This is a genomic window from Demequina pelophila, from assembly GCF_000971175.1.
GTDB lineage: Bacteria > Actinomycetota > Actinomycetes > Actinomycetales > Demequinaceae > Demequina > Demequina pelophila.
The window spans coordinates 1-55328 of the sequence record NZ_BBLY01000008.1 but is presented as its reverse complement, the minus strand read 5'-3'; the positions used below and the strand labels follow the sequence as shown (position 1 = coordinate 55328).

53 protein-coding genes and 1 tRNA gene are annotated in these 55328 nt (G+C 72.4%); 25 read left to right on the top strand and 29 right to left on the bottom strand.

The features are described 5' to 3' along the window. Positions 1-107: 107 nt before the first annotated feature. Positions 108-1535, top strand: a complete 1428-nt coding sequence (locus AOM03_RS11475; RefSeq protein ID WP_062381496.1) for an alpha/beta hydrolase-fold protein — start codon at positions 108-110, stop codon at positions 1533-1535. A gap of 144 nt (positions 1536-1679) precedes the next feature. Here AOM03_RS11475 and AOM03_RS11470 read toward each other — a convergent pair whose 3' ends face one another. The 5 genes from AOM03_RS11470 to AOM03_RS11445 form a co-directional block, all read right to left on the bottom strand. Continuing rightward, on the bottom strand, positions 1680-2033 hold the full coding sequence (locus AOM03_RS11470; RefSeq protein ID WP_062381494.1) for an iron chaperone: 354 nt from the start codon (positions 2031-2033) through the stop codon (positions 1680-1682). A gap of 424 nt (positions 2034-2457) precedes the next feature. Next, the gene (locus AOM03_RS11460) at positions 2458-4236 is read right to left on the bottom strand and encodes a PTS transporter subunit EIIB (protein ID WP_062381490.1); all 1779 of its coding nucleotides are present in this window, start codon (positions 4234-4236) and stop codon (positions 2458-2460) included. Between the two features lie 11 nt (positions 4237-4247). After that, positions 4248-6830, bottom strand: coding sequence for a phosphoenolpyruvate--protein phosphotransferase (ptsP, locus tag AOM03_RS11455; RefSeq protein ID WP_062381489.1), 2583 nt, complete (start codon positions 6828-6830; stop codon positions 4248-4250). 199 nt (positions 6831-7029) lie between these two features. Beyond that, complete coding sequence (locus AOM03_RS13115; RefSeq protein ID WP_062381488.1) at positions 7030-8250, bottom strand: Fic family protein; 1221 nt, start codon at positions 8248-8250, stop codon at positions 7030-7032. A gap of 181 nt (positions 8251-8431) precedes the next feature. Beyond that, positions 8432-9703, bottom strand: coding sequence for an ATP-binding protein (locus AOM03_RS11445; protein WP_062381487.1), 1272 nt, complete (start codon positions 9701-9703; stop codon positions 8432-8434). Between the two features lie 142 nt (positions 9704-9845). Between AOM03_RS11445 and AOM03_RS11440 the strand changes: the two genes are divergently transcribed. Beyond that, on the top strand, positions 9846-10973 hold the full coding sequence (locus AOM03_RS11440) for a M64 family metallopeptidase (RefSeq protein WP_062381486.1): 1128 nt from the start codon (positions 9846-9848) through the stop codon (positions 10971-10973). A gap of 46 nt (positions 10974-11019) precedes the next feature. Further along, entirely contained in the window at positions 11020-11412 is a 393-nt protein-coding gene (locus AOM03_RS11435; protein ID WP_062381484.1) for an FKBP-type peptidyl-prolyl cis-trans isomerase, read from the top strand. A 79-nt stretch (positions 11413-11491) separates the two neighbouring features. Here the strand turns inward: AOM03_RS11435 and AOM03_RS11430 are convergent, their stop codons facing one another. After that, entirely contained in the window at positions 11492-12136 is a 645-nt protein-coding gene (locus AOM03_RS11430) for a response regulator transcription factor (protein WP_062381483.1), read from the bottom strand. 138 nt (positions 12137-12274) lie between these two features. Further along, on the bottom strand, positions 12275-13540 hold the full coding sequence (locus AOM03_RS11425; protein ID WP_062381481.1) for a sensor histidine kinase: 1266 nt from the start codon (positions 13538-13540) through the stop codon (positions 12275-12277). A gap of 284 nt (positions 13541-13824) precedes the next feature. Here AOM03_RS11425 and AOM03_RS11420 point away from each other — a divergent pair, with 284 nt between their 5' ends. The 3 genes from AOM03_RS11420 to AOM03_RS11410 all read left to right on the top strand — a co-directional run bounded on the left by AOM03_RS11420 (position 13825) and on the right by AOM03_RS11410 (position 15908). After that, the gene (locus AOM03_RS11420) at positions 13825-14178 is read left to right on the top strand and encodes an ArsR/SmtB family transcription factor (protein WP_174441943.1); all 354 of its coding nucleotides are present in this window, start codon (positions 13825-13827) and stop codon (positions 14176-14178) included. A gap of 44 nt (positions 14179-14222) precedes the next feature. Beyond that, entirely contained in the window at positions 14223-15206 is a 984-nt protein-coding gene (locus tag AOM03_RS11415; protein WP_062381479.1) for an SRPBCC family protein, read from the top strand. A 168-nt stretch (positions 15207-15374) separates the two neighbouring features. Next, positions 15375-15908, top strand: coding sequence for an SRPBCC domain-containing protein (locus tag AOM03_RS11410; protein WP_062381477.1), 534 nt, complete (start codon positions 15375-15377; stop codon positions 15906-15908). A 64-nt stretch (positions 15909-15972) separates the two neighbouring features. Here AOM03_RS11410 and AOM03_RS11405 read toward each other — a convergent pair whose 3' ends face one another. Both AOM03_RS11405 and AOM03_RS11400 read right to left on the bottom strand, forming a co-directional pair. Continuing rightward, complete coding sequence (locus AOM03_RS11405) at positions 15973-17367, bottom strand: sensor histidine kinase (protein ID WP_062381475.1); 1395 nt, start codon at positions 17365-17367, stop codon at positions 15973-15975. Then, positions 17364-18047, bottom strand: a complete 684-nt coding sequence (locus AOM03_RS11400; protein WP_062381473.1) for a response regulator transcription factor — start codon at positions 18045-18047, stop codon at positions 17364-17366. The genes AOM03_RS11405 and AOM03_RS11400 overlap by 4 nt, the downstream gene beginning before the upstream one ends. A gap of 188 nt (positions 18048-18235) precedes the next feature. Here AOM03_RS11400 and AOM03_RS11395 point away from each other — a divergent pair, with 188 nt between their 5' ends. Genes AOM03_RS11395 through AOM03_RS11385 form a run of 3 tightly spaced genes read left to right on the top strand, consistent with a single transcriptional unit; the run spans position 18236 to position 21578 of the window. Further along, entirely contained in the window at positions 18236-18898 is a 663-nt protein-coding gene (locus tag AOM03_RS11395; protein WP_082092377.1) for a DUF4956 domain-containing protein, read from the top strand. Continuing rightward, on the top strand, positions 18895-19665 hold the full coding sequence (locus AOM03_RS11390; RefSeq protein ID WP_062381471.1) for a polyphosphate polymerase domain-containing protein: 771 nt from the start codon (positions 18895-18897) through the stop codon (positions 19663-19665). The genes AOM03_RS11395 and AOM03_RS11390 overlap by 4 nt, the downstream gene beginning before the upstream one ends. A 14-nt stretch (positions 19666-19679) precedes the next feature. Continuing rightward, positions 19680-21578: a carbohydrate-binding domain-containing protein gene (locus AOM03_RS11385; protein ID WP_062381469.1), complete on the top strand. Its 1899-nt coding sequence runs from the start codon at positions 19680-19682 to the stop codon at positions 21576-21578. 299 nt (positions 21579-21877) lie between these two features. Here AOM03_RS11385 and proC read toward each other — a convergent pair whose 3' ends face one another. The 5 genes from proC to AOM03_RS12840 form a co-directional block, all read right to left on the bottom strand. Further along, the gene (gene proC, locus AOM03_RS11380; RefSeq protein WP_062381466.1) at positions 21878-22720 is read right to left on the bottom strand and encodes a pyrroline-5-carboxylate reductase; all 843 of its coding nucleotides are present in this window, start codon (positions 22718-22720) and stop codon (positions 21878-21880) included. 73 nt (positions 22721-22793) lie between these two features. After that, entirely contained in the window at positions 22794-23543 is a 750-nt protein-coding gene (locus AOM03_RS11375; RefSeq protein WP_062381464.1) for an ABC transporter permease, read from the bottom strand. After that, the gene (locus AOM03_RS11370; RefSeq protein WP_062381462.1) at positions 23540-24274 is read right to left on the bottom strand and encodes an ABC transporter ATP-binding protein; all 735 of its coding nucleotides are present in this window, start codon (positions 24272-24274) and stop codon (positions 23540-23542) included. The genes AOM03_RS11375 and AOM03_RS11370 overlap by 4 nt, the downstream gene beginning before the upstream one ends. 32 nt (positions 24275-24306) lie before the next feature. Next, complete coding sequence (locus AOM03_RS12845; RefSeq protein ID WP_062381461.1) at positions 24307-24960, bottom strand: TetR/AcrR family transcriptional regulator; 654 nt, start codon at positions 24958-24960, stop codon at positions 24307-24309. Beyond that, the gene (locus AOM03_RS12840; RefSeq protein ID WP_062381459.1) at positions 24957-25808 is read right to left on the bottom strand and encodes a hypothetical protein; all 852 of its coding nucleotides are present in this window, start codon (positions 25806-25808) and stop codon (positions 24957-24959) included. Before AOM03_RS12840 ends, AOM03_RS12845 begins: the two co-directional genes overlap by 4 nt. Before the next feature lie 161 nt (positions 25809-25969). On the opposite strand from AOM03_RS12840, the gene radA reads away from it, so the two are divergent. After that, complete coding sequence (radA, locus tag AOM03_RS11355; RefSeq protein WP_062381457.1) at positions 25970-27340, top strand: DNA repair protein RadA; 1371 nt, start codon at positions 25970-25972, stop codon at positions 27338-27340. 90 nt (positions 27341-27430) lie between these two features. Here radA and AOM03_RS11350 read toward each other — a convergent pair whose 3' ends face one another. Further along, positions 27431-28186 carry a hypothetical protein gene (locus AOM03_RS11350; protein WP_062381455.1) on the bottom strand — a complete coding sequence of 252 codons (756 nt, stop codon included), beginning with the start codon at positions 28184-28186 and terminating at the stop codon, positions 27431-27433. Between the two features lie 55 nt (positions 28187-28241). Between AOM03_RS11350 and AOM03_RS11345 the strand changes: the two genes are divergently transcribed. Beyond that, positions 28242-29138, top strand: coding sequence for an HhH-GPD family protein (locus tag AOM03_RS11345; protein ID WP_062381453.1), 897 nt, complete (start codon positions 28242-28244; stop codon positions 29136-29138). Positions 29139-29277: 139 nt separating this feature from the next. Here AOM03_RS11345 and AOM03_RS11340 read toward each other — a convergent pair whose 3' ends face one another. Further along, on the bottom strand, positions 29278-30291 hold the full coding sequence (locus AOM03_RS11340; RefSeq protein ID WP_062381451.1) for an aldo/keto reductase: 1014 nt from the start codon (positions 30289-30291) through the stop codon (positions 29278-29280). A gap of 178 nt (positions 30292-30469) precedes the next feature. Between AOM03_RS11340 and AOM03_RS11335 the strand changes: the two genes are divergently transcribed. Beyond that, positions 30470-31426, top strand: coding sequence for an endonuclease domain-containing protein (locus tag AOM03_RS11335; protein WP_062381450.1), 957 nt, complete (start codon positions 30470-30472; stop codon positions 31424-31426). Positions 31427-31972: 546 nt separating this feature from the next. Here the strand turns inward: AOM03_RS11335 and AOM03_RS11330 are convergent. From AOM03_RS11330 to AOM03_RS11290, 9 genes are all read right to left on the bottom strand, one after another. Then, positions 31973-34486, bottom strand: coding sequence for an ATP-dependent Clp protease ATP-binding subunit (locus tag AOM03_RS11330; RefSeq protein WP_062381448.1), 2514 nt, complete (start codon positions 34484-34486; stop codon positions 31973-31975). A 202-nt stretch (positions 34487-34688) separates the two neighbouring features. Then, positions 34689-35114, bottom strand: coding sequence for a D-aminoacyl-tRNA deacylase (gene dtd, locus AOM03_RS11325; protein ID WP_062381446.1), 426 nt, complete (start codon positions 35112-35114; stop codon positions 34689-34691). A gap of 7 nt (positions 35115-35121) precedes the next feature. Beyond that, positions 35122-35457, bottom strand: a complete 336-nt coding sequence (locus tag AOM03_RS11320; protein WP_062381444.1) for a DUF2516 family protein — start codon at positions 35455-35457, stop codon at positions 35122-35124. A 63-nt stretch (positions 35458-35520) separates the two neighbouring features. Further along, positions 35521-36660, bottom strand: a complete 1140-nt coding sequence (ygfZ, locus tag AOM03_RS11315; protein ID WP_062381442.1) for a CAF17-like 4Fe-4S cluster assembly/insertion protein YgfZ — start codon at positions 36658-36660, stop codon at positions 35521-35523. A gap of 25 nt (positions 36661-36685) precedes the next feature. Beyond that, the gene (locus tag AOM03_RS11310; protein WP_062381440.1) at positions 36686-37252 is read right to left on the bottom strand and encodes a heme-binding beta-barrel domain-containing protein; all 567 of its coding nucleotides are present in this window, start codon (positions 37250-37252) and stop codon (positions 36686-36688) included. 185 nt (positions 37253-37437) lie between these two features. Beyond that, positions 37438-37797, bottom strand: a complete 360-nt coding sequence (locus AOM03_RS11305) for a DsrE family protein (RefSeq protein ID WP_062381438.1) — start codon at positions 37795-37797, stop codon at positions 37438-37440. After that, positions 37797-38234, bottom strand: a complete 438-nt coding sequence (locus AOM03_RS11300; protein ID WP_062381436.1) for a DUF4395 domain-containing protein — start codon at positions 38232-38234, stop codon at positions 37797-37799. Before AOM03_RS11300 ends, AOM03_RS11305 begins: the two co-directional genes overlap by 1 nt. Positions 38235-38313: 79 nt before the next feature. After that, positions 38314-38760 (bottom strand): thioredoxin family protein, encoded by a 447-nt coding sequence (locus AOM03_RS11295; RefSeq protein ID WP_227589979.1) that lies wholly within the window; start codon positions 38758-38760, stop codon positions 38314-38316. A 24-nt stretch (positions 38761-38784) separates the two neighbouring features. Then, the gene (locus tag AOM03_RS11290) at positions 38785-39519 is read right to left on the bottom strand and encodes a hypothetical protein (protein ID WP_062381434.1); all 735 of its coding nucleotides are present in this window, start codon (positions 39517-39519) and stop codon (positions 38785-38787) included. 56 nt (positions 39520-39575) lie between these two features. On the opposite strand from AOM03_RS11290, the gene AOM03_RS11285 reads away from it, so the two are divergent. From AOM03_RS11285 to AOM03_RS11255, 7 genes are all read left to right on the top strand, one after another. Further along, positions 39576-40283 (top strand): response regulator transcription factor, encoded by a 708-nt coding sequence (locus tag AOM03_RS11285; protein WP_062381432.1) that lies wholly within the window; start codon positions 39576-39578, stop codon positions 40281-40283. Positions 40284-40420: 137 nt separating this feature from the next. Next, a complete protein-coding gene (locus tag AOM03_RS11280) occupies positions 40421-43222 on the top strand; it encodes a DUF4040 family protein (RefSeq protein WP_082092376.1) in 2802 nt (933 codons plus the stop codon). Then, a complete protein-coding gene (locus tag AOM03_RS11275) occupies positions 43219-43626 on the top strand; it encodes a sodium:proton antiporter (RefSeq protein WP_082092375.1) in 408 nt (135 codons plus the stop codon). Before AOM03_RS11280 ends, AOM03_RS11275 begins: the two co-directional genes overlap by 4 nt. After that, positions 43623-45299, top strand: coding sequence for a monovalent cation/H+ antiporter subunit D family protein (locus AOM03_RS11270; RefSeq protein ID WP_062381430.1), 1677 nt, complete (start codon positions 43623-43625; stop codon positions 45297-45299). Before AOM03_RS11275 ends, AOM03_RS11270 begins: the two co-directional genes overlap by 4 nt. Then, complete coding sequence (locus tag AOM03_RS11265) at positions 45296-45661, top strand: Na+/H+ antiporter subunit E (protein ID WP_062381428.1); 366 nt, start codon at positions 45296-45298, stop codon at positions 45659-45661. The genes AOM03_RS11270 and AOM03_RS11265 overlap by 4 nt, the downstream gene beginning before the upstream one ends. Then, complete coding sequence (locus AOM03_RS11260; RefSeq protein ID WP_062381421.1) at positions 45658-45915, top strand: MrpF/PhaF family protein; 258 nt, start codon at positions 45658-45660, stop codon at positions 45913-45915. The genes AOM03_RS11265 and AOM03_RS11260 overlap by 4 nt, the downstream gene beginning before the upstream one ends. Then, complete coding sequence (locus AOM03_RS11255; protein ID WP_062381419.1) at positions 45912-46313, top strand: cation:proton antiporter; 402 nt, start codon at positions 45912-45914, stop codon at positions 46311-46313. Before AOM03_RS11260 ends, AOM03_RS11255 begins: the two co-directional genes overlap by 4 nt. Positions 46314-46375: 62 nt before the next feature. On the opposite strand, the gene nth is transcribed toward AOM03_RS11255, so the two are convergent. Beyond that, entirely contained in the window at positions 46376-47074 is a 699-nt protein-coding gene (gene nth, locus AOM03_RS11250; RefSeq protein WP_062381417.1) for an endonuclease III, read from the bottom strand. A gap of 106 nt (positions 47075-47180) precedes the next feature. On the opposite strand from nth, the gene AOM03_RS11245 reads away from it, so the two are divergent. Together AOM03_RS11245 and AOM03_RS11240 are read left to right on the top strand one after the other, a co-directional pair. After that, a complete protein-coding gene (locus AOM03_RS11245) occupies positions 47181-47579 on the top strand; it encodes a hypothetical protein (RefSeq protein ID WP_062381415.1) in 399 nt (132 codons plus the stop codon). Positions 47580-47591: 12 nt separating this feature from the next. Then, positions 47592-48284, top strand: coding sequence for a Crp/Fnr family transcriptional regulator (locus AOM03_RS11240; RefSeq protein ID WP_062381413.1), 693 nt, complete (start codon positions 47592-47594; stop codon positions 48282-48284). A 111-nt stretch (positions 48285-48395) separates the two neighbouring features. On the opposite strand, the gene AOM03_RS11235 is transcribed toward AOM03_RS11240, so the two are convergent. Both AOM03_RS11235 and sp36 read right to left on the bottom strand, forming a co-directional pair. Beyond that, positions 48396-48866: a RidA family protein gene (locus AOM03_RS11235; protein WP_062381412.1), complete on the bottom strand. Its 471-nt coding sequence runs from the start codon at positions 48864-48866 to the stop codon at positions 48396-48398. Then, entirely contained in the window at positions 48866-49030 is a 165-nt protein-coding gene (gene sp36, locus AOM03_RS12545) for a Sp36 family protein (RefSeq protein ID WP_082092374.1), read from the bottom strand. Before sp36 ends, AOM03_RS11235 begins: the two co-directional genes overlap by 1 nt. A gap of 79 nt (positions 49031-49109) precedes the next feature. Here sp36 and AOM03_RS11230 point away from each other — a divergent pair, with 79 nt between their 5' ends. From AOM03_RS11230 to AOM03_RS11220, 3 genes are all read left to right on the top strand, one after another. Then, positions 49110-51710: a penicillin-binding protein gene (locus tag AOM03_RS11230; protein WP_082092373.1), complete on the top strand. Its 2601-nt coding sequence runs from the start codon at positions 49110-49112 to the stop codon at positions 51708-51710. After that, complete coding sequence (locus AOM03_RS11225; protein ID WP_062381404.1) at positions 51710-52615, top strand: metallophosphoesterase; 906 nt, start codon at positions 51710-51712, stop codon at positions 52613-52615. The genes AOM03_RS11230 and AOM03_RS11225 overlap by 1 nt, the downstream gene beginning before the upstream one ends. Before the next feature lie 121 nt (positions 52616-52736). Further along, a tRNA-Pro gene (locus AOM03_RS11220) sits at positions 52737-52810 on the top strand. Between the two features lie 79 nt (positions 52811-52889). On the opposite strand, the gene AOM03_RS11215 is transcribed toward AOM03_RS11220, so the two are convergent. Then, positions 52890-54299 carry an SLC13 family permease gene (locus tag AOM03_RS11215; protein ID WP_227589978.1) on the bottom strand — a complete coding sequence of 470 codons (1410 nt, stop codon included), beginning with the start codon at positions 54297-54299 and terminating at the stop codon, positions 52890-52892. 254 nt (positions 54300-54553) lie between these two features. Between AOM03_RS11215 and AOM03_RS11210 the strand changes: the two genes are divergently transcribed. Next, the gene (locus AOM03_RS11210; protein WP_062381402.1) at positions 54554-55201 is read left to right on the top strand and encodes a hypothetical protein; all 648 of its coding nucleotides are present in this window, start codon (positions 54554-54556) and stop codon (positions 55199-55201) included. Positions 55202-55328 lie beyond the last annotated feature (127 nt).

The following is a 55328-nucleotide window of genomic DNA, read 5'->3' as shown; positions in this document are numbered from 1 at the left end:
TTTCGAGGCGCGGCGCTGGTTCGCTTCCCGGCGAGGGCCTCCGGGCCCCTGTCCCATCAGCGCCGTGGGAACGACCTCATGGCGCTCGGTATCGAAGGAGCTGCCACTTGTCCAGCACTGCCGCCACGGCATCCGTCATCACCCCGCGCCTGCGACGCGCCGGGGGCCTTGCCGCCACCGCCCTCGCGCTCGGCACGCTCGCCGCGTGCGCGAGCGCCGAGGAGCCCGCGTCCGCCCCGGCCACGGAGTCGCCCGCCGCCGTCGAGTCGGCGACGCCCGAGGCCGACGCGCAGGCCACCGAGGCCCCCGCCGCCGCGGGCGACGCGACCCCGGTCGTGACCCGCACCGACGAGTCGCCCACCGGCTACGCGGTGACCTTCAAGTACGAGGCGCCGGAGGGTGCGACCGAGGTCTACCTCGTCGGAGACCCCTACTTCACCCAGCCCGAGAACCTGGGCGACATGGACGCGATGTTCGCGCACGACGCCCGCATCGGTGACGAGTGGACCGCCGGCGACATCTCGCACCCGCTGTTCATGAACGCCCCCGCCCCCCTCGAGTTCAACGACGCGAGCGGCCTGTGGGAGATCACCACGGCGATGCCCGCGGGCGCCTTCAACTACGGCTTCGTCGTGGGCGCGTGCGAGATGGTCATGATGTGCGAGACCTCGTACGACCCCACCAACCCGCCCGTCTTCGCCGATGTCGACGTCGCGACCCCGCAGACGCTCAGCCAGATCTTCGTCCCGGCCCACGAGGACTTCCCGACCTACGACGCGGACTACCAGGGCCACGAGGTCACGGGCGTGATCTCGCACCTGCTGTACACGGCGGACGGCGTGCTCGACGCCGATGGCTCGCTCGACGAGGGTGACCGTCAGATCGGCGTCTACCTGCCCCCGGGCTACGACGCCGAGCGCGCCGAGCCGTACCAGCTGCTGGTGCTGTCGCACGGCATGTACGACAACGAGACCTCGTGGTTCTCGCAGGGCCGGGCCGCGAACACGGTCGAGGCCGCGATCGCGACCGGCGCGATCGACGACACCATCGTGGTGACGACCAACTTCTACAACATCGGCGGCGACGCGCCCTCGGGCGACGACTACGGCGTCGAACTGCGCGAGAACCTGCTTCCCCTGATCGACGAGACGTTCAACGTCTCGCCGGAGCGTGAGGACCGCGCGTTCGGTGGCCTGTCGATGGGTGGCCTGCTCGCCACCGAGCTGGTGCACAACAACGCCGACCTGTTCGGCTACTACGGCATCTGGTCCGGCGGCGCGACCGAGGTGACCGAGCCCACGGAGGACGAGCTCGCGAACCTCCGGTCCGCGATCGGCATCCACGTCGGCACCGGCGTCCAGGACTACCTCGCCGGCATCGGCGAGGCCTCGATCGCGCGCGCCGAGATGTACCGCGGACTCGGTCTGCCGGTCGTGGAGTTCAACATGGACGGCGGCCACACGTTCCAGGTGTGGCGCGAGATGCTGCACGACTACCTCGAGACCGTCGCCTTCAAGCCCGCCTCCGCGGCGTAAGGCATCTCGACCGAACGGCGCGCGGGGCGCTCCACCCTCACGGGGTGGGCGCTCCGCGCGCCGTTCGTCGTTCCGGTGGAGCGGGCGGCGGGGGACGATGCGCGGAAGCGCCTGGCGGAGAGGTGCCCCGGCCCCGGGGCCGCCTCAGTTCCCGATTTCGTGGAGTCGCGCCCGCACCAGTCTCTCGACAAGGGCTCGCGGCAGCGGAGCGTCCACCGCGAACTTGAGGGCGCCCTTCGACCACGAGTAGCCCTCGAGTGCGGCCGGGTCCATGTCGCGCAGCACGGAGCCGGAGTGCGGCAGGTAGCTGAGGTGGCGCGCCGCAGCCGAGAACCCCGCGACCAGCTTGCCCCCGACCCGGAAGGCGGGCACGGAGTAGGACATGCCCTGCTCGGCGTCCGGCAGGAGGTCGGCGAGGTCGGCGCGCAGCGCTGCGAGCGTCCCGCGCCGCGGTTCGTCGAGGGTGGCCAGGTACGCGTCGATCTCGGCGGTGGTCATGGCTGCCACCGTACGCCGCGCGGTGGTGCCGCTGCTGGTGCGTTCGTCGGGGTCGAGTTGGTCGAGTGCGGCGAGGCGGAGCCCTGCCCTGACGTTGGCCACCGCCACGCCGGTGGGTCACGTCGACGTGGCGGCGATGGCGGACCTGGTCGCCAGGCTCATGCGGGCGAACCTCGAGGAGCCCGTGCGCACGTTCGCCGGTGACCGGTGACCGGTGACCGGTGACCGGTCACCGGGGGCCACGACATTCGTGTGAGGACGGAACCACCGGCCGTGCCGACGCTGCGGCACGAGAATCGTGGCGAGCAGGCTCGAGGGCGCGACGAGCGTGGCCGGCCCCCGCACAGACAAGGACCGCGCCGTCTGGCGGTGTCCTACCTGCCAGCCGACGCGGTCCCGGTTCTCGTTATTGTGTGGTGCGCCCTCAGGCGTCGACGTAGGTGAGCCTCCGCCTCATGCCCTCGGCGTACTGCCCGGCCTCGAGGCCGGCGACGAGGTGCCACACGCCAGGGGCGACCTGCACGACGCCGGCGAGGCCGGCCCTCTGCAGCGCCTCGGCGTCGACGAGCGACGCGTCCTTGACCTCGACCCGCACGCGGGTCTCGGCCATGGGCTCGACGGACGAGACGTTGGCCTCGCCGCCCAGGGCCGCGACCCACTGCTTCGCCTGGTTGGACTCGACGTCACCGACGACGATCACGCGGGGCTCCGCAGCGGCGGTGCCCTCCTCCTCGGCGCCGCGCTTGGCGGCGGCCTTCTGCTCGGGGGTGCGGTAGTCCGTGATGATGACGGCGAACATCGCCGTGAAGAACGCCGCGGCGATCGCGATCGCGTACAGGCCCATGTTCGAGAACGCCGGGATGGTCAGCAGCGAGGTGAACACGAACGCGTTCGTGGTGACCGGCGTCGTGAGCATCCCGCCGATGCCGATCGTGAGGCCGCCCACGAGACAGCCGGCCAGCAGGCGCGGGTAGATGCGCTTGAAGCGCAGATGGATACCGTAGAGGGAAGGCTCCGAGATGCCACCCAGCAGGCCGGCCGCCAGTGCGCCGGTCGCCGTCTGCCGCATCGCGACGTCCTTGTCCCGCCAGGCGAGGTAGAGCACACCGGCCGTGGCGCCGAAGCAGGCGAAGTTCCACGCACCCATGGGGCCCTGGATGAAGTCGTAGCCCAGGGTCTGGATGTTGAGCAGCATGACGGCGTTGAGCGGCCAGTGCAGGCCCAGCGGAACCATGAAGGGGTACGCCAGCGGGATGATGATCGCGAAGATCAGGGGGCTGAAGCTGTTGATGGCACCCAGGCCACCGGCGACCCAGGCGCCGAGGTAGACGCCGATGGGGCCGATGAGGAACGCGGTCAGCGGCAGCATGATCAGCATGGCCAGGAACGGCACGAAGATGAGCTGCAGGTTGTCGGGGATGATCTTCTTCAGCAGCTTGTACAGCGGCCCGAGGAGGCCTGCCATCAGCAGCGGCGGGAACACCTGCGAGCTGTAGCTGAAGATCGTCAGCGGGACGCCGAAGACGTTGACGAGGGTCACGTCGCTGCCCCCGATGGTGGCCGTATAGGCGGCGTCGGAGGCGCCCAACTCGCTGAAGCCCGGGAGCATCACCAGCGCCATGACGGCGAAGCCGACCCAGGGGTCGGCTCCGACCTTCTTGGACGCGTTGTAGGCCACCATCAGCGGCAGGAACACGAACACCGACTGCCACAGCAGGTTGACGAACTGCCAGCTGACGGGCAGGTCGGTGCGGGGATCGGCCCAGTTGCCGATGATGCCGAGGGTCGACATCAGGGACATGAAGGTGATGAACAGCGAGGCGCCGAGCAGCGCACCCAGGATGGGGCGGAACGAGTCGGACAGGAACTCGAAGAAGTTGTCCACCCAGGAGAACTTGCCGCGGACGCCGCCTGCGCGGGCCGCGGCCTTGATCTCGGCGTCGGTGGGCTGCTTCTTGCCCTGCATCTCGGGCAGCGCGTTGATGTCGTTGAAGGCGTTCTGGACGGCGCCGCCCATGATCACCTGGTAGCGCTCCCCCGACTGGGGGACGGCGCCCATGACACCCTTGATGGACTCGACCTGCGGCGTGTCGATGCCGGAGGCGTCGACGAGCTGGAACCTCAGTCGGGTGGCGCAGTGGGTGAGGCTGACGATGTTGTCGGCCCCGCCGACCGCCTTCACAATCTCTTGTGCGGTACTCATATCAGTCTTTCTCAATCCTCGGTGACCGGCACAAGGTCACGCACTTCTTCGGGGGTGGAGCAGGTGACAGCCTTGGCGGCGATCTCCTTGCAGGTGTCGAGCCCGTAGCTGCGCACGGCGGCCTTCACGGACGGGATGGCGGGGATGGAGCAGCTGAGCTCGTCCACGCCGAGGCCGATGAGCACCGGCACTGCCTGCGGGTCGGACGCGACGCCGCCGCAGACCCCCAGCCACTTGCCGTGGCGGTGCAGCGCGGTGGCGGCATCGCCGATCAGCTTCAGGACGGCCGGGTTGCAGGGGTCGACCTGCGACGCGAGCTTGGGGTGACCCCGGTCCATGGCGAGCGTGTAGCTGGTCAGGTCGTTGGTGCCGACCGAGAAGAAGTCGCAGCCGTCCTCGGCCGCGAACTGCTCGGCCATGACGGCGACCGACGGGACCTCCATCATGATGCCGACGCTGACCTTGGCGGACACCTGGACGGTGGCGGCGACCTCGTCGAAGATGGCCTTGGCGGCCCGCCACTCGGCGATCGTCGCGATCATCGGGAACATGATGTGCAGCTCGGCACCGGCGTCGGCGCTGGCCAGGATGGCGCGCAGCTGCGTGCGGAGCAACTCGGGCCTCTCGAGGCCGACGCGGACGCCGCGGATGCCCAGGAACGGGTTCTCCTCGGCCGGGATCGGCAGGTAGGCCAGGGGCTTGTCGCCGCCGACGTCGAGCGTTCGGATGACCAGCGGATCGCCGGGGCGCAGCGCCTTGGAGCAGTCGGTGTAGATGGCGGCCTGCTCGGCCTCGGTCGGCGCGGTGGAGCGGCCGAGGAACACGAACTCGGAGCGGAGGAGGCCCACGCCCTCGCCGCCCATGGTCACGGATTCCTGGGCGTCCTCGACGCCGCCGATGTTGGCGACGACCTTGACGTGATGACCGTCGGTCGTGACCGCGGGCTCGTCCTTGGCGGCGAGCTCGCGGGCCTTGCGCTCGGCCATCTTGCGCTGGCGCTCGAGGATGCCGGTGATCTCGGCGTCGCTGAGGTTCAGCTGCAGGCTGCCCTTCGAGCCGTCGAGGACGACCTTGCTGCCGTCGGCCACGTCAAGCGCGCGCGCCTCGATGCCGGCGACGGCTGGGATATCGAGCGAGCGGGCGATGATCGCGACGTGCGACGAGGCGCCGCCGCCGGTGGTGGCGAAGCCGACGACCTTGCTGCGGTCGAGCTGCGCCGTGTCGGAGGGCGTGAGGTCCTCGGCGATGAGGATGGCACCGTCGGGCAGTTCGGCCTTCTCGCTGTGCTGGCCGGTGAGCTCCTCCAGCACCCGCTGACCGACGTCGCGGACGTCAGCGGCGCGGCCCGCGAGGACCTCGTTGCTGAGGCCGGCGAGCTGGTCGGCGAAGGAGTTGTACGCACCGCGCCACGCGAACGGGGCGCTCTTGCCCTTGTCGATCGCGCTGGCCGCGATGTCGAGGAGCTCCGGGTCCTGCAGGATCTCCCGATGGGCGGCGAAGATCGCGGCCTTGTCAGGGGCCGAGTCGCGCTCGAGCTTCTGCTCCAGTGCCGACAGGTCGAGCGAGGCCCGATCGATGGCCGCGTTGAGCTTGCGCCGCTCCTGGTGGTGATCCTCGCCGAACTCGGCGACGGTGATGTCGTTGTGTCGGATCTGGACGACGGTGCCGACCCCGAGGCCCGGGGAGGCGGCGACGCCGAGCAGGACGTTCGGGTCACCCGACTTGGGCGCGACGACCTCCTCGGGGATTGCCGTGGGCTCCTCGGGGCTGGCGGCCCCCGCCGTGGCGTCATCGGTGCTGGGCTCGGGGATCGCCTCGCCGAGGCCCTCCTCGATGGCGGCGGTGATGGCTTCGACGGCCTCGGCCGCATCGGCGCCGTGCGCGGTGACGGTGACCTTGTCGCCGCGGGCGACGGACATTCCCATGATCGAGACGATCGACTTGGCGTTGGCGGTGTCCTCGCCGCGGCGCAGCCGCACGTCTGAGGTGTACTTCTTGGCGAGGTTCACCAGAGTCGCGGTGGGGCGGGCGTGCAGGCCCGTGGGATTCGGGATCACCAGGGCGTGGGACGTGGCGGTGGTGGAGGGACCCGTCTCGGCGCCCTCGGCCTCGGCGGCCTTCAGCTCGACGGTGGCGGCCATGGTGGCGCCTGCCTCGACCATGCCCGTGACGGGCACGACGGTCTCGACCAGCTCCATGTTGGCGACGACAACCTGAGTGAGCAGGCTCTTGGCGGCGCGGCCGACGCTGTCGAGGTCGAACTCGATCAGCGCATCGCCCGGCGCGACGGTGGCACCCTCGGCAACTTTCGGCGTGAACCCGGCGCCCCCGAGGCCGACGGTGTCGAGGCCGATGTGCATGAGGATCTCGACGCCTTCGGCAGTGCGCAGCGTGACCGCGTGATGCGAGGGCTGGAGGTCGATGACCTCACCCGCCACGGGCGCCACGAGCAGTCCGACGAGGGGGTCGATGGAGAATCCGTCGCCGACCATCTTGCGTGCGAAGACCGGGTCCGGCACTTGGTCAAGGGGGACCATGACGCCGGTGAGCGGCGCCACGACCTCCACGCGGGTGAGTTCCGACGGCTGGGTCATAAGCTGCCATCTCCTGTCTGGGGTGGCGGGCGTGACGGCCCGCCAAGCGTTGCGTTGGATGCTACGGCGCAAAGGGCGCACTCGGCCCTTTAGTAGCGGAGACTATTAACTTACCCTTTTCGGGCAAAGGATCCGCCCCAAGATCGGTTGATCGGGTGACCTGCCTCGCAGCGGTTGACGCCGGGAGCCCACGAGTGGTCTATCGAAGCTCCCTGCGGGCTGCGCGCGCTGCGAACGCGTCCATGGCGTCGAGCACGTCGCGTGCCTGCCAGACCTGATTGCGGCGGTCGGCGCTGCCCTGGTGGAGCGCGCCTGCGGTGACGAGGGTTGCGATGGCATTGAACGCGCCCTGGCGTGAGGAGCCGAGGAACTGTTCGACGTAGGCGGACGTCACGACGGGTTGCGCGAAGAGATGGTCGGCGAGTCGCCATGCACCGGAATCGCGTCGGGCGCGGATGACTTGTTGCCACTCCTCGTGGATGGCGGCGGTGTCGGCGGCGAGCTGACGGCCGTTCGCGACCGCGCGCCGGGCCGCGCCGGCGAAGGTCGCGACGATGGGGTCGATGTCGCCTTCGCGAAAGGAGGTGAGTGCGCGGACATAGCCGCCCGTATCGCCGAGGAGCCCCGAGGAGACAGGCACGGTCGTGTGCCGGGCGAAGCCCGTCGCGTGGAGGATCGAGTGGACGATGGCGCGTCCGGTGCGCCCGTTGCCGTCGGAGAACGGGTGGATGGTCTCGAACTGCGCGTGCGCGAGCGCGGCCTGCACCAGGCCGTTCATGTCGCGTCTCGCGGCGAACGCGACCAGGTCCCCGATAGAGCCCTCGATGCGCTCCCAGCGTGGGGGGATGAAGTCCGCGCCGTGCGGGCTGAGGTCGGGCCGGCCGATCCACACGGGGCCCGATCTGAAGCGTCCTGCGATCTCGGGATCGCCGCGTCGGAGCAGGGTCGCGTGGATGGCGAGGATCTGGTCGCGGTTGAGCGGGCCCGCCATGTCGATGGCGCGACGCATCGCTGCCGCGTTGTCCGCGACCGCCGCGGCGTTTTCGCCCGCCCGCAGGCCGAGCGCGGCGGTCGCGAGGTTTCGTGCATTGGCGGTGAGGTGTTCGATCTGGGAGCTCGACGCGGACTCGGTGCGCAAGAGCACCGCAGGCATGGGCACTGGCAGGTGCGCCACATCGCGGTCGAACGCGGAGATCTCCGCCGCGGCGGACGCCACGTCGTCGGCGCGCGCCGCCGTGAGATGCCGGTAGGGGTCGAGGTCGGCGATCGTCGGCGCGATCGCGGCCCGGTACGGACGCGCCTCAAGCCGGACCACGTCCGTGATCGCGACGCGGCCCTCCAGCTCGGGGGGAAGCGTCCACGGGACGTCCTCGTAGCCGACAGCGGGCCACCCGCCAGGCGATCCGGCATCTCCGCTCATCCTGGAGCACCTCGATATCTTGTTCAAGACTATGGGTCGATCCTTGAATAAGGGTGGTGTGGTGTCAAGGGTCGCGGATAGATCTGGAGCATGGATCTCGGGGCGTAGGGGAGGTGACCGACACCCTCGCACTCACCGCCTAGCGAAGGAAACCGCTACGCCACCCCACACAGATGCCCGCTCACACCCTGCCGAAGGCGACGATGTCCTCGGCGAACTCATCGGCCGTCTCGGCCGAGACGGTGGCCCGGGTCGCCGCGATCGCGTCGAGGTAGTGCGCCGTCGTGGGCCCGGACCCGCCGCCGCCGGCGACGGCCTGCTCGAGCGCCGCCTGGCTGGCCCGCCGGGCCGCGAACTCGATGTCCGCCGGGGTGAACCCCGCGGAGGCGTCGACGAGCGCGGAGACGTCCACCGCATCGGCCGCAGGCGGAATGAACCGCCGCCAGATGGCCGAACGGGCCTCCTGGTCCGGCAGGCCGATGGGGATGACGTAGTCGAAGCGGCCGTGGCGCAGGAAGGCGCTGTCGAGCGAGCGGATGAAGTTGGTCGCGCACACGAGCAGGCGGTCCGGACGGTCCCGGAACGCCGGGATCAACTTGAGCAGCTCGTTGGTCACGCCCTGGAGCGGCGAGGGCGGGTCGCCGCGGCGGTGCGAGGCGATCTCCTCGACCTCGTCGATGAGCACCACCGCGTGCTCGAGGTCCGCGATCCGGTGGAACGTGTCGCGCAGCGCCCCCGCGAGCCCGCCCGGGTCCGCGGCCAGCCGCGAGGGGAACACCTCGACGAACGACCACTCCAGCCGCGAGGCGATCGCCTTCGCGAAGGTGGTCTTGCCCGTGCCCGGCGGGCCGAACATCACCACGGCGCGCGGCGGGCGCACCCCGTACTGCTCCGCGAGCGAGGGCTCCGCGAGGGGCAGCACCAGGCGCTTCTCGATGAGGTCCTTCTCGTGCCGCATGCCCGCCACCGCGTCCCAGCCGCCGCGCGGCAGGATCCGCCCGCCCAGCTCCTCGAGCAGCGCCATCTCCTCGCGCTGCACCGGCAGGTGGCGCTCCAGGTAGCGCAGAGCCTTCTTCTCCGCGAAGCCCGCGTCGCGGAACGCATCGAGCCGGGTCTGCTCCGCGGGCACGAGCGCGGACAGCAGGGTCGCGCCGGCCTCCGCGACGCGCGACTCGAGGCCGGCGAGCAGTCCCGGGCCGATGCCCTGGCCGTGCCAGCCGTCGTCGACCGCGTGGAACACCACCCAGGCCTGATTGTGGGCGCGGCGCCCGACCGCGGCGCCCACCACATCGTCCCCCACCGTGGCCACCACGGCGATGTCCTCCGTGGCCGAGGTGAGCACCTCGGCGAGCGCGTACACGGGCTCGACGCCCGCCGCGCGCGAGCGCTCCCACAGGCGCACGACGCCCTCGAGGTCCTCCGCGTGTGCGTCCCGGATGCGCCAGCCGCCCATGGTTCCTCCTGGTACGTCCTCGTACGGCGCACGAGGGTGGTGCGCGTGCTTGCACCGTAGCGGAGCGCCCCGGCCGCGGCCAGGGGGCCGTGCCCTACCGTGGGCGTGGCGCGCACCGCGTGTCGTGAGAGTGGAGGTTCGCATGCCCGTCCCGTTCCGCAGGGTCCTCGCCGGACTCGCCGTGGCCGCGCTCGCGGGGTGCGCCGGCACGTCCACCACGGCGCCGGACGGCGCCTCGCCGACGCCCGGAACCGGGGCATCGGCCCTGCCCAGCGCATCGTCCGTGGCCTCTCCCACCCCAGGGGACGATGCGATGGCCGGCCGCAGCGGCGACGTCCCCGAGGGGCCGGCTCCCGACGGGCTCGAGGCGCTGGTGCCCGGCAACAACGTGGACGCGGACCGCATCAACCTCATTCTGGCGGGCGACGGCTTCCCCTCCGACGAGGAGTTTCGGGCCATCGCCGAGCAGTACGTGGGCTGGGACGGCACGGCGCAGCCCATCGACCTCGACGGGCGCGTGGCCGCGGATCCGGGCGACGCGGTGATGGCGGAGGTCGGGCTGTTCGGCATCGACCCGTACAGGTCGAGCAGGGACCTGTTCAACGTGTGGATCGCCTACGACGCGCCCATCCCCGAGGGGCTGCCGAGCTTCAACAACGCCACTGCGGAGCAGGAGCCGTTCGACCTGCCGCATCAGTCGATCGTGCTCCTGCGCGCGGGCGACCTGGGCGACCTCACGACGTCGGTGTCCGGGATCGACAACGCCTGGGTGGGCGTCGAGGAGCCGGCGGATGCCGGCGAGGACCCGTTCGCGAACTCGTTCGTGTCGCTCGACCTGAGCTATCCCGTGGCGGACCAGCGGCTCATCGCGCACGAGCTGGGCCACGCGCTGTTCGGCCTGCTCGACGAGTACATCGGCGAGGACGGCATCCCCGGCAACGAGGGCCGTCCCTCGCTGTGGCCCGTGTGCGCCCAGGACCGGGAGACCGCCGAGGCGTGGTGGGGCGACCTGGTGGGCGAGGTCGACCCCGCGATCGAGACCTATCTGGACGCGATGGCGGAGGCGGGCTTTCCGGTCAGCGAGGACATGGCGGCGGAGATGCGCGAGCAGGTCACGGTGGGATACGTCGACAACGGGTGCTACGGCGACGAGGGGACGTACCGGCCCACGCAGGAGTCGCTGATGAACCACAACTTCCCCGCGCTGGGTGCGGTCAACCGGCGCCACGCGGAGAACGTCCTCGCGCTGTTCAGCGGCGGGCTCGACTGAGTCAGGCCCGTAGGCTGTCTGGGTACCCGCACCCGAAGGAGCGACCATGACCAACCCCACGATCACCCGCGACGCCAAGGGCGCGCCCTCCGTCGACTTCGCCGGCGCCGTCAAGCCCGAGGGCCTCGTCGTCGAGGTCCTCACCGCCGGCGAGGGCCCCGCCGTGGTCGAGGGTCAGCAGATCACCGTGCACTACAGCGGCTGGCTGTGGGACGGCGCCAAGTTCGACTCGTCCTGGGACCGTGGCGAGACCATCGCGTTCCCCATCGCGTACGGCGCGCTCATCGACGGCTGGGTCGACGGCATCGTGGGCCAGCCCGTGGGCTCGCAGCTCCTGCTCGTCGTGCCGCCGGAGTCCGGCTACGGCTTCCGCCCCATGGGTCCCATCCCGGCCGGCTCGACGCTGGTCTTCGCGATCGACGTCATCGACGCCCAGTAGCGCGCTCCGGGTCGCGGGCCGCGCGCCCGCGACCCGGAACTGCGTCCGCGGATGCCTCGACCGCTGCGACGCCTGACGGCTAGCGAACGCCGAGGTAGGCGAGCACCGCGAGGACGCGGCGGTGGTCGTCGGGCGCCTGCAGCAGCCGCAGCTTCGCGAAGATCGCGGTCACGTGCTTCTCGACGGCGCCCGCGGACAGTACCAGGGCCTCCTGGATGCCCGCGTTCGAGCGGCCCTCCGCCATGAGCGTGAGCACCTCCCGCTCGCGCGGGGTGAGGTCCTCGAGCGGGTCGCGCCGGCGCGACACGAGCGCCGCGGCCAGCTCCGGGTCGAGCATGGTGCCGCCCGCGGCCACCGACTCGATGGCCCGCTCGAAGGCGGTCAGGTCCGTGACCCGGTCCTTGAGCAGGTAGCCCACGCCGCCCGCGCCGTCGGCGAGGAGCTCCTGCGCGTAGGCGGCCTCGGTGTGCTGGCTGAGCAGCAGGCACGGCAGACCGGGGATCTCGCCGCGCAGCTCGAGGCAGGCCTGAAGTCCGTCGTCCTGATGGCGCGGGGGCATGCGGATGTCGGAGATCACCAGGTCCGGCCGGTCCTGGGTGCGCACCCAGTGGAGCAGCTCCGTCGCGCTGCCCACGGCGGCGACCACCTCGTGGCCCATGTCCGTGACCAGGCGGACCAGCCCCTCGCGCAGCAGCGCCGAGTCGTCGGCCAGGACGATGCGCATCGGTTCTCCTTCGGGCCCAGGGATTCGTTCACGGGGGACGGGGCGAGCCTATCCCGGGGTGCCGGAGCCGAACGCGCCGCGGCGGGGCCGTCGAGACCATCGGGTCTCGACGGCCCCGCCGCGGGCAGGGGGCGTCGCTCAGGCGAGCGGAAGCCGGGCGACGAGGACGGTGCCGCCGGCCGGTGCATCGTCCACCGTGAGGGTGCCGCCGGCGCCCTCGACGCGCTCGGCGAGGCCGGCCAGGCCGTGGCCCTTGGCGATGCTCGCGCCGCCGCGGCCGTCGTCGGCGACGCTCGCGATCAGCTCCTGGCCCTCGGCGAGGACCCGCACCGCGGCGGCGCTCGCGCCGGCGTGCTTCGCGACGTTGGCGAGGCCCTCCGAGACGACGAAGTACGCGGCGGTCTCCGCGGCGGCGCCCAGGCCGGCGGGCGCCTCGACCTCGACGCTCACGGGGACGGTGCTGCGGTCCGCGAGCGACTCGATGGCCGCGGCGAGGCCGCGCTCGGCGAGCAGGGGCGGGGCGAAGCCGCGGGTGAGGGCGCGGAGCTCGGCGAGGATCTCCGCCGACTGCGCGCGGATGCCGCGCAGGGCCTCGCGGGCCGCCTCCGGGTCCTCCTCGACCTTGCGCTCGGCGAGCTGGGCGTCCATCTGCAGGCGGATGAGCTGCTGCTGCGGGCCGTCGTGGAGGTCGCGCTCGATGCGGCGCAGTGCATCGGCCTCCGCGGTGGCGGCGGCGCCGCGCTGCGTCTCGAGGCGGCTCACCCGGTCCCGCAGGCGGCTCTCCTCGTCCGTGCCCAGCAGGCCGCGGCCGATCGCGCGGTGCATGATCGCCAGCCCGCGCACGATCCAGGGGAGGGTGAGCAGCGCGAGCGTGCCCAGCGTGAGCTGGCCCCCGAGCGATTCGAGCCAGTTCAGGAAGGCGTTGTCCGTGCCCGAGCCGGTGTCGATCCAGCCGTCCCACGCCCAGCCGGTGAGGCCGGTTCCGGCGATCCCCAGCCACACGGCGGTGATGGTCCACGACGCGACGGCGACCGGGAAGGTGACGAGGCTGTGGAGCAGGTCCTTCCACATCTGGAGGTCCGTGAAGGCGTGAAAGGCCTTCGCCCAGGTAGAAGCGTTCGGGTCGAGGGGCTTGTAGTCGCCGATGATCGCGCCCTTGCCCAGCCAGCCCAGGCGGACGCGCTCGAGGACGGCGAAGCCGCGCGCCATCCACAGGGTCGCGATGCCCAGCGGGACGCCGACCCAGACGATGACAAGGCTGATGCTCGTCGCGACCGCCGTGGTGGAGGCGGCGAAGGTGGCCACCGCGATGGGCAGCAAGGGGATGAGGTAGCCGAGGTCGCGGGCCGTCTGTGCCAGGAGGCGGACGATCCAGGGGCGCTCGGCGGCGGGTGCTGTGTTCATGTCTCCATTCCACCGGCGGGCGACGCCTGGGGCGGCGGGGCGGGCGTCCGTCCGGGGGTAGGGGAAACCCCCGTGTCTCTGTTGCCGCCGCCGCCGTGCGGTCACTGCTCCACACGTTTTCTGCGCTGGTCCACACGGGCCCCGGCGTGTCGACGGCGTGTCGCCAGGATATAAGCGAATTCGCGGCGGAATCGGGCCGGCGTGTGTGGAGAGGTGACGGCGGGGGCGGCGCGGGGGTCGCGCGGGGGTGGCGCGGGGTCTTGCGCGGCACCCTCGCCGGGCGTATGTTCAACCATGTGGTTGTAGATACCGACCTCAGCGACGACCAGGTGGACCGCATCTTCCGCGCCCTGGCCGATTCGACGCGTCGCGACATCGTCGCCCGCACCCTCGTCGAGGCGTCCTCCGTGAGCGACCTCGCCCGTGAGTACGCCATGTCCTTCGCCGCCGTGAGCAAGCACGTCGCCGTCCTCGAGGACGCCGGCCTGGTGATCAAGGAGGTCAAGGGCCGCCAGCGCATCGTGCACGGCGACCCGGACCGGATCCGTCGCGCCCACGGCCTCCTCGAGCGCTACGAGCAACTGTGGCGCTCGCGCATCGACCGGCTCGACGCCGTCCTGGCGCAGCCGGACGCCTGATTCCGGGCGCCGCGCACCGCGCCCGTCCCCGAAAGGTCCCCGCCATGCCTCTCACCTCCATCGCCACCGACGCGGAGGCGCTCACCACCACCGTCATCGCCGACCTCGCCGCCCCGCCCGAGCGCGTGTGGCAGGCCTACCTGGACCCCCGCCAGATCGAGCAGTTCTGGGGCCCGCCCGGCTGGCCCGCCCGCTTCCACCGCCACGACATGACCGTGGGCGGCCGCTCCCACTACTCCATGACCGGCCCTGAAGGGGAGCGGATGAACGGCTACTGGGAGGTGCTCGAGCTCGACGCGCCGCGCAGCTTCACCGTGCTCGACGGCTTCGCGAACGACGCCGGCGAGCCCGACCCGGACATGCCCGCCATGCGCGTGGTCTTCGGCTTCTCGCCCACCGAGGACGGCACCCGCCTGGTGAGCGTCACCCACCACACCTCGCTCGAGGCGCTCGAGCAGCTGACCGCGATGGGCATGGAGGAGGGCACCCGCCTCGCGATGACCCGCATCGACGCGGTCCTTCAGGGGCTGCGCGAGTTCGCCCAGGGCAAGGGCGTCATCACCGAGTTGTTCGACGACGGCGTCTGCGCCCGATTCTCCCGCTTCATCGACGCGCCCGTCGAGCGCGTCTGGGAGGCGCTCACAGCCCCGGAGCTGGTGCGACGCTGGCTGCTGGGCCCGGATGGCTGGGACATGACCGCCGCGGACATCAGCCTCGATCCGGGCGGCGTGACGCGACTCGCGTGGGCGCCGCGCGAGGGCGTCGAGGGCGCGCCGTTCGCGCTCGTCTCCACGACGGTCTTCGTCGACGCGCCGCACCGCTGGGTGGCCGACGAGACGATGGAGGACATGCCGTACCCGCCCACGCGCAACGACCAGACCCTGGTCGAGGCGGACGGCGGCACGCTCCTTGCCATCGTGTGCACCTACGCCAGCCCCGAGGCGCGCGACGCCCACCTCGCCACCGGCATGACCGACGGCATGGAGGCCTCGTACGCGCGGCTCGAGAAGCAGCTCGCTGCGGTGTAGGCGCGGGCGGGTGCCCGGCTGGGGCGGCGGGTGCCGCCCGCGTCCCCGCCCGGCCGCCTCCCGTCGCGCAGAGCGGATGGTGTCGTTTTCGAACCCTCGCCGCGTCTCAGGGAGCGAATCGTGACGCCGGTCCTTGCGCATCGGCCCCGGGCCCGCGACGCTGGGCCCATGGACAACGACGTCTCCCTCGACCCCTCCGACCAGGGCGCCCTGGTCGCCGCCGACGGCACCGAGGTGCTGCGCTTCCGGCGCATCCTTCCCGGTGCTCCGCACGAGGTGTGGCCGGCGCTGGTCGAGCGCGACCGCCTGGGCGTGTGGGCCTTCCCGGGGGAGTTCGAGCCCCGCGCCGGCGGCGCCGTGAGCTTCGACTACGGCGAGCACGGCCAGGGCGCGGGCACGGTGCTCGCCTGGGACGAGCCGCTGTTCCTCGAGTACGAGTGGGGCGAGGGGCCCATGCTCTGGCGGGTGAGGTTCGCTCTCTCCGAGGCGCCCGGAGAGGGCGGCGCCGGCGGCGCCGGCCCGCGCACCGCGCTCACCTTCGACCACCTCGCCCCGGATCCGCACGATCCCGACTTCGCCGCGGGCTGGCACTGGCACCTCGACCGTCTCGCGCGGCACCTGGCCGGCGAGGACGTGCCACAGACCGGCACGGACGCCCACTTCGAGGAGCTGCAGCGCCTCTACGCGCACGCCGAGGGGTAGCGGCGCGGCACGCGGTCCGCACCTGGACGAGCGAACTCAGACGAGCGAATTCAGACGAGCGAACTCAGGCCGGCGCGAGGGGCAGCGAGATGGACACGGTGGTGCCCTCGCCCTCGATCGAGGCCACGGTGAGGTCGCCCGCGTGGGCCGAGACGATCGCGGAGGTGATCGCGAGGCCGAGCCCCGCGCCGCCGGTGGACCGCGCCCGCGAGGTGTCGCCGCGCACGAACCGGTCCGTGGCGCGCGCCGCGATCTCCGCGGGCATGCCGGGGCCGTCGTCGACCACGCGCACGTGGGCGCGGGAGTCGTCCTGCGACACGTGGACCGTGACGTGCGGCCCGCCGTGCACCGCGGCGTTGGTGACCACGTTGATGACGGCCTGGCGCAGCCGGTCCGGGTCCGCGAGCGCGGTCACCGGCGCAGGCGCCTCGAGCGCGAACTCGGTCCCGGGGCGGGCCGCCGTCGCGTCCGCGACCACCTCGCGGCACAGTGCGGACAGCTCGATGGGCGCGGAGTTCAGGGACGGCTCCGCGTCGAAGCGCGCGAGCATGAGCATGTCCTCGACCAGGCGCCGCATGCGGCTGGCCTCGGCCTCGGTGCGCGACCAGGCGTCGGCCACGTCCTCGTCCCTGCGGATGGCGCCGCGGCGGTAGAGCTCGGCGTAGCCCAGCACGGTGGTGAGGGGCGTGCGGAGCTCGTGCGACGCATCGGCCACGAACTCGCGCAGCTGCTTCTCGGACCGCTCGCGCTCCTCGATGGAGGCGGTGAGCGTCCCGATCATGGTGTTGAGCGAGTGGGCGAGCTCGGCGGACTCGGAGCCGCGACCGGCGCCCTCGAGGCGCACGTCCAGGTCGCCCTCGGCGATCTTGGCGGACGCGTGCACCATGCGGCGCATGGGCGAGACGCCCAGCCGGATGACCCACCAGCCCACGGCGCCCAGCGCCGCGAGGATGCCCAGGATGCCCAGGCCCTCGATGAGGATGAGGCGCTGCGTGGTCGCGGTCACCCCGTCGAGCGGCAGCGCGGTCGCGACCGCGCCGTTCGTGGCGGCCTGGACCATGACGCGCCACTCGGTCTCGCCGTCGGACGATGCGGCGGTGAAGTAGGTGGTCCCGCTCTCCGGGAAGTCGTCGACGGTCAGCTCCGGACCGGCAACGCTGCTGCCCGTGGTGTTGGGCACGAAGCGCACCCACTGGGTGCCGTCGGTGGCATAGATGGCCTGCCACGCCTCGGACGGGCGGGAGTACTCCTCCGCCATGTCGTCCGGGTCGACCAGGCGGGGCCGGGGGTTCGAGTCGCCCGGGCCCGAGTAGGTCGCGAGCCGCTCGTCGAGCTGGTCCATGAGGTACGTGTGCGTGGTCGCGGTGACCACGCCCGCCACCGCGATGGCGATCGCCGCGATCGCGCCGAGTCCGATGAGGACGCGGGCGCGCAGCGACAGGCCCTGCCGAGCGGTCACGACGACCTCAGCGTGTAGCCCACCCCGCGGATCGTGTGGATGAGCTTGGGCTCGACGGCGTCGATCTTGCGGCGCACGTAGCCGATGTACGTCTCCACGACGCCCGGGTCGTCGTCGCGCGAGTAGCCCCACACGCCCTCGAGCAGCTGGCCGCGCGAGAGCACGCGCCCGGTGTTCTGCATGAGGTAGCGCAGCAGGTTGTACTCGGTGGGGGAGAGCTGGATCTCCTCGCCGGATCGGGTGACGCGGTGCGCGACGTCGTCGAGCTCGAGGTCGGCGACGCGGTACACCTCGGACTCGGAGGGCGCGTGCTCGACGCGGCGGGAGACCGCCTCGACGCGCGCGACCAGCTCGTCCAGGTTGAACGGCTTGTCCAGGTAGTCGTCGCCGCCCAGGGTGAGGCCCTCGACCTTGTCCTTGGGGCTGTCGCGCGCCGTGAGGAAGATGACGGGCGTGCGGTCGCCGGCGTCGCGCAGGCGCTTGCACACGGCGAAGCCGTCGAGCTTGGGCATCATCACGTCCAGCACGATGAGGTCGGGACGGACCTCGCGCACGGCGCGCAGGCCGTCGTGGCCGTCGACGGCCTCGTGGACGTCGTAGCCGGCGTAGCGCAGCGCGGCGCAGAGCATGGTGCGGAGGTTGTCCTCGTCATCGACTACAAGGATGCGGCGTTCGGGCATGCGATCAGTGTGGCACCGGACCCTGGCACTTTGCTGGGAGGACGCTCACGATCGGCCTGGACGCGACTCTCCGCCGAGTCCCGCCTGGGTCACAGCGTTCTCCCAGGTTCCGTCGGTTGACTTGAGGGTATCAACGGCTCCCCGAGCCCCACCCCGGCTCCACGAGCCCCGACGGAACGAGGTTCCCCATGTCCATCGCAGCGTTCATCGCCGCAGATCTCATCGCCATCGCGACCCTGGTCTTCCTGCTGTACTACCCGCGTCACCGCCGGCGCGACATGATCGTCGCCTTCCTGTCGATCAACGTCGGTGTCATGGGCGTGACGTACGCGATGACCAATGCGGACATCTCGCTGGGCTTCGGACTGGGAATCTTCGCGGTGCTGTCGATCATCCGGCTGCGCTCGACGGAGATGGACCACGCGGAGATCGCGTACTACTTCACGGCTATCGCGCTGGGCCTCCTGGGCGGCTTCCCCGCCATCACGCCGATCATCAGCTTCACCCTCATGGCCGTCCTCCTGGGCGTCATCGCGGTGGGCGACCACCCCCGGCTGTTCAACCGCACCCGCCACCAGCAGATCGTGCTCGAGCACGCCTACACGGACGAGGACCAGATGCGCGCCGAGCTCGCCGCGATCCTCCACGCCCGCATCGACCGGGTGAACGTCCGCAAGACGGACCTGGTCAACGACTCCACCGTCGTCGACGTGCGCTACACCGTCCTGTCGGACCCGCGTCGCCCTCTCGATGACCGCATCGAGGGGGCAGCGGGTGCTGTCTCCACGCAGGCCGCCGGCTTCGCCCCGGCCCAGGCGTCGGCCCCGATCCAGGGCGGCGACGCACGATGACCGCCTGGGAGTCCGCCGTCGCCCGCCTCGACGCCGTCTCGCTCGAGGAGCTGCAGGAGCGCGCCGAACTGCTCACCCGCGTGGACCGCAAGTACCTGGTCCCCGAGGCCGAGTGGGCCCACATCGTCGAGTCCCTGGACGATGCGCCGCTCGCCCTGGACATCCAGGGCGAGCGGGAGTTCGGGTACCGGTCCATGTATCTGGACACCGCCGACCTCGAGTCCTACCGCGCCGCGGCCCACCGCCGCCCCTCGCGCTACAAGGTCCGCGCCCGCACCTACCTGGACACGGGCGGCACCGCGATCGAGGTCAAGCTGCGCGGGCGTCGCGGGGAGACGGTCAAGCGCCGCCACTTCGTCGACAGCCCCTGCGGCCGCGACGGCCGGCTCCAGGGCGAGGCGCGCGAGTTCGTCGCGGGCTTCGGGATCGACGCGGACCGCCTGGTCCCCACGCTCGAGACCCGGTACCGCCGCTCGACCCTGCTGACGCGCGACGGCCGGCTCACGGTCGACCGCTCGGTCAGGGGCATCGACCCGGCCGGCGCCGCCGTGAGCTACGGCGACGACCTCGTCATCGAGACCAAGGGCGGCCAGCGCCCCGGCGCGATCGACCGCGCCCTGTGGGCCGCCGGTCACCGCCCCACCCGCATCAGCAAGTACTGCACCTCCCTCGCGGCCCTGCGTCCCGAGCTTCCGGCCAACCGCTGGAACCGGACCCTCCGCCGCCACCTCGTCCCCACCGCGTCGCCCGTTGCGGCGTCGCTCTAGAAAGGTCCCCTGCCATGCGCACCCGTTCCCTCATCCTCGCCGGCGCGATCGCCGGAACCCTCGGCCTCGCCGGCTGCACCGCCACGGTCACCGGCACGGAGGACTCCTCCTCCGCCGCGACCGCAGCGGCGTCGTCCACCTCGGACGCCACCGCATCGTCCACCGACGGCTCCGGCACGACCGCGACCCAGACGGTCGCGGCCGCCGCGGACCTGGTCGAGAACACGTACGACCAGCTGCAGGTGAAGTCCTACGACGTGCCGGTCGACGAGTCGCAGTCCGTCGACATCGAGCTGGCCGACGGCGCGACCTCCGCCGGCGACGGGTTCACCGTCGACGGCGACACCGTCACCATCGTCGAGGGCGGCGTCTACCGCCTCTCGGGCGAGCTCACCGCCGGCCAGGTGGTGGTCGCGACCGACGACAAGGACGTCACGCTCATCCTCGACGACGTCTCCATCACCGCGGCCGCGACCGCCGCGATCGAGGTCCAGGACGCGGACGAGGTGGTCGTGTGGCTCGCCGACGGCTCCGACAACTACCTCGCGGACTCCGGCTCCGCCGCCGCGACGGACGAGGAGGACGCCCCGAACGCGGTGCTGTACTCCACCGAGGACATGTACATCGGCGGCGACGGCTCGCTCACGGTCGAGGCGGGCGTCGAGGACGGCATCACGTCCAAGGACGGCCTGGTCATCGCCGGCGGCACCATCGAGGTGACCGCGGCGGACGACGGCATCCGCGGCAAGGACCACCTGATCATCGAGGACGGCGACATCACCGTCGACGCCGGCGGCGACGGGCTCAGGTCCGACAACGAGGCCGACGAGGACGACGCGACCCACGCGGTCGGCGTCCTGTGGGTCACCGGCGGCCAGATCGACGTGACCGCGCTCGCGGACGCGATCGACACCTACAACCAGGTCACCATCGAGGGCGGCAGCCTCACGCTCGACGCGGAGGACGACGGCATCCACACCGAGGGCGTGCTGCACATCAGCGGCGGCACCGTCGACGTCACCAACTCGTACGAGGGCTTCGAGGGCGGCGTGATCCGCCTCTCCGGCGGCGAGGGCACCGTGGTCGCGAGCGACGACGGCTTCAACGCCACCTCGGGCTCGTCGAGCTCCGGCACGGGCGGGGACATGGGCGGCATGGGCGGCGGCGCGACCGGCGACATGGGCGACATGGGGTCCCGGTCCGAGCGCGGCTCGGGCGGCCCGGGTGGCACCCGCGGCCCGGGCGCGTCCGCCGACGGCACGGCCACGGACGCCTCCACCACCGCATCGTCCACCGCGACCACGGCCACCACCACGACCGCGACGGTGAGCGCCACCTACTCCGACGCGACCGCGACCGCGGCCGACACCGGCTCGACCACCACGGTGCAGACCGCCATGGGCGGCGACCAGGCGAGCTCGGGCGTGATCGTCGAGATCTCCGGCGGCACCTGGTACGTGGACGCCGGCGGCGACGGGCTCGACTCGAACGGCACGCTGACCATGACCGGCGGCACGGTCATCGTCGACGGCCCGACCAACAACGGCAACGGCCCGCTCGACGTGAACGGCAGCGCGGAGATCTCGGGCGGCACCCTCGCGGCCTCGGGCTCGTCGGGCATGCTCGAGTCCCCGACCGCGACCGGCGACCAGGGCGTCCTGGTGATCGCCTTCGCCTCCGCGGTGCAGGCCGGCACGGCCATCACGGTGACGGACTCCGACGGCGATCACGTCGCGACCTTCACCACCGGCAAGACCTCGCAGTCGCTGGTGCTGTCCACCGCGGACATCGTGACCGGCCAGGACTACACGGTGACGGTCGGCGCGACGGTCTCCGGCTCCGCGACCCACGGCCTCGTCACCGATGGTTCCGCGAGCGGCGGCAACGAGCTGGGCACCGTCACGGCACGCTGACGATGGTGCAGGGCGGGGGCCGATGCGTCGGTCCCCGCCCTTTCGCCTTGCGCCGGGAGTGGGGCGGCCGGGAGCGGGACGGCCGGTCCGGTCTCCGAGCGACGTCCCCGCCCGTTCTCAGCCGCCTCTCAGGGAGGCGCGGCAGTCTAGACAGTGAGGGGCCTCATTGATCCCCCCACCTCCCAGCGGGGCTCCTCACCCCCCGATCGAGCGCCCCCGGTGCGATGCATGGCTCACTCCTCTCGGAGCCAGGCACCGCACCGGGGGCGCTTGTCGTTGGAGGTTGCCCGCGGCGGGGGTCAGCCCGCGAGCTCGACGCCCAGCTGCCGCGACCGCGCGACGGCGGCGTTCGCGCCCGCGGAGATCACGCCCTGCAGGCCCGCGTGCTCCATCGCCTTGAGTGCCGCCAGCGTGGTGCCGCCGGGCGAGCTCACGCGCTCGCGCAGGTGCGCCGGGGTGTCGCCCGACTGCTCGAGCAGCGCGCCCGCGCCGATGAAGGTCTGCTGGGCCATGCGCACCGCGACGTCGCGGTCGAGGCCCTGCATCACACCCGCCTCGACGACGGCCTCGACGATCGCGTAGTAGTACGCCGGCGCGGAGCCCGCGACCACCGTGACGGCCTCGATGAGGGGCTCGTCGACGCGCACCACCAGGCCGGTGGCGGCGAGCATGCGCTCGACCAGCGCGAGGTGCTCCTCCGTCGCGTGCGCCCCCGGCGAGATCGACGTGGCGCCGCGGCCCACGATCGACGGCGTGTTCGGCATGGCCCGCACGACGGCGATGCCGTCCATGAGCCGCTCCTCGTAGAACGATGCGGGCAGCGCCGCGGCCACGGTGAGCACCAGGGCCGCCGGGGAGACCGAGGCGCCGATCGCGTCGAGCACCTCGCCCATCTGCTGCGGCTTCACCGCGAGGATCACCACGTCGGCGTCGGCGACCGCGCCGGGCGCGTCGTCGGCGAGGCGGACTCCGTGGTCGGAGACCAGCTCGGCGCGCCGCTCGGGGCGGTGCTCGGCGACCGTGATGGCGGTGCCGGGCCAGCCGGCCGCGCGCAGGGCGGCGATCATGGTGCCTCCCATGACGCCGGCGCCGACGACGGCGATCGAGGGAAGGGTGGTCGGGGTCGTGGCGGCTTCGCTCATGGCCCCAACCTATCGCGGGACGATGCACGGACCTGGCCCGTGCATCGTCCCGCGTCGGGGTGCGGGAGGGGCCTCAGCCCGTCCGGCGGCGCAGGGTGAGCACCCCGAGCAGCAGGGCGCCCACGATGAAGGCGGCGAGGATGCCCACCTCGGCCCAGATCGCGCCCGTGTCGCCCGCGAGCAGGTGGTTGATCGCGTCGATCGAGTAGCTCATGGGCAGGGCGTTGGAGATGAGCTCGAGGGCCCGCGGCATCGCGTCGCGGGGCATGAACAGGCCCGCGATGAGCAGCTGGGGCAGGATCACGGCGGGCATCATCTGGACGGCCTGGAACTCGGTTCTGGCCAGGGACGATGCGGCGAGGCCGAGCGCGGTGCCCAGCAGCGCGTCCATGACGATGATGAGCACGAGCGCCGGGGTCGAGCCCTGGATGTCGAGCTGCAGCACGTACACGCTGTACAGCACCAGCAGGGTGCCCTGGACGACGGCGACGAGGCCGAATGCCACCGCGTATCCCATCACCACGTCGCCGCGGCGCACGGGCGAGGCCATGAGGCGCTCCATGGTGCCCGACGTGCGCTCCCGCAGCGTGGAGACGGACGTGATGATGAACATGAGGATCATGGGGAACAGGCCCATGATCTTGGCGCCCAGGGGGTCGAACAGCGGCTGGCCGGTCGACGGGTCCGGGGTGTCGCCGAACATCCACCACAGCAGGGTGAGCAGGAGCATCGGCACGAGCATCAGCAGCCCGATGGTGCGGCGGTCGCGGCGGAACTGCTGCAGGATGCGCTTGGCGGTCAGCGCGGTGAGCCGGGGGTTCATGCCGCTCCCTCCTTGCTCGCGAGGGTGAGGAAGGCCTGCTCCGCGTCGGCGGCGCCGGTCTGGGCGAGGATCTCCTCGAGCGTGCCGTCGGCCAGGACGTGGCCGTCGCGCAGGAACACCAGCCGGTCGCAGCGCACGGCCTCGTCCATGACGTGGCTCGAGACGATGAGCGTGGTGCCCTGGTCGGCGAAGCGGCGGAACAGCTTCCACAGCTCGTTGCGCAGCGCCGGGTCGAGGCCCACGGTGGGCTCGTCGAGGATGAGCACCTCGGGGTGGCCCACCAGCGCGGCCGCGAGCGAGGCGCGCGTGAGTTGGCCGCCGGACAGGGTCCCGGCGAGCTGGTCGGTCTGGTCCGCCAGTCCCACCGCGTTGATGGTGTGCGCGACCTGGTCCTTGGGGGCGCCCACGAGGCCCGCGAAGTAGGCGACGTTCTCGCGCACCGTGAGGTCGGGGTAGATCGAGGGGGCCTGCGTGACGTAGCCGACGCGGTCGCGCAGCGGGGCGGTGCCCGCGTCGTGGCCCAGCACGGTGACGCCGCCGCCGGCGACGATCTGCGCGCCCACGATCGCGCGCATGAGGGTGGACTTTCCGGCGCCCGAGGGGCCCAGCAGTCCGACGACCGACCCGCGCGGCACCGCGAGGGACAGGTCCGGGAGGATCTCCTTGCCGCCGCGCACCACCCGGAGGTGCTCGACGAGGATGGCGGGGGGCTCCGCCTGGGGTGCGTTCATGTCCTCAATTCTTCACCTGGGGAATTGGCGTGTCAAGCGGGAGGTGCGGTGTCGAGGCCGTCGTCGAGGTCCCCGTCGATGAAGTGCTGCAGCACGGGGCCGTAGAGCCGGACCACCTGGTCGGTCGTCGCCTCGACGAGCGCGGGCAGCCGCACCACGTACCGGCCCATGGCCAGGCCCGCGACCTGGGTCGCGCACGCCGCGGCGCGCACGGCCGCCTGGTCCTCGCGCACCATCCGCAGCATCACGTCGCGCATCATCATCCCGGCGAAGGCGGGCCCCACCTCCTCGACCGCGGTCATCGAGCCCATGATCGCCCGCAGCCGCGGCGCCAGCACCGGGTCCTCCCACAGCGACACGACCAGCCGCACGAACTCCTCGCCCAGCCGCTCCCGAGGGACGGCGAGCAGGGCGGCGACCCGCGCATCGTCCGCCCGGAGGGGCCGCAGGGCCTCCGCGAAGAGGTCCGCCTTGCCGCCGAAGTAGTGCCGGATGAGCGCGGGGTCCACCCCGGCCTCGCGGGCGATGGCCCTCATTGACGCCGCGGCGTAGCCGCGCTCGGCGAAGGCGTGGGCGGCGGCGGCGACGATGTCCGCGCGGGTGTCCGTGCCCCCGCCGCGTGGTCCTCGCGCGCGGGCGCCGGGCGCGTCGTCCGTCGCGCTCTCCGCCGGGCCGCGCGCGCTCACAGCGCGAGCAGCTCCAGGAACGCGTCGATGCCCTCGGTGGGGCCCACCGCCTCGAGGTACGCCGCGCCGTGCGTCCACATCACCCGCGTGTCGGTCTCGGAGGAGCGCCGCGCCTCCGAGCCCACCGCCGCGCCGGCGACGGTGTGCTCGCCCACGTCCCCGTCGCGCGGCTGGCGCTCGAGCGCCTTCACCGCGTCCTCCTCGGTGTACAGCTGGTAGGCCTCGACCGTGTACTCCGCGGTGCCGTTCGTGTAGACGAGCGTGTGGTGCTCGGCGACCCGGCCCGGCAGGATCGTGGCGTCCGCGGGGTCGTGCGTCGTGGCCTCGACCATCGACCAGCGCTCGAACGTCGCGGGCATGGCGGCGAGGAACGCGGTGGGGTCCTCGAGCTCGACCGGGTCGACGGCGTGGACCACCTCCGGCGCGACCACATTCGCGGCGGGGATCTCGATGGGCTCCGGCTCGCCCACGTAGAGGTACGCGCCGTAGCCCAGCGCGCCCAGGATCGCGAGCCCCGCGATCACCAGGGGCCACGCCCGCCCGGGAGTGCGCGGGGACGATGCGCCGGCCGGGGGCCGCTCGGAGGTCGCGCCCTCGGGGGTCGGCGCCGAGGGCGCGGTCGGGGCGGTTTCGGTCGGGGCGGGTGCCGAGGCGGAGCCCGAGGCGGGCGCCGAGGCGGAGCCCGAGGCGGAGCCCGAGGCGGGCGCCGATGCGCCGGTTGCCTTGCCAACGGCGTCCCCCTTCAGCCGATAGAGCTTGGGGGCGTCGTCGGGGCGTGCGCGGGGAGGCGTGGGCTTCGAGGGCGCGACCTCGGGCCGCTGCGCCGCGGTGTCGTCGTGCTCCGTCATGCGACCAGGGTACGGGCGGGGGCCGACGCCCCGGTCCGGCCGCGCCGTGGCGGGGCTCGGGGCGGTTTCGGGGCGGGGCCGGGGCATGTGTCGGGGCCTGTGTCGGGGCATGTGTCGGGGTGCATCGAGGGGCTGTCGGTGGCCGCGGGTAGCGTGTCCGCATGGCCACGTCGACCCGCCGCTCCTCGCCCGGATACCGCTGCACCGAGTGCGGCTGGACGGCCGTGAAGTGGGTGGGCCGGTGCGGCGAGTGCCAGTCGTGGGGGACCGTCGAGGAGGCGGGTGCCCCGGCCGCCGGCCCGGCCACCAAGGCCACCTCCGTGACCGTCGCGGCGACCCCGCTGCCGGATGTGTCCGCGGCGGCCGCGACCCGCGCTCCCACGGGGGTCGGCGAGCTCGACCGCGTGCTCGGCGGAGGCTTCGTCCCCGGCGCCGTGGTGCTCCTCGCGGGCGAGCCGGGCGTGGGCAAGTCCACGCTCCTCCTCGACGTCGCGGCGCGAGCCGCCCGCTCCGGCGGCACGGTCCTGTACGTGTCCGGCGAGGAGAGTGCCGGGCAGATCCGCCTGCGGGCCGAGCGCATCGGCGCCCTCGAGCAGGAGGTGCTCCTCGCCGCGGAGACGGACCTGGGCGCGGTGCTCGCCCACCTCGACCAGGCGTCACCCTCGCTCGTGATGATCGACTCGATCCAGACCATCGCCTCCGCTCAGGTCGACGGCGCACCCGGCGGCGTGGGCCAGGTGCGGGAGGTCTCCGCTGCACTCATCCAGGCGGCCAAGACCCGCGGCGTGCCCATGGTCCTCGTGGGCCACGTCACCAAGGACGGCTCCGTGGCCGGCCCGCGCATCGTCGAGCACCTGGTCGACGTGGTGTGCCACTTCGAGGGCGACCAGCACTCGACGCTGCGGCTGCTGCGCGCGCTCAAGAACCGCTTCGGCTCGGTCGACGAGGTGGGCTGCTTTCAGCTGGTCGACACCGGCATCGAATCCGTCGCGGATCCGTCGGGGCTGTTCCTGTCGCGAGAGTCGCGCCCGGTGCCGGGCACGTGTCCCACCATCACCCTCGACGGCAAGAGGCCGCTGCCGGCGGAGATCCAGGCGCTCGTCGCGCCGTCGGCGCTGTCGAACCCGCGCCGCGCCACCTCGGGCGTCGACGGCTCGCGGGTGGCGATGCTGCTCGCGGTGCTCCACCGGCGCGTGGGCCTCGCGATGGCCTCGGACGACGTGTACGTCTCCCCCGTGGGCGGCGCGCGCGTCACCGAGCCGGCCGCGGACGTGGCCCTGGCCTTGGCTCTGGCCTCCGCGCGGGTCGACCGGCCGGTGCGGGCGGGCTGGGCCGCGATCGGCGAGGTGGCCCTGTCCGGCGCGGTGCGTCCGGTGAGCGCGACGGCTCAGCGCGTCGCGGAGGCGGCGCGCCTGGGGTTCACGGACGTGATCGTGCCCGAGTCGGCGGCCGCGGCGCGCCTGCCCGCGGGCGTGCGCGCGCACCCGGTCGCGAACCTCGCGCAGGCCGCCTCGCTCGCGATTCCGGAGTAGGAGCGCCGCCTGCGACTCCCGAGCGGGCGACCCGTTCGCCGGGTCGGTGCCCCGATCTCGATTCCTGCCTCGGCGCCGCCGGGCCGGGCCTCAGGCGATCTCGAAGCGGACGGGATCGATCGCGATGCCCTGCACGGTGAGCTGCGCCCAGTAGACGCCCGCGGTCGCGGTCTTGCCGCCGCCGCAGTCCGCGGCGCTGGTGGCGCGCGGCCAGTCGATCGTCACCGATTCCTCGGCGCCGGTGTCGAGCAGGTAGCGCGTACCGATCACCGTCGACTGCGCGGGGCAGTGCGCCGAGTCCCACACGTGGTGGTCGCCCGAGGTGATCGCCAGGCTCGTGTCCTCGCCGTTGGCGGTGAGCAGGCATGGCTGGGCGCCCACCTGGTGGATCGTGACGTCGAAGCTCGCGCCGTTGCCCGCGGCGGTCATCGTGATGGAGAGGTCGTCGCTGGTGCAGTCGGGGATGGCGGGCTGCTCGCTCTCGGTCGGCTCGGGGCTCGGCTCGGCGTCGTCCGCCGCCGCGTCCGAGTCCTCGCCCGATTCCGCCGCGGCGGCGGCCTCGTCGTCCCCGGCCTCGGGGTCCGCGCTGGGCGAGGCCCCGGCCGAGGCTTCCGCCGCCGGCGAGGCGCCGGCCGCCGGCTGGGCGTCCCCCGCATCGTCCCCGGTCGCGGTGAGGGCCCGCGCGATCAGCCACCCGAGCGCGATGACGACGATGAGCGCGACGAGCACGGTGATGCGTCGTCGCCAGTACACCGCCGCGGGCAGGCGGCGCGGTCCGTGTGCGCTCATGATGCGTCGTCGCGAGTGCACCGCCGCGGGCAGGCGGCGCGGTCCGTGTGCGCTCATGGGGGCCTCCTTCGGCCCACACGGTAACCCGCGCGGCGGCTGGGACACTGGAGCCATGCCGCGCCCCACCCCGAGCCAGTCCGCGCGGATGGTCGGCGCGGTCACCGCGTGGTTCGCGCGCGAGGGCCGCGACCTGCCGTGGCGGCGGCCGTCCGCGACCGCGTGGGGCGTGCTCGTCAGCGAGGTGATGCTCCAGCAGACGCCCGTGGTGCGAGTCGAGCCGGTCTGGGCGGAGTGGATGGAGCGCTGGTCGACGCCGGCCGCACTCGCGGCCGCCACCCAGGCCGATGCGGTGCGCGCCTGGGGCCGCCTCGGCTACCCCCGCCGCGCCAAGCGGCTGTGGGAATGCGCCGGGGCGATCGTCGAGCGGCACGGCGGCGAGGTGCCGCGGGGGCTCGAGGAGCTGCGCGCCCTGCCCGGAGTGGGGGACTACACGGCCGGCGCCGTGGTCTCCTTCGCGTACGGCGGGCGGGCACTCGTGCTGGACACGAACGTGCGGCGCGTGATCGGGCGGGCGTGGGGCGGCGAGCCGCTGCCCGCGGCCCACCAGACGGCGGCGGAGAGGGCACGGGCCCAGGCGCTGGTGCCGGAGGACGATGCGGCCGCCGCCCTTTGGGCTGCGGCCTCCATGGAGCTGGGGGCGCTCGTGTGCACCGCCCGCGTGGCGCGATGCGACGCATGCCCGCTCGCGGACGACTGCGCGTGGTTCGCCGCGGGCTGCCCGGGGCTCGAGGCCGCGCCGCGGCGCACCCAGCCGTGGCACGGGACCGACCGCCAGGTCCGGGGGAGGGTGATGGCGCTGCTGCGCGCCGCATCGTCCCCCGTCAATGTCACCGGCCACGCGACGCTCGAGGACGTGGAGACCGGCCAGCTCGACCGATGCCTGGCGGGGCTGGTCGAGGACGGGCTCGTCACTCTCGTGGACGACGCGCGAGGGACCTATTCGCTGTAGGGGCGCCGGGCCCATTCGCCGCGGCGGCCAGCCCGGCCCGACCCATTCGCCGCAGGCCCATTCGCCGCAGCGGTAGATCTGGGCACGAGTGGCCGCCCTTTCGTGCGCCCATCTACCACTGCGGCCGGATGCCTCGGGGTCAGGCGTAGTGTGTGCCGTGCACCGCGTGCGGGTCGATGGCCGCGATCTCCTGCGCAGTGAGCTCGGGGACGTTGAGTGCCGCGACGTTGGTGCGCAGCTGGTCCACCGAGGACGCGCCCACGAGCGCCGACGTGACCCGGCCGCCCCGCAGCACCCACTGGAGCGCGAGCTGGGCGAGGGACTGCCCGCGCCCGGCCGCGATCCTGTTCAGTGCGCGGGTGCGCTCGAGGTACGTCTCGGTGACCTGGCGCTCATGCAGGAACTGCGAGTGGGTGATGCGCGAGCCCTCGGGGATGCCCGCGAGGTAGCGGTCGGTGAGCATGCCCTGCGCGAGCGGTGAGAACACGATCGACCCGGCGCCCACCTGGTCGAGCGCGTCGAGCAGGCCGTCCTCGGCGGTGCGCTCGTACATCGAGTACTTGAACTGGTGGATGAGCAGCGGGGTGCCCAGCTCGCGCAGGATCCGCGCGGCCTCGACCGTCGCCTCGGGGCCGTAGTTCGAGATGCCTGCATAGAGCGCCTTGCCCGACCGCACGGCCTGGTCGAGCGCCATCATCGACTCCTCGATGGGCGTGTCCGGGTCGGGGCGGTGGTGGTAGAACACGTCGACGTAGTCGAGCCCCATGCGGGCGAGCGACGCGTCGAGGCTGCTCAGCAGGTACTTGCGCGAGCCCCAGTCGCCGTACGGGCCGGGGTGCATGTAGTAGCCGGCCTTGGTCGAGACGACGATCTCGTCGCGGTAGCGCGCGAGGTCGCGCGCGAAGATCCCGCCGAAGTTGGTCTCCGCGGAGCCGGGCGGCGGGCCGTAGTTGTTGGCCAGGTCGTAGTGCGTGATTCCCATGTCGAACGCGGCGAGGATGATCTCGCGCTGGCGGTCCAGCGGGTGGTGCCCGCCGAAGTTCTGCCATAGCCCCAGGCTGATGCGCGGCAGGCGCAGCCCCCACCGGCCGCATCGGCGATAGTCCATGGTCTCGTAGCGGGCGTCGTCGGCCACATGCGGATCGTGGGTCATGGCGCCAGGTTATCCGCGGCTCAGACCTCCGCACGTGGTAGATCTGGGCTCGAGTCGGGCCTCACACGTGCGTCGAACTACCACCAGGGACGATGCGATGGCGCGCCGAGCGGGCACGCGCCGATGCGGTTCTCCACAGGGCTTTCACGGCGGCCGCCCGGGTGGAGACGCTGGTGCGATGACCAGGTCGGCGGCGCGCGACGGGCGGCTCGACGCGCTCATGGAGCAGCTCGCGCGTCCTCGCACGGCGGCGGTGTCGCGCACTCGGGCGGAGGAGGCGTTGGGAAGGCGCGGGGTTGCGCACGCGATGCGCGAGGGCACCCTGGTGGAGATCCTGCCGCGCGTTCTGGTCGCCGGCGCCCGAGCGGACGAGCATCTGGCGCGTTGCCAGGCCGCGGTGCTCTGGGGAGAAGGCCGCATCTACATCTCCGGCGCGTCTGCGTTGCGCCTCGAATGCGACCGTTTCGAGGAGCCGCGGACGGTGCACGCGGTGGGGCCGCGCGGATACCACCCGCAGGCCCCTCCGTGGCTGCGGATCCGGCGCACAGGTGTGCCGGACCTGTACGTGAACCGCCTTGGTGTGCGGTGCGTGCTCGGCGAGGAGGCCGTGGTCGACGCGTGGACCCGTGCGCGGCCGCGCGACCGGCAGGACTTGCTCTACGTGGCGCTGTGGGCGCGGGTGGCATGGCCCGGCAGGCTCGCGGAGGTGGTGGCGACCACGGCCCGGCTGCCCAGCCGCTACGAGATGGACTCGATCCTGGGCGAGTTCGCCGCCGGAGCCCGATCGCCGGGGGAGGTGCTGGCCCGGCGCCGCGTGTTTGTGGGCTCCGAGTTCGCCGAACTCGAGAGGAGCGCCGAGTTCCACGTGGCGGGCCGGAACAGGTTTCCCGACCTGGTGCATCGCCGTGCGCGGCTGGTCGTCGAATGCGACGGCGACGCGTATCACGGCACTCCGGGAGCGGTGGCGGCCGACCGCCAGCGCGATGCCGACTTCCTTGAGATCGGGTACTCCACCCTGAGGTTCGGGTTCACGGATCTGCGGACGCGGCCGGAGTGGTGCAGGCGGAAGCTGCGCGGAGTGCTGCGCAGTCGACTCGGCGGGTCGGAGCCGTCGCCGGGCGTCGCGTCGCGGTAGGTCGAGGCGCGCGGGCCCCGGCCGGCGCATCGGTCCTGGTGGTAGGTCCCGGCACGAACCATGGCCGATACGTGCGTGGATCTACCACTCGCCGATGGCTGGGGCTGGGGCGGGGAGGACCGCGCTGGCCGTGGCCGGCGCATCGGTCCTGGTGGTAGATCCCGGCACGAACCGGGCCCGATACGTGCGCGGATCTACCACTCGCCGCTGGCTGGGGCTGGGGCTGGGGGGCCCGCGCTGGCCGCGGCCGGCGCATCGGTCCTGGTGGTAGATCCAGGCACGAACCATGGCCGATACGTGCGCGGATCTACCACCAGGCGCGGGTTGGGTGGGCAAGCGGGCCGGTGCGTGCGTGGGGGCCCGCGCGAACCGCGGCCCGGAGGTGGGAAACGGCGAACCTAAGCCGCGGCTCGGAGGCGGGAAACGGCGAACGCGAGCCGCGTACGGGCCCACGCGAACCCCGCGCGCCCCACGACAAAGGCCCGGCCCACCCATCGCGGGTGAGCCGGGCCTCGGTGGCGCGCCGTTCCTGGAAGGCGTCGCGCGTCAGTCCTTCTTGGAGCCGACCTCCGGGTCCTCGGTGATGGGCGAGTCCGTGACGTCGTCGCGGTCGATGCCCTCGAACGTGAACTCGCCCAGGATGCCCTCGCCCTGCGCGTCGACGCGGACGATCTGCCCCGCGGTGACCTCGCCGAACAGGATCTTCTCCGACAGCGGGTCCTCGATCTCGCGCTGGATGGCGCGGCGCAGCGGGCGGGCGCCCAGGACGGGGTCGTAGCCCTTCTCCGCGAGCAGGTGCTTGGCCGCCCGCGTGAGCTCCACGCCCATGTCCTTGTCCTTCATGCGCTCGTCGAGGCGGGCGATCATGAGGTCGACGATCTGGATGATCTCCTGCTGCGTGAGCTGCGGGAAGACCACCACGTTGTCGACGCGGTTGAGGAACTCCGGCTTGAAGTGCTCCTTGAGCTTGCCGTTCACCAGCTTCACCATGTCGTCGTACGTCTGGCCGCCCTCGGTGATGGCGGAGAAGCCCGTCGCCTGGCGGCGCGAGATCGCGTCCGCGCCCAGGTTGGTCGTCATGATGATGATGGTGTTCTTGAAGTTGACCTCGCGGCCCTGGGCATCCGTGAGCTTGCCGTCCTCCAGGATCTGGAGCAGCGAGTTGAAGATGTCCGGGTGGGCCTTCTCGACCTCGTCGAACAGCACGACGGAGAACGGCTTGCGGCGCACCTTCTCGGTGAGCTGGCCGCCCTCCTCGAAGCCCACGTAGCCGGGAGGCGCACCGAAGAGGCGGGCCACCGTGTGCTTCTCGCCGTACTCGGACATGTCGAGCGAGATGAGCGACTCCTCGTCGCCGAACAGGAACTCCGACAGCGCCTTGGCGAGTTCCGTCTTTCCCACACCGGTGGGACCGGCGAAGATGAACGAGCCGCCGGGACGCTTGGGGTCCTTGAGGCCGGCGCGCGTGCGGCGGATCGACTGGGCGAGCACCTTGATGGCCTGCTCCTGGCCGATGACGCGCTTGTGCAGCTCCGACTCCATGGAGAGCAGGCGGCCCGACTCGTCCGAGGACACCCGGGTCACCGGCACGCCGGTGGACATCGACAGCACCTCCGCGATCAGGTCCTCGTCCACCACGGCGGCGACGTCGAGGTCGCCCGACTTCCAGGCCTCCTCCTTGCGCGAGCGCTCCTCGGAGAGCTTGCGCTCGACGTCGCGCAGGTTCGCGGCCTTCTCGAAGTCCTGCTCGTCGATCGCGGACTCCTTGTCGCGGCGCACGTCCGCGATCCGGTCGTCCAGCTCCTTGAGCTCCGGCGGGGAGGTCATGCGGCGGATGCGCAGGCGCGCGCCCGCCTCGTCGATGAGGTCGATCGCCTTGTCCGGGAGGAAGCGGTCGGAGATGTAGCGGTCCGCCATGGTCGCGGCGGCGACGATCGCGTCGTCCGTGATGGTGACGCGGTGGAACGCCTCGTAGCGGTCGCGCAGCCCCTTGAGGATCTCGATCGCGTGGCCCAGCTCCGGCTCCGGCACCTGGATGGGCTGGAAGCGGCGCTCGAGCGCGGGGTCCTTCTCGACGTGCTTGCGGTACTCGTCGAGCGTGGTCGCACCGATGGTCTGCAGCTCGCCGCGGGCCAGCATGGGCTTGAGGATCGAGGCCGCGTCGATCGCGCCCTCGGCCGCGCCGGCGCCCACGAGCGTGTGGATCTCGTCGATGAACAGGATGATGTCGCCGCGCGTGCGGATCTCCTTGAGCACCTTCTTGAGGCGCTCCTCGAAGTCGCCGCGGTAGCGCGAGCCGGCCACGAGCGAGCCGAGGTCGAGCGTGTAGAGGTGCTTGTCCTTGAGCGTCTCCGGCACGTCGCCGCGCACGATCGCCTGGGCCAGGCCCTCGACCACGGCGGTCTTGCCGACGCCGGGCTCGCCGATCAGCACGGGGTTGTTCTTGGTGCGGCGGCTCAGCACCTGCATGACGCGCTCCTGGATGAGCTCGCGTCCCACGACGGGGTCGAGCTTGCCCTCGCGCGCGGCCTGCGTGAAGTTGCGGCCGAACTGGTCGAGCACGGTCGAGCCGGCGGGCTGGCCCTCCTGGGGGCCGCCGCCCGCGGCGACGGGCTCCTTGCCCTCGTAGCCCGAGAGCAGCTGGATGACCTGCTGGCGCACGCCGCCCAGGTCCGCGCCCAGCTTGCCCAGCACCTGCGCGGCCACGCCCTCGCCCTCGCGGATGAGGCCCAGCAGGATGTGCTCGGTGCCGATGTAGTTGTGGCCCAGCTGCAGCGCCTCGCGCAGCGACAGCTCGAGCACCTTCTTGGCGCGCGGGGTGAAGGGAATGTGGCCGGACGGGGCGTGCGAGCCCTCACCGATGATCTCCTGGACCTGCTCGCGCACGCCGTTGAGGGAGATGTCCATGGCCTCGAGCGCCTTCGCGGCGACGCCCTCGCCCTCGCGGACCAGTCCGAGGAGGATGTGCTCCGTCCCGATGTAGTTGTGGTTGAGCATGCGCGCCTCTTCCTGCGCGAGCACCACCACTCGACGGGCCCGATCGGTGAACCGCTCGAACATGTCAGCCTCCCTTGAGTCGTCCGGCCGGGGCCGGGGTCGCGGAGACACTTCCCCCGCTGTGTGTTCCAGGCTAACCACGGGGTCCGACAGGAATGGGGCATGTTCGCCACCGGCGTGACGATGTTGACGAGTCCGAAACATCCCTTTCTGGGGACGATGCGCGGGCCGGGGGCCTCGCGGCAGGCGCCGCGGGGCGCCCGGTTCAGGCCTCGACGAGGATGGTGATGGGGCCGTCGTTGACCAGCTCGACGTCCATGTGCGCGCCGAAGACGCCGGTCCCGACGGTCAGCCCGCGCTCGCGCAGCGCGCTCACCACGGCGCCGACGAGCGGCTCGGCGACCGGCCCCGGCGCGGCCCCGTTCCAGGAGGGCCGCCGGCCCTTGCGCACGTCCGCGTACAGCGTGAACTGGGAGACGACGATGACGGGCGCGTCGACGTCCGACGCCGACCTCTCGTCGTCGAGGATGCGCAGCTCCGCGATCTTGCGGGCGAGGGTCGCGACCTGCTCGGGCCCGTCGCCGTGGGTCGCGCCCACGAGGGCGACGATGCCCTGGCGGTCGAAGGATGCGGTGACGGCGCCGTCGACGGTCACGGACGCGCGCGAGGCGCGCTGGAGGACGGCCCTCACGCAGCGATCACCAGCCGCCGGAGCTGCGGTTCGAGTTCCCGCCCAGCGTCGGGCCGCCGATCTTGGGGCGCACATCCACGAAGTACACGATGACCGCGACGACGGAGACGATGCCGAGGATGCCGCCGATGCCCCCGCCCGTGCCCAGCGGCCACGGCAGCGAGATGAACGCGATGAGGGTCGCGACGCCCAGGATCGCGAGCCAGATGGTCTTGGTGAGCTTGCCCGCGTTGCGGAACGCCGTATCGGGCCGCCTCGCGGCGTCGATGACGCCCCACACGGCGCCGGCGAGCGCCGCCGCGGAGATGACGAGCACGACCATGGCCTGCAGCGAACCGAACACGGGAACCTCCTCCAAGAAACCGGCACCTACGCTAGCGCAGGCGCGGCGAGCCTCATGCGGGCCCTACGACATGTCCCCGCCGTCGGCGCCGCATCCCTTGCCCATGAGCAGCCCCTTCATGGTGGGGCCGGGGCGGTCGGGGCGGTCGGCGGAGACGCCGTCGGCGTTGACGATGAGCTCCTGCGCGGCAGTCACGGGGCCGCCGTCCGTCGGGACGGTGAGCGTCGCGGCAGGGTCGACGTTGCGCTTGAGCACCGCGAGCGCGATGGGGCCCAGCTCGTGGTGGCGCGCGACGGAGGTCACGCGCCCCACCACCGCGCCGTCCGCGGTGTGGACGGGCGTGCCGGGCTCCGGCAGGGTGTGCGCAGAGCCGTCGAGGTGGAGCAGGGTGAGCCGCCGCGGCGGGCGGCCCACGTTGTGCACCTTGGCGACCGTCTCCTGGCCCCGGTAGCAGCCCTTGTGCAGGTGCACGGCGGTGCGCAGCCAGTCGAGCTCGTGCGGCAGGGTGGTCTCGTCGACCTCCCGGGAGGCCCGGGGACGATGCGCGGCGATCCTGATCGCCTCGCTCGCCCAGGTGCCGGCGAGGGTCGCGCCGGCGGCGACGCGCGCGTCGATCTCCGTGGCGAGGCTCTCGCGCGGCACGAGCACGAGCCGCCAGGGACGCGCCGTCGCGGCGTCCGCCGTGGCCGCGGGGTCGGCCGCGTACGACGTGCCGCCGGCGGTGATGCCCGGCCACGGGTCCACCCAGGAGACGAGCCCGTCGCCGGCGGGAGCCGCGACCGGCTCGCCGATCGCCGCCCAGGCGGCCGTCGCATCGGCCACCTCGACGCGGAGCATGAACCGCATCCGGTCGAGGAACGCGGCCAGCGCGGGCGCGGACTCGGTGATCAGCCACGCGGTGGTGCCGTCGTCGACCAGGCCGGCGACGTGCTCGATGCGTCCCTGGGGGGACAGGATCATGAGCTCGGCGGCCTCGCCCGGAGATAGTGAGGCGACTGACTGAGTGCAGAGGGAGTCGAGCCATGTGAGCCGGTCGGGACCGGCGACGGTCACCACGCCCAGGTGGGACTGGTCGACCACGGCGCGGCCGGACTCGAGGGCGCGCTGCTCGGCGGTGGGGTCGCCGTAGTGCCAGGGGACGCCCGCGTCGGGGCCGAGTCCGTCGACGGCGCCGGGGCGCGACAGCAGGGAGGAGGCGGTCATGCCGGGTGAACGCGCGGGGTGCGCGTCAGGATTCCGCGGACTCGGCGTCGGGGACCTCGGGGCCCTCGACGCGGCTGAGCCGCGCGCTCGCGTAGGACTGGAGCTTGTGGCCGAATGCCGCGAGGTCCCACGTCCACATGAGCTCGCCCTGCACGTTGCCGTACATGCGGGTCGCGCCGCGCACCTCGGGGCCGGTCTCGGTCGAGGCGGCGAAGCGGGTCGCGAGGTCGATGCGGCCGTTGCCCACGGCACCGAAGTAGCAGGTGAGCACGCCGGAGGCGTCCGCGAGCACCACCTCGAGCGGGTGCTGGAAGTCCTTGAGCTCGACGCCCTCGGGCGCGTGCGGCGCGACGCGCCAGAAGCCGGACTCCGCCGACCACACCTGGCCCACCTCGCCGTCCTCGCCCATGAGCGTCAGCGTCGAGGTGTAGCTCAGATACGGGCCGCCGTCGTGGTCGAACACCACGCGCTGGCGGAAGTTCGCGGCCTCGATGCCGGGGTAGTCGAGCACGCCGTGGCCCTCCCACACGCCCACCACCCACGCGAGGGGGTAGACCTCGGGCGCGAGGTCCGACGGGATGACGAAGGTCACCGCTTGGGGCCCTTCACGAGGTTGTAGACGACGATCCCGACGACCCACGCGGTCGCCGCGAACGCGAGCACCGCGAGCGCGGTGAAGGTCATCTCGAGCGCGGTCATGCCCACACTCTAGCGACGGGGGCGCGCCGACCGGAACGGCGCGCGGCGCGCGGCCCGGACAAGGGACGATGCGGCGCGTCAGTAGACGAGCGCGGTCGCCCCGGGGGCCGTCGCCTCCGCGACGAAGGCCGCGGCGCCGGCGATGCGGGCGCCCGCGACCAGCGCATCGTCCCCGATGTCGCGCCGGCGCGCGCACTGCGCGCACACCGTGAGCGTCCCGCCGGCCGCGAGGATCGCGTCGCGCAGCTGCGACAGCGGCGGCGAGTGGGGGATGGTGACGTCCTCGCTGCCGGCGACCGCGGCGAGCGTGGCGTCGCCCGTGAGCCACACGCTCACCTCGAGCCCGGATGCGGCGGCCGTGGCGGCGACCGTGAAGGCCTGCAGGTACGTCTCGGGACGCTCCGCGCCCCACGTGCACTTGACGACGAGCGCGGGCATCAGGCGGCGCGGGCCGTCGCGCGACGGAAGAGCAGGTACATCTCGCAGCCCAGGCACAGCCCGAAGACCGCCTGGAGCGCGGACGCGAAGGTGAGGAAGCCCACGAAGATGAGGAAGCCCAGGCTCCAGCCGGCGAGCGCGCAGGCCACCGCGGCGGTGGTGAAGAACAGGCCGAGCTGCTGCGCGAAGCGGGGCGGGCGGAAGGACTCGGTCTGGGCCGGCGGGCTCAGGCGCGGCCGGACGAAGGCCTTGAAGAACGCCCCCTGGAGCGTGGCCTGGGGGCCGCGGATCGCGCCCGGGACGTAGAGGACGGCGAGGATCGCCATGATCGCGACGCCCGGCCACGCGTCGCCGATGACCAGCGCGACGACCGCACCGGTGAGGGTGACGGCCGCCCCGAAGCGGGGGCCGCGGGGATCGATCTGAATGTCCGGCATGGGGGCCTCCTTGGCGGGGAGTCTAGGGGTGGGGACCGCTGCGGGCCAGGCCCGGGTGGATGCGGCGCGAGGGACGCGGCTAGATGGAGTAGTCGGTGCCCGTGCGGGGCACCGCGGCGAGCGCCTCGCGGGCCTGCGCCTCCGTGGGCGCTCCGGAGATGCGGGAGACCGGCACCCCGTCGCCGTCGAGGAGCAGGATCGTGGGGGTGCGCATGATGTCGAGCTCGCGCGCGAGGTCGAGCCGCTCGGAGGCGTCGATCTCGATGTGGGCGACGCGCGGATCCTCGCCGGCGACCCGGGCCAGCAGCGCCGCCGTGGGCGGGCACTTGCTGCACATGGGCGTCGAGAACTGCAGGAAGGTGGCGTGATAGCCGCGCTGCGCGCCGAGCGTCGCGGAGGACAGCGCGCCCTCGCGCTCGACCTTCGTGACGCGGCCCTGTCGGCGGCGCCACCACACGGCGGCCACGCCGGCGAGCGCGAGCACGGCGACGGCGACGAGGAGGCGGGTGAGCTCCGGGGTGAGCAACGGGGACCTCTGCTTTCGGGGGGACTAGCCGACGAGCATCCGTCCGGCGATGTAGACGAGCGCTCCCGCGGACAGAACGGGCGCGACCGCCGACGCTATTCCGGCCCACACGCCGGGAGGCCGCGGCTCGCGCCGCCCCAGCTCGGTGAGAAGAGTCACAATGACGCCGCACAGGAGGCCCGTCGCGCCGCCGGACCACCACGACAGCTCGGCGAAGAGCTCGCCGATCCCGGCGCCCACGCCGGTCGCCAGCACGAGCGCGAGCGCCGTGTTGAGCTGCGCGTAGGGGGTGAGGGCCGCGCCGACCGCGGCGATCGCGAGGGCGGCGCCGGCGACGACGACCAGGTGCTCGGCGCCCACGGTCCGGCTCGCGGCCACCCAGGAGGCGCCGGACGCGACCACGACCGCGCCCGCCGCGGTGGCGGCCACGGACGTCACGGTGCGCCCGCGGCTCGACTCGAAGAACACCTCCGACACCAGCGCGGCCACGACCATCGCGCCGAGTGCGATCACCATGTGGCGCAGGTACGGCTCGGTGCGCGCGAGCACCACTGAGGCGAGCGCCATGGCGCCGCCGCCCACGAGGATCACGGAGGCCTGGCGCTTGCGCGAGGCGCGCAGCAGGCCCGGCCAGCCGAGCGCGAGGGCGACGATGAGGCCCAGCACCGCGGCCGCGAGATAGCGCGTTCCGAGGAACCCGGCGCCGGCCACCAGCGCGGCCGCGGCGGCGCTCACGGTCGCACGGGTGGGGGCGTTCATGGCCGTTAGTGTCTCAGACGTTGGTCCCGCTATTGTGAGGCCCCATCGGAGGTGCCATGGCAGACCTGCTTGTCCTCTCACCGTCGGCCGACGGTGCTGCAGACGTCCTGCCGGCGCTCGCGCTGCTGTCTCACCGGACGCGCGTGGTCGCGCCGGAGCCGTCGGCCATGCTCGACGCGATGGACGCGGACATCCTGGTCATCGACGCCCGCGTGGACCTGGTCGAGGCGCGCAACAACTGCAACCTGGTGCAGGTGACCGGGGTCAACGCGCCCATCCTGCTGGTGCTGCGCGAGGGCGGCATGTCGATCGTCAACGCCGACTGGGGCGCCGCGGACGTGATCCTCGCGGAGGCGTCCCCCGCGGAGCTCGAGGCCCGCATCCGCCTGCTGCGCGGGCGCGCGAGCGTCGCGGACCCGCTCGAGCGCGCCGCGGAGTTCTCCTCCGGCGACCTCACCGTGGACGTGGGCGGCTACACCGCCCGACTCAAGGGCGTCGCCCTCGACCTCACCTACAAGGAGTTCGAGCTCCTCAAGTACCTCATGCAGCACCCCGGCCGGGTCTACACCCGCGACCAGCTCCTCCAGGAGGTGTGGGGCTTCGACTACTACGGCGGCACCCGCACCGTGGACGTCCACGTGCGCCGACTGCGCGCCAAGCTGGGCTCGGAGCACGAGCAGCTGATCGGCACGGTCCGCAACGTGGGATACCGCTTCGACCCGCCCCAGCCCGCGAAGGCGGCCGAGGGGGTCGCCACCGGCTGACCGTTAGACTCTCCCTGATTCACACCGTTGTCCATCCGGGGGAGCACCATGCCCAAGAGCCGCTCTGAGCGACTCGTCACGCGTCACGCCGTCCACCGCGCCGCCCCGCGCGTGTCCCGCTGAGCCCAGGGACGACCGTGCTGCCTTCCCTCGCCCTCGTCGCCGCCGCGACGATCGCCTCACCCTTCCTGGGCCGCTACGTCGGACGCAACTCCGGCTGGATCCTCGCCGTGCCGCTCGCGGCCGCCGCGGGCCTGCTGGTCGCCGCGGCCGGCGACGGGGTGGTCGAGACCTCCATCGACTGGCTGCCCACCCTGGGCGCCGCGCTGTCCCTGCGGCTCGACGGGCTGGCCCTCCTGTTCGGCCTGCTCGTGCTGGGCATCGGCGCCGTGGTCCTCGCCTATTCAGCGCGCTACCTCAAGCCGCGTCGGCACGGGGATTTCTTCGGCCTCATGACGCTCTTCGCGCTCGCGATGCTCGTGCTGGTGCTCTCGGACGACGTGGTGGTGCTGTTCGTCGCGTGGGAGGCCACCACGCTGTGCTCGTTCTTCCTCATCGGCCGCTCCGCGACCGGCACGCGCGAGCCCGCGGTCCGCACCCTGCTGGTGACCGCCTTCGGCGGACTCGCGCTGCTGTCCGCCGCGGTCGTCATGGCGGTGGGCACGGGCACCACCCGCCTGAGCGAGATCCTCGCGGACGACATCTGGGCCACCGACTCGACCTTCACGACCGTGGTCGCCGTCCTGCTCGCGATCGCCGCCTTCACCAAGTCCGCCCAGTTCCCGTTCCAGTCCTGGCTGCCCGACTCCATGGTCGCCATCACCCCCGTGAGCACCTACCTGCACGCCGCGGCGATGGTCAAGGCCGGCATCTACCTGCTGTTCCGCTTCTCGCCTGTGCTGGGCGAGGTGCCCGTGTGGCAGGGGATGCTCGTGGGCGCGGGCCTCATCACCGCCGCGCTCGGCGCGGTGGGCGCCCTGCGCCGCCACGACCTCAAGGAGCTCCTCGCCTACTCGACGGTGAGCCAGCTGGGCTTCCTGGTCGCGATGATCGGCGTGGGCACGCCCGACGCGATCGAGGCGGCGCTGGTGCACACGCTCGCGCACGCCCTGTTCAAGTCGGCGCTGTTCATGCTCGTCGGCGTCATCGACGTCCAGGCCGGCACGCGCGACATCCGTCGCCTGGGCGGCCTGCGCCGCCGCATGCCCGTCACCGCGACGCTCACGGTGCTCGCCGCATCGTCCATGGCCGGCATCCCGCCGCTGCTGGGCTTCCTCAGCAAGGAGGGCCTGCTCGAGGCGTTCTGGGATGCCCCGGGCGCCCCGTGGGTGGGCCCGGCCTTCGCCGTGACCATCGCGGTGCTCGCGGTGATGACGTTCGGCTACTCCGCTCGGATCGTGCTGGGCGCCTTCGGCGGCCCGGCGAGGGACGATGCAGGGGCCGTGGTCCCGCGCGAGGCCCCCGCGACGTTCTGGGGACCGGTCGCGCTGCCCGCGCTCGCGGGCGTCGTGCTGGGCCTGACCCCGTTCGTGCTCGACGGCCTGTTCGCCGACGCGGCCACCGCGGCCGCCGGCGTCGAGATGGACACGCACCTGGCGCTGTGGCACGGGGTCAACCCCGCGCTCGTGCTGTCGGTCATCATCCTGGTGCTGGGCATCGTGCTGGTGCTCGCCAGGGCCCGCGTGGACCGCGTGCTCCAGCCGCTCGACTCGCCCATCTCGGGCCTCGCCGTCGTCGACGCGCTCCGCGGCGGCCTCATCGCCGGCGGCAAGCGCATCGGCCACCTTACCCAGACCTTCGATCCCCGCCGCCACCTCGTGATGCCGGTGGTGGTGCTCGTGGCGATCGCCGCCGTCGTCGCCGCGTCCGGGCTCGACCTCGACCCGCGCATCCCCGGCGACTCGACCGCGCTCGACTGGGGGCTCCTCGCGTTCGTCTCGGTGGGCGTGGTCTGCGTGATCGTCGCCCGCACCCGCATGGCGGCCGTGGTGACCATCGGCGTGGTGGGCTTCGCGGTGACGTCGTGGTTCTTCGCGCTGGGCGCGGCGGACGTCGCGCTCACCCAGCTGCTCGTCGAGATCCTCACGCTCGTGGTGATGGTGCTGCTGCTGCGCCGCCTCCCGTGGAGCTTCCGCCAGCGCCGCCGCGGCAACCGCATCGCGCCCGGCCTGCTCGCCGTGGGCGCCGGCGTCGCGACCACGGCCGCGGTGCTCGCCTTCACCGGCCGGCGGGAGATGTCCGCCGCCGGCGAGTACTACGTCACCCAGGGCCCGGCCGAGACCGGCGGCGCGAACGTGGTCAACACGATCCTCGTGGACTTCCGCGCCCTGGACACCCTGGGCGAGCTCACGGTGCTCGGCATGGCCGGCATCGCGATCATGGTGCTGCTGCGCTCGCGTCGCGCGCTCGAGCCGCGCGAGCCCGAGCCGGTCATCGACACGGAGCTGCCCATCTCCGAGCCGCGCTCGAACACCGTGTTCATCCAGACCATCGCCCGCTTCGTGGGCCCGCTCACCGTCGTGCTGTCCGTGTTCGCGCTGCTGCGCGGCCACCAGGAGCCCGGCGGCGGCTTCATCGCCGCGCTGATCGGCGGCGCGGGCCTCGCGCTCGCGTACCTCGCGGCGCCGTCCGACGAGGAGGCACGCCTCAAGGTGCCGCACGTCGTCATGATCGCCGCGGGCATCGCCATCGCCGCGGGGGCGGGCTTCCTGGGCTACGCCGAGGGCTCGTTCCTCGCCCCCATCCACTGGGGCTACGTGGGCCCGGTCGGGATCACCAGCGCCCTGGTGTTCGACATCGGCGTGTACCTCGCCGTGATCGGCGTCGTGCTGGTCGCGCTCAACTACCTGGGCTCGCACCTGCTGGGCCTGCCGCCGGAGCGCATCGTGCAGGACAAGAGGATGCGCGGCCGCAACCGGGAGGAGGCGCCCCGCTCATGACCCTCGCCCTCGCCGCCGGCGTCATCGTGGCCGGCGCCGTCTACCTGTTCTCCCGTCGCGAGATGATGCGCGTGATCCTCGGCTTCGTGCTGCTCAGCCACGCGGTCAACCTCATGATCGTGGCCGCCGGCGGCACCTTCAACCGTGGCGAGCCCATCGGCAAGGATCTGGACCCGTCCGAGGTCGCCGACCCGCTGCCGCAGGCGTTCGTGCTCACCGCGATCGTCATCGCGTTCTCGATCACCATCTTCATGCTCGTGCTCGCCATCACCGGCCGCCGCGACGACGACGTCACCGACGACCCGGCGGCCGCCCAGTCGACCGCCGGCCCCGACCTGCCCGACCCGCGCTGGGATCCCGTGTCGCGCCGCGTCATCACCCCCGGAGAGGAGGACGACGCGTGACCGGCTCCGCGCTTGCGCTCTTCGTCGCCATCCCGCTCATCACCGCGGGCCTGCTCGTGCCGCTCAAGGAGCGGTGGCGGCTCAACGCGGCCGTGCTCATGACGGTGCTCGCCGGCTCGCTGGGCGGCGGCGTCGCCCTCGTCCTGGCCGCGCGCGACGGCTCGACCCTCGCCACCAGCATCGGGCTGTGGCAGGCGGGCATCGCCATCCCCTTCGCGGCGGACATGCTCACCGCGCTCATGCTCACCGCGACGGGGCTGCTCACGCTCACGTGCTCCGGCTTCGCGATCGCCACGCGCTACGCCTCGCACCGCTACTTCGCGCCGCTGGTGCTGGTGCTCACCGCGGGCGTCAACGGCGCCCTGCTCACGGCGGATCTGTTCAACCTCTTCGTGTTCATCGAGGTCATGCTGCTGCCCTCGTACGCGCTGTTCGTGCTCGCGGCCCCCGGCCGGGGACGGCTGTGGGCCGTCGCCGGCGCGCGCCTGTACGTCACCGTGAACCTGCTGACGTCGACCATCTTCCTCGCGGGCGTGGGCTTCGTGTACGGCGTGGCCGGCACGGTCAACCTCGCCGAGCTCGCCGGCGCCGCGAAGGAGGACGATGCGGTGGCCGCCGCCGTCGCGATCTGCCTGTTCGCGCTGTCGATCAAGGCGGCGGTCGTGCCGGTCCACGGCTGGCTCGCCCGCGCCTACCCCGCGACGTCGCCCACCGTGACCGCGATGTTCTCCGGCCTGCACACCAAGGTCGCCATCTACGCGATCTACCGCATCTACGCGGTGATCTTCGACGGCGACAGCCGCTTCCTGTGGATCGGCGTCGCGGCGTTCTCCATCACCATGGTGGTGGGCGTGCTGGGCGCGGTGGGCGAGACCACCACGCGCAACATCCTCGCCTTCCACATGATCAGTCAGATCGGCTACATCCTCATGGGCGTCGCGCTGTTCGGCCTCGTGGGCCTCACCGCCGGCATCTTCTACCTGATCCACCACATGATCGTGAAGGCCTCGCTGTTCCTCTCGACCGGCGCGGTCGAGGTCCGCTACGGCACCGGCTCGCTCGACCGGCTGGGCGGGCTGGCCAAGCGCGAGCCGTGGATCGCGGTGTCGTTCTTCGCCGCCGCCCTCTCGCTCGCCGGCGTGCCGCCGTTCTCCGGCTTCGTCGCGAAGCTGAGCCTGCTCATGGCGTCGCTGTCGGAGGGGCAGATCGTGGCCGCCGTGCTCATGGTGCTCGTCAGCATCGTGACCCTCATGTCGATGCTCAAGATCTGGTCCGGCGTGTTCTGGGGCCACCCGCCCGAGGGCCTGGATCCGGCGCCCGCCGGCGCGGACGCGCCGGCCGACCCCGACGAGGACGAGGCGGGCGCCGAGCCCGCCGCTGCGGCCGTCGCCGCCGCGTCGTCCGCCGCCGGGAGCGCCGCATCGTCCCCCGGCACCCAGGGAACAGCGCGCCCGGACGGCGCGGTCGCCACCCTGCCCGCGGACGCCGCCGTGTCGTCCGCCGAGCCGGGACGCCGGCGCATCGGCCCCGCGCTCATCGCGCCAGGGCTCGCGCTCGCGCTCGTCACGCTCACGCTGGGGCTCGGCGGCGAACTGCTGCTGTCCCTGTCCGAGACGGCGGCGCTGGGCCTGATGGACACGAGCGGCTTCGTCGAGGCGGTGCTGGGCCGATGACCTGGTTGACCTGGCCCTTCCGATTCGCGGGCTTCCTGCTGTGGTTCGCCTGGCAGGTGGTGCTGTCCAACGTCGCCGTCATCCGCGACAACCTCACCCCCGGGCAGGACTCGTCGCCCGGCATCATCACGTACGTCACGCGCTGCCGGACGGACCTCGAGCTCACCACGCTGGGCGCGCTCATCACCATCACGCCCGGCACGCTCACCCTGGGCACGTCGCCCGCGCGCGGCGAGGACGACGCCCGCCGGCTCCACGTGCACGGCATGTACCACGCGGACGCCCCGTCGCTGCGGGCGGAGCTCGCCGGCATCGAGGACCGCATGCTCCACGCGATGCGCCGTCAAGGAGGCCCCGCATGATCGGCATCGACATCGGCCTGGCGCTGCTGCTCATCGCGTGCCTGGCCAGCACCTACCGCATGGTCAAGGGCCCCACCGGCGCGGACCGCGCCGTCGCGGCGGACCTGCTGCTGTTCGGCATCGTGGGCATCATCGCGCTGATCGGCCTCAAGGTCGCCTCGCCCGCCCGCTTCGACATCGTGCTCGTCGCGAGCGTGGTGGGCTTCCTGGGCGCGCTGTCCCTCGCCCGCACCATCACCCGGGGGCACCGATGAGCATCCTCGAGATCGTCGGCCAGGTGGTCATCGTCCTGGGCGGCCTGGTGTTCCTGTCCGCCGCGCTGGGCGTGATCCGCTTCCCCGACCCGTACACGCGCACCTCCGCCGTGGGCACGGCGGGCGGCATCGGCATCGTGCTCGTGACCGTGGGCTGCCTGCTGGTGCACCCGAGCGTCTCCGACACCATCAAGGTCATCGCGATCGTCGTGCTCCAGCTCGCGACGTCCGCCGTCGGCTCGATCGCCATCGCGCGCTCGGCCTTCATCACCCACACGCCCATGTACGGGCCGGCGTTCACCGACCTCGAGTGGGAGGAGGCGGGCGAGCACGTCGCGGACGAGTGGGGAGCCGGCATCGAGCCGGGCGGGGACTCCTCCGAGGGCCGCCCGGACTGACCGGAACGGGGTCCGCCCGGACTGACCGGAGCGGGGACGACCCGCCCCGCCCGCGCGTGTCCCTACTCGGGTCGCACGCGCGCGCCCGGCGCGGTGGGGCACATCGCCGCGATCTCGCACTCGCCGCACTGCGGCTTGCGGGCGAGGCAGCGCCGGCGCCCGTGGAAGATCACCCGGTGGGACCACAGGGTCCACTCGCGCGGCTCGATGAGCGCCGCCAGGTCGCGCTCGACCGCGACAGGGTCCTCCTCGACGGTGAGGCCCAGCCGACGGGCCAGCCGTCCCATGTGGGTGTCCACCGTGATGCCCGGCACCCCGAACGCGTTGCCCAGGACCACGTTGGCGGTCTTGCGGCCCACGCCGCGCAGGGTCACCAGGTCCGCGAGCCGTCCCGGCACGTCGCCGTCGTAACGCTCGACGATGTCGCGCGACAGGCCCTGCAGCGACTCCGCCTTGGACCGGAAGAAGCCGGTGGGGCGGATGAGCTCCTCGAGCTCGGCCCGGTCCGCCGCCGCCATCGCGGGGGCGTCGGGGAAGCGCGCGAACAGGCCCGGCGTGACCTGGTTGACCCGCACGTCCGTGCACTGCGCGCTGAGCACCGTGGCGACCAGCAGCTGGAACGGGCCATCGAAGTCGAGCTCGCAGTGCGCGTCCGGGTAGACGGCCGCGAGCGTGCGGTTGACGGCCCGCGCGCGGCGCACGAGGGCGACCGGGGGGCGCTCCTGAGCGGCCGATGCGACGGTGAGCGGGGTCCTCGCCATGCGGCCACCCTAGCGGCGCTCAAGCCGCGCCCCCGGCGTTCCGATACACGGTAACGGGGAACCCGGCGCAGGTGCCGGGTCGAGGCGGCGTTCACACGGAGGTGACGTGCTCGCGATGGTCGACGGGACGGCGGTGGGGGAGCTGCGCCTGCGCCGCCGCGACCTCCGTCGCGCGCTCGCCCGGGTGCGGTGGTGGCGACGGCTGGTGCGCGCCCGGCGCGACCTGGTGACCGCCCACCTGGCACGTCCCGAGGCCGGGGGCGGGGGAGGGCTCGAGATCTCCTGGGAGGCGCTCGCCGCGGGGGCGCCCACGACCGCCGAGCTGGAGGAGGCGGTGTGGCCCGAGGAGCGGGGCTGGGGGCCCTCCACCCTCGACGATCTGGACGAACTCGACACGCGGCTGGCGGCCTACGAGACCAGGACCGCCGATTCGCTTGATAATGTGACGGCGCAGATGGTGCACCTGTTGGCGGCGGCTCGACGCCAGGAGGGCCACAACAGGTAAGGACGGCTGAACATGCCCGAGACAGCTCGCGAGGAGCAGCTCCTGCGCTCTTCGCCCCTGTTCGGCGGCATGGACGCCGCGATGGCGCGCTCCCTCATCGACCAGATGGGCCGCCGCGAGCTGGCCCGCGGGGAGACCATCTTCAACGAGGGCGAGGAGGGCTACGCGCTCTACGTCATCGTCAAGGGCAAGATCAAGCTGGCCCGCACCGCGCGCGACGGCCGCGAGAACCTGCTGTCCCTGCTGGGCGTGGGGGACATGCTCGGCGAGCTGTCCGTCTTCGACCCGGGCCCGCGCCTGTCGCGCGCCCACGCGGTCGAGGACTCCGTGGTCTACGAACTCCCCAAGGACGTGCTCGACGTGTGGCTCGACGACCACCTCGAGATGTCGCGCCACATGATGCGCGCGCTCGCGCAGCGCATCCGCCGCATGTCCAACACGATGGCGGACCTGGTGTTCTCGGACGTGCCCGGCCGTGTCGCCAAGGCGATCCTGGACCTGGGCCACCGCTTCGGGCGCATGGAGCGCGGCCACGTCACCGTGCGCCACGGACTCACGCAGGAGGAGCTCGCCCAGCTGGTGGGCGCCTCCCGCGAGACCGTCAACAAGGCCCTCGCGGACTTCGCCTCGCGCGGCTGGATCGACGTGCACATCGGCGCCGTCGACGTCTACGAGCCCGAGCGCCTGCGCGCGCGCTCGCGCTGAGCCGCACTCCTCCCGGGCCGTCCTCGTCGGGGACGGCGTCTCGACGTCCCCCGGGACGATGCGACGGCCGGGGGCCGTGCATCGTCCCCTGGGACGGGCAGCGCGGTCGGGCTAGGAGCGCAGGGCGACCGTGATCTCGACCTCGACGGGGGCGCCGAGCGGCAGGGCCGCGACGCCCACGGCGGAGCGTGCGTGGCGGCCGGCCTCGCCGAACACCTCGACGAGCAGGCTCGACGCGCCGTTGAGGACCGCGGGCTGCGCGGTGAAGCCGGGCGCGGAGGCCACGAAGCCGGTGATCTTGACGACCGACTCGATGTTGTCGAGGCCGCCGGCCGCCTGGGCGACCGCGGCGAGCGCGTTGAGGCAGGAGACGCGGGCGCATTCGGTGGCGCGCTCCGGCGTGACGTCGCCGGCGCGCTGGCCCACGAGGCCCACCGCGAGGAGATCGCCCTCGACGAGCGGGAGTTGGCCGGACGTGTAGACCAGGTCGCCGTGGCGGCGGGCGGGCATGTAGGTGCCCACCGGAGTGGCGACCTCGGGGAGCGCGAGGCCCAGGGCGGCGAGTCTCTGCGTGGCCGTCATCAGGCGGCCTTGGGGCGCTTGAGGTACGCGACCAGGCGGGTGCGGTCCTCGCCCATGGCGAGCACCTGGACCAGCTCCCAGCCGTCCTCTCCCCATTGGTCGAGGATCTGCTTGGTAGCATGGTCGATGAGCGGAACGGTCGCGTACTCCCACGTGCGTGTCATGGTGAGAGCCTATCTCCCCCCGTCCGCTCGGCTCCCCTCACGAGGCGGGGTCCCCTACGGCCCCGCGTAAGGTTGTTTCATGGCTCGATCCCAGCGACGTCCCCGTACCAAGGTGACGTTCGTCCAGTTCGTCACGGCAGTGGCGCTGTTCGTCGGACTCGCCATCATGGGTGGCTTCCTGCTCGCCGGCCTCGCCCTGCCCGCCGTCACGGTCGCGGGCCAGGCGGCGAAGGGCTCCTCGGAGCTCTTCGAGGAGCTCCCCCAGGAGCTGAGCGACGTGCGCCTGCCGCAGCAGTCGAACATCTACGACCGCACGGGCAACTACCTCCTCGCGACGTTCTACGAGCAGAACCGCGTGGTGGTGCCCCTCGAGGAGATCTCCCCCTGGCTGGTCAAGGCCGTCGTCGCGATCGAGGACAAGCGCTTCTTCGAGCACCACGGCGTGGACGGCGAGGGCCTCATGCGCGCCGTGTACGTCAACCTCACCTCCGACAGCTCTCCCGGTGCGTCGACGCTGACGCAGCAGCTGGTGAAGAACACGATCCTCCAGCAGGCCATCGCCTCGGAGGACGAGGACGCGATCGCCGAGGCCACGGAGGTCTCGCTCGCCCGCAAGATCCGCGAGTGGCGCCTGGCGCTCGCGCTCGAGGAGAACCTGGACAACCAGTACGGCGTCGAGTGCTCGGAGGACAACCCCGCGGTGGACTGCGGCAAGGAGCAGATCCTCCAGCAGTACCTCAACATCGCGCAGTTCGGTCCCAACACCTACGGTGTCGAGGCCGCGTCCCAGTACTACTTCGACAAGCCCGCCAAGGACCTCAACGCGATCGAGGCGGCGACGGTCGCGGGCATCACCCAGAACCCGTCCAAGTGGAACCCGCTGCGCTTCCCCGAGAACGCGACGCAGCGCCGCAACACCGTGCTGCTCACCATGTACGAGCAGGGCGACATCACGCGCGCCGAGTTCGACGAGTACATCTCGACGCCGCTCGAGGACACCATGGACGTCAACCGTCCCAAGGTCTCCTGCGTCGCGTCCGAGCACGCCCCGTTCTTCTGCGACTACGTCACGCGCATCATCCGTACCGACGACGTGTTCAACCAGGACGACCTCGAGCTGTCCGGCTCGGACCTGCTGCTGCAGGGCGGCCTCGACATCGTCACCACGCTCGACCTCGACAAGCAGAAGATCGCGAACGAGGAGCTCCAGGCCTCCCTGCCGGCGGACGACCCCTCCGGGTGGGCGGCGGCGCTCGTGTCGCTCGACCCCGACAACGGCGAGGTGCTCGCCATGGCGCAGTCGAAGGAGTTCGACCCCGCCGCGGACTCGAACGACTCGACGGCGATCAACTACTCGGTGAGCGTCGACGAGGGCGGCTCGCGAGGCTTCTCGCCCGGCTCGACCTTCAAGCCCGTGGTGCTCACCGCGTGGCTGCGCGACGGCCGCTCCCTGCAGGAGACCATCGACGGTCGCCAGAAGGACTTCGACATGTCGACCTGGACGGCGACCGAGTGCCTGGACCCGGGCAACGACCACCCGTTCACCGGCCAGCCCGAGTGGGGCCCCGGTAACGTCGAGGGCTACAACGCGAACTTCCAGACCGTGCTGCACGCGACCGCGAACTCCGTCAACACCGCCTACGCGGAGATGGCCAACCAGCTGGACCTGTGCGACATCAAGCAGACGGCCGAGGACCTGGGCTTCCGCCGCGCCGACGGCGCGGAGATCCAGGCCGTGCCGTCGATGGCGCTGGGCGTCAACGAGGCCTCCCCGCTCACCATGGCGCAGGTGGCCCAGGTGTTCGCGAACGGCGGTGTCCGCTGCGATCCGCGCGCGATCCTCTCCGTCGTCGACGCCGAGGGCAACTCCCTCGATGTGCCGCCGGACCGGTGCGAGCGCGTGATCGAGAAGGAGGTCGCCGATGGCGTCGTCTACGGCATGCGCGAGGTCATGAAGGCCGGAACAGGCAAGGCGCTCAACCTCGACGGCGGCCGCCAGGCCGCCGGCAAGACCGGCACCGCGCAGGAGAACACCCACACGTGGTTCATGGGCTACACGCCGCAGCTGGTCACCACGGTGTGGATCGGCAACCCCAACAAGAACGAGCCGGGTCAGAACATCACCCTGGGCGGCCAGTACTTCAGGTACCTGTACGGCTCGTCGCTCGCCGGCCCCACGTGGCAGAACTACATGAACCGGGCGCTCGAGGGCGCGGAGATGCTCACCTTCGACGACCCCACGACCAAGGTGCTCCAGGGCGAGCCGCGACCGGTGCCCAGCATCATCGGCCTCAGCGAGTCCCAGGCGCGCCGGGTCCTCGCGGCCGAGGGCTTCAAGCTCGCGGCGGGCGGCGGCGAGCGCTACACGCTCTCCTACGCCGAGGGCACCATCGTGGGGCAGACGCCCTCCGCCAACTGGCGCGCCCTGCCCGGCAGCACCGTCGGGTACGTGACGGCGACGCACACGCCGCCGCCCCCGGAGCCCGAGCCGGAGCCCGAGGAGTCGCCCAGCGACGACGGGTCGGACGACTCGTCGAACGACGACGGCGGCAACGACTCGTCGTCCAATGACGGCGGCGGCGACTCGTCGTCCAATGACGACGCGTCGCAGAACAACGACAACGGCGGTGGCCGCGGCAACAACGGCGGTGGCCGCGGCAACAACGGCGGCGACGACTGATGCGCGGTTCCAGGTGGGTCGCGTCCGCGGCCCTCGTCGCGGGCGGCGCGCTCGCCTGGAGCCTCGTCGAGGCGCGCTCCTACGTGCTCCGGCGCGTCGAGGTGCCGGTGCTGCCCGCGGGCTCGCGCCCGGTGCGGATCCTGCACCTGTCGGACCTGCACCTCACGCCCTCGCAGCGCGACAAGGTGGCGTGGGTGCGCGATCTCGCGTCCGAGCCGCTCGACGCCGTCATCACCACCGGTGACAACCTCGCGCACCTCGAGGCGGTGCCCACCGCGCTCGAGGCGCTCGAGCCGCTCGGCTCGCTGCCCGGCGCGTTCGTGTTCGGGTCGAACGACTACCACGGCCCGCGGCCCAAGAACCCGCTCACCTATCTGGTCCGCCCCACCACGCTCAAGGAGTCGCAGGCGGCGCTGCCGGTCGAGGACCTGCGGGCGGGGCTGCGCGGCTTCGGCTGGGTGGATCTCAACAACGCCCGCGGCGAGCTCGAGGCCGCGGGGGCGCGGTTCGAGCTCGTGGGCGTCGACGATCCGCACATCGGCCTCGACGCGATGCCCGCACCCGCCGCGCGCGGCGAGGGCGTCACGGCGCGCCTGGGCGTCGCCCACGCGCCCTACACGCGCATCCTGGACCAGATGAGCGCCGACGGCGCGGACCTCATCCTGGCGGGGCACACGCACGGCGGGCAGGTGTGCGTGCCGTTCTACGGTGCCCTCGTCACCAACTGCGACCTCGACACGGCGCGGGCGTCCGGGCTCCACGGCTGGCCCGGCGTGCGGCCGGACTCGGGCGGCTCGGGCGCGTTCGTGCACGTGTCGGCCGGGCTGGGCACCTCGCCCTACACGCCCATCCGCCTCGCCTGCCGTCCCGAGGCCACCGTCCTCACCCTGGTGCCCCGGGCCTGAGGCGCACCCTCCCGGGGCGTGTGCGCCTCGTCTCCCGCGCATCGTCCACGGGAACCGGCCCATCCGGGACCTCGATTCGCTTTTGTGGGACCACGTCCGGTATTCTGACCGGGCTCAAAAACGGGGTGTGGCGCAGCTTGGTAGCGCGCCTCGTTCGGGACGAGGAGGCCGCAGGTTCAAATCCTGTCACCCCGACGTTTTGAAGGCCGAAGGGGCCGGATCCATCAGGATCCGGCCCCTTCGTCATGTCCGGGGCGCGTGCCGCGGGCCCCGGCTACGCGAGCGCGAAGACCGTGAGCAGCGCGCCCGCGGCGAGCAGTCCGAGCAGCCCCACCGGCACGCCCACGTGCACCATGTCGCGCGTCTCGGCCACGCCCATCGCGTAGGCGATCGAGTTGGGCGGCGTGCTCACCGGCAGCGCCATCGCGAGCGAGCAGGCCACGGTGGTCATGAGCAGGGCCGGCAGCGGGTCGCCCAGGGCGGGGGCCGAGGCTCCCAGCGCGGCCACGATGGGCAGCAGCAGGGCGGCGGTGGCCGTGTTGGAGATGAAGGTGCTCATGACGAGCCCGATGAGGCCCACGGCGGCGACGATCGCCCAGCCGCTCATGTCCTCGAACGGCACCTGGTCGACCATCCAGCTGCTCAGCCCGGTGGCGAACATCGCGTTGCCCAGCGCGATGCCGCCGGCGACGAGCCACAGCACCTCCCAGTTGAGGGAGCGCAGGTCGGGCGCGGTCATCACGCCGGTGACCAGGAAGGCCGCGATGGGCAGCATGGCGACCACGGTCGCGGGGACGCCGTGCCAGCCGCCGGTGACCCACAGCAGCACGGTGAGGGCGAACGTCGCGTAGACGACGATGGCGCGCGGCGACCGCGCCCAGGTCGAGGCGATGCTCAGCCGCACCTCGGTGGTCTCGGAGCGGTACAGGAGCCCCAGCACCGCCCACGCGACGGCGAGCATCACGATCACGAACGGCACGGCGACGAGCATCCACTGGCCGAAGCCGATCGGATCGATCCCCAGCGAGTTGCCCGGCCCCACGTAGGTGAACGCGACCGCGTTGGGCGGGGTGCCGATCGGGGTGCCGATGCCGCCGATGTTCGCGCCGATGGGGATGGCGAGCACCACCGCCCGCCGGGCCGGGTCCCCCGCGGGCATGGCGGCGATGACGGGCGCGGCGACCGCGAGCATCATCGCGGCGGTCGCGGTGTTGGACATGAACATCGAGAACAGCGCCGTGATGAGCATCAGCGCCAACACCACGAGCGGCGTGCGCGTGCCGAACGGCGCCAGGATCACGCGCGCCAGGTTGAGATCGAGCCGGTACTTGGTGGCCGCGGCGGCGAGGAAGAATCCGCCCAGGAACAGGATGATGATGGGGTCCGCGAAGCCCGCGATGATGTCCTCGTACGCGAGCACGGTCGCGTCGTCGGGGAGCGCGAGCGGCGGCGGGACCCGGTCGGAGATGAGCAGCAGCTGGGCGAAGATCACCACGATCGACGTGGCGAAGATGGGGATGGGCTCGAGCACCCAGGCGAGGACCGCGAACACGAAGATCGCGAGCAGGCGGTGCTGGACCTCGTCGAGCCCGCCGAACGCGGGGGCGAGCAGCACGGCGAGGGGCACGAGCGCGACGATGAGCGGGCGCCAGGACACGGCGGCGGCTCGCTTCAGCGCAATCACGCCCCGACGCTAGCAACGCCGGGACGCGCGCCCGGACCGAAACGGCGCAGGTGAGACGGACCCCACACGGCCACCCGCCCGGCGTCAGGCCACCCGCCCGGCGTCAGCGGTGGGCGACCATGGGGACCCAGCCGTGGATCGCGGTCGCGTGTTGCGAGGAGCAGGTCCTGCTGTTCGACCGCGCTGTCCGCGATTCGCGGGCGTCGCCATCGGAGGCGGCACCCGCCGGTGGGCCGGGACCGGGGGAGAGGATCATGTCTCGACACCTGCCACACCGGGCGGCGCTGGCCGCGCTCGCGGCCGCGGGGCTCACGGTGGCCGTGGCCGCGCCAGGCTCGGCGCGGACCGAGGTCGAACGGTACGAGGGGCTCGTCGGCTGGCTCTTCGACAACTCCACGCGCAGCGACGGCGTCTCCGGACTGGAGGAGGACCTGCTGGGCGTGGTCAACGGCGAGCTGGACGGCTTCTGCGTCGGCGGCGAGCCGGACACCACCCAGGTTCTCGGGCGGATCAAGGACGGGGCCGTCATCGACATCTTCGAGCGCAACGTCAGCACCACCATCAGCCTCTACGACGGCGGAGGCCTCGACTTCTTCGCGTGGGCGTTCACCGTCTACTGCCCGGCGCTCGAGGCGGGCGACGCACCGCCGCCCGTCGCGACGGGCACGGGGATCCTCAAGACCCGCGCCACCATCGATGAAACGGACTTCCCGTCCGAGGTGGTCATCGATGTCGCCACCGAGGTGCGGGGATCGGTGGTCACCGGCGACGGCGACAGGTGGGTCGTGCGGCTGGCCGAGGAGTACACGGTGACCGAGGAGTGGCCGCCGGAGCCGGGTCCGCCGCTGAGCGTCGAGTTCGAGAGCCACTTCTTCGGGATCGACGTCCTGAACCGGCGCTGAGCGTCCGGCGTGCCCTCGGCCGGAGCGATCGGAGGTCTGGCCCAACCGATCCGCGACGTGACGTGTTCTCAGGTCACGGTTCCGGGGTCGCCGCGCTCGTCGCGACTCGCGGGCGCCTCCATCGGGG

What these genes read in the sequence shown, in the direction of transcription:
- AOM03_RS11430 (WP_062381483.1), bottom strand. Translation starts at nt 12,136, where the DNA reads ATGCGCATCGTCCTGGCCGACGACTCGGCGCTGCTGCGCGAGGGGCTG.
- AOM03_RS11435 (WP_062381484.1), top strand. Translation starts at nt 11,020, where the DNA reads ATGACCAACCCCACGATCACCCGCGACGCCAAGGGCGCGCCCTCCGTC.
- radA (WP_062381457.1), top strand. Translation starts at nt 25,970, where the DNA reads ATGGCCACGTCGACCCGCCGCTCCTCGCCCGGATACCGCTGCACCGAG.
- AOM03_RS11225 (WP_062381404.1), top strand. Translation starts at nt 51,710, where the DNA reads ATGCGCGGTTCCAGGTGGGTCGCGTCCGCGGCCCTCGTCGCGGGCGGC.
- AOM03_RS11370 (WP_062381462.1), bottom strand. Translation starts at nt 24,274, where the DNA reads ATGAACGCACCCCAGGCGGAGCCCCCCGCCATCCTCGTCGAGCACCTC.
- sp36 (WP_082092374.1), bottom strand. Translation starts at nt 49,030, where the DNA reads ATGACACGCACGTGGGAGTACGCGACCGTTCCGCTCATCGACCATGCT.
- AOM03_RS11395 (WP_082092377.1), top strand. Translation starts at nt 18,236, where the DNA reads ATGTCCATCGCAGCGTTCATCGCCGCAGATCTCATCGCCATCGCGACC.
- AOM03_RS11420 (WP_174441943.1), top strand. Translation starts at nt 13,825, where the DNA reads ATGTTCAACCATGTGGTTGTAGATACCGACCTCAGCGACGACCAGGTG.
- AOM03_RS11265 (WP_062381428.1), top strand. Translation starts at nt 45,296, where the DNA reads ATGACCTGGTTGACCTGGCCCTTCCGATTCGCGGGCTTCCTGCTGTGG.
- ptsP (WP_062381489.1), bottom strand. Translation starts at nt 6,830, where the DNA reads ATGACCCAGCCGTCGGAACTCACCCGCGTGGAGGTCGTGGCGCCGCTC.
- AOM03_RS11345 (WP_062381453.1), top strand. Translation starts at nt 28,242, where the DNA reads ATGCCGCGCCCCACCCCGAGCCAGTCCGCGCGGATGGTCGGCGCGGTC.
- AOM03_RS11305 (WP_062381438.1), bottom strand. Translation starts at nt 37,797, where the DNA reads ATGCCCGCGCTCGTCGTCAAGTGCACGTGGGGCGCGGAGCGTCCCGAG.
- AOM03_RS11375 (WP_062381464.1), bottom strand. Translation starts at nt 23,543, where the DNA reads ATGAACCCCCGGCTCACCGCGCTGACCGCCAAGCGCATCCTGCAGCAG.
- AOM03_RS11335 (WP_062381450.1), top strand. Translation starts at nt 30,470, where the DNA reads ATGACCAGGTCGGCGGCGCGCGACGGGCGGCTCGACGCGCTCATGGAG.
- AOM03_RS11230 (WP_082092373.1), top strand. Translation starts at nt 49,110, where the DNA reads ATGGCTCGATCCCAGCGACGTCCCCGTACCAAGGTGACGTTCGTCCAG.
- AOM03_RS11275 (WP_082092375.1), top strand. Translation starts at nt 43,219, where the DNA reads ATGACCCTCGCCCTCGCCGCCGGCGTCATCGTGGCCGGCGCCGTCTAC.
- AOM03_RS11235 (WP_062381412.1), bottom strand. Translation starts at nt 48,866, where the DNA reads ATGACGGCCACGCAGAGACTCGCCGCCCTGGGCCTCGCGCTCCCCGAG.
- AOM03_RS11260 (WP_062381421.1), top strand. Translation starts at nt 45,658, where the DNA reads ATGATCGGCATCGACATCGGCCTGGCGCTGCTGCTCATCGCGTGCCTG.
- AOM03_RS11410 (WP_062381477.1), top strand. Translation starts at nt 15,375, where the DNA reads ATGGACAACGACGTCTCCCTCGACCCCTCCGACCAGGGCGCCCTGGTC.
- AOM03_RS11285 (WP_062381432.1), top strand. Translation starts at nt 39,576, where the DNA reads ATGGCAGACCTGCTTGTCCTCTCACCGTCGGCCGACGGTGCTGCAGAC.
- AOM03_RS11425 (WP_062381481.1), bottom strand. Translation starts at nt 13,540, where the DNA reads ATGAACACAGCACCCGCCGCCGAGCGCCCCTGGATCGTCCGCCTCCTG.
- AOM03_RS11330 (WP_062381448.1), bottom strand. Translation starts at nt 34,486, where the DNA reads ATGTTCGAGCGGTTCACCGATCGGGCCCGTCGAGTGGTGGTGCTCGCG.
- AOM03_RS11300 (WP_062381436.1), bottom strand. Translation starts at nt 38,234, where the DNA reads ATGCCGGACATTCAGATCGATCCCCGCGGCCCCCGCTTCGGGGCGGCC.
- AOM03_RS11440 (WP_062381486.1), top strand. Translation starts at nt 9,846, where the DNA reads ATGCCCGTCCCGTTCCGCAGGGTCCTCGCCGGACTCGCCGTGGCCGCG.
- AOM03_RS11240 (WP_062381413.1), top strand. Translation starts at nt 47,592, where the DNA reads ATGCCCGAGACAGCTCGCGAGGAGCAGCTCCTGCGCTCTTCGCCCCTG.
- nth (WP_062381417.1), bottom strand. Translation starts at nt 47,074, where the DNA reads ATGGCGAGGACCCCGCTCACCGTCGCATCGGCCGCTCAGGAGCGCCCC.
- proC (WP_062381466.1), bottom strand. Translation starts at nt 22,720, where the DNA reads ATGAGCGAAGCCGCCACGACCCCGACCACCCTTCCCTCGATCGCCGTC.
- AOM03_RS11445 (WP_062381487.1), bottom strand. Translation starts at nt 9,703, where the DNA reads ATGGGCGGCTGGCGCATCCGGGACGCACACGCGGAGGACCTCGAGGGC.
- ygfZ (WP_062381442.1), bottom strand. Translation starts at nt 36,660, where the DNA reads ATGACCGCCTCCTCCCTGCTGTCGCGCCCCGGCGCCGTCGACGGACTC.
- AOM03_RS11255 (WP_062381419.1), top strand. Translation starts at nt 45,912, where the DNA reads ATGAGCATCCTCGAGATCGTCGGCCAGGTGGTCATCGTCCTGGGCGGC.
- AOM03_RS11470 (WP_062381494.1), bottom strand. Translation starts at nt 2,033, where the DNA reads ATGACCACCGCCGAGATCGACGCGTACCTGGCCACCCTCGACGAACCG.
- AOM03_RS13115 (WP_062381488.1), bottom strand. Translation starts at nt 8,250, where the DNA reads ATGAGCGGAGATGCCGGATCGCCTGGCGGGTGGCCCGCTGTCGGCTAC.
- AOM03_RS11210 (WP_062381402.1), top strand. Translation starts at nt 54,554, where the DNA reads ATGTCTCGACACCTGCCACACCGGGCGGCGCTGGCCGCGCTCGCGGCC.
- AOM03_RS11415 (WP_062381479.1), top strand. Translation starts at nt 14,223, where the DNA reads ATGCCTCTCACCTCCATCGCCACCGACGCGGAGGCGCTCACCACCACC.
- AOM03_RS11400 (WP_062381473.1), bottom strand. Translation starts at nt 18,047, where the DNA reads ATGCCCGAACGCCGCATCCTTGTAGTCGATGACGAGGACAACCTCCGC.
- AOM03_RS11290 (WP_062381434.1), bottom strand. Translation starts at nt 39,519, where the DNA reads ATGAACGCCCCCACCCGTGCGACCGTGAGCGCCGCCGCGGCCGCGCTG.
- AOM03_RS11390 (WP_062381471.1), top strand. Translation starts at nt 18,895, where the DNA reads ATGACCGCCTGGGAGTCCGCCGTCGCCCGCCTCGACGCCGTCTCGCTC.
- AOM03_RS12840 (WP_062381459.1), bottom strand. Translation starts at nt 25,808, where the DNA reads ATGACGGAGCACGACGACACCGCGGCGCAGCGGCCCGAGGTCGCGCCC.
- AOM03_RS11340 (WP_062381451.1), bottom strand. Translation starts at nt 30,291, where the DNA reads ATGACCCACGATCCGCATGTGGCCGACGACGCCCGCTACGAGACCATG.
- AOM03_RS11350 (WP_062381455.1), bottom strand. Translation starts at nt 28,186, where the DNA reads ATGAGCGCACACGGACCGCGCCGCCTGCCCGCGGCGGTGCACTCGCGA.
- AOM03_RS11460 (WP_062381490.1), bottom strand. Translation starts at nt 4,236, where the DNA reads ATGAGTACCGCACAAGAGATTGTGAAGGCGGTCGGCGGGGCCGACAAC.
- AOM03_RS11385 (WP_062381469.1), top strand. Translation starts at nt 19,680, where the DNA reads ATGCGCACCCGTTCCCTCATCCTCGCCGGCGCGATCGCCGGAACCCTC.